The sequence below is a fragment of the Viridibacillus soli genome (assembly GCF_016612995.1).
Lineage (GTDB): Bacteria > Bacillota > Bacilli > Bacillales_A > Planococcaceae > Viridibacillus > Viridibacillus soli.
In genome coordinates, this window is record NZ_JAEOAH010000047.1 from 1 (window position 1) to 44066 (window position 44066).

A 44066-nucleotide genomic window follows, 5' to 3' on the forward strand; every position below is an offset into this window, starting at 1 on the left:
ACGTTGGCATAAGTACACTTCTTCACAATCTTAACGAAATAATTAATAAAGTCACTCCATAATCTGGCCCAATTGCTGAATAACATGACCGGCGTTTTTAAAACAACTTTATTATCTCTGTACATCTAATTGTTCTCGATTTAACTTATAAGACAAATAAGCTAATATTAATCAACTTCCAATAACGATAATTATGTGAACACGAAAGTCCTCCAGTTAAACAATCTGGAGGACTTTTAATAGTCTTTTAAATATATTGAATCCCAATAATAGGAGGTTATCTTATTTTTTTGCTCTTATTCTCGATTGAGATAACACTCTTTTTTCCATTTACTAGGATCCCGTCCTACACTTTTTATTCCACTGCTTACGTTCAAATTATTGAAAATTCATATCTTCAGCGAATTATCAAAATTTCACTCTTCTCAAAAACTTTATTATTGGACCAGTACCAGCATTCTTGTAACCAGGGACAAAAAGTAAAGTTCAGTTCATATTTATTTGTAATTCATAAAATTCACTGTTAAATATTCATAAAAAAACCAGCTATTTTCCTATCAGGGTATAGTGACCTTATTAGAAACACTTCTATTTTAAATTTACTTCTTTGAAGCGATCTAGACTATGATAATATAAAGGATTCATACTGCCTTCAACCGTACTGTAAGTATACACCGTTCCTAAGTCATCTCCAAAAAAACTTATAATATCTAGGTTAATACGATGATTAACTATAAGATCATCATATTTTTTTAGTTTATCATTAGCACGTTTTTTGATTACTTTTGCTTGATGTGCAATATCAGCAAAATTGATACTAGGACTAAAACCTGGCGCATTAAATGTCACTGCGAATGATTCAACCCAAGGTAAATTTTCATCAATCATTTCGCTTTGTACATATTGTGCTAAGTACCCACCAAGTGAATGACCTGTAATATACATATGACTCATCATTTCAGAATCAGTTTGTATTAATTCTCTAACATAATCAACAGCCTCACCAATTTGTAAACCTCCAATGTTTTCCACTACTTGTAAGAAATCTACTAGAAAGTCCTGCCACTCCTCTTTACTGGAGTGTTCACTTTTTGGCTCTAAACCATAAAGGTAAATAAACAGAATTTTCTGTCGTTTTTACGCAACACTAGTGATGTTAATTGATAAAATCATTTCGATATCTTGCTTTTACATTCAATTCTTGTTTTTTTGGAAAAAGAATCAGTTATAGTGAAATTGTTAGATGTAAACACAAACCCTAGCTCAGTAAAGGTACTGAAATAAATCAAATAGGAGAGCATCAATGGAACATACAGTTAGAAAACAAATCTTTGAACTCATTGATACAGATTATCAGAAATTTTCAGCCGCGCTTATACCGAATATTAACAATGTTTTAGGTATTCGACTGCCAGAGCTTCGAAAAATAGCCAAAAAAATTGCTAAGGGTGACTGGCGTACTTATCTTGAAAATGCAGAAGATGAATATTTTGAGGAAATTATGCTGCAAGGGATGGTCATTGGTTATGTTAAGACAGATATAGAAGAGATTTTATATTATGTAGCTGCTTTTGTGCCCAAAATTGATAATTGGTCGGTATGTGACAGCTTTTGCACAGGTCTTAAATTTACTAAGGACAATAAGGAACGTGTATGGGCGTTTTTAAAGCCTTATTTGTGCTCTAAGAAAGAATATGACATCCGCTTTGGTGTAGTCATGCTTCTTGACTTTTACATTGAGCCAACATATATCGACAGGGTATTAATCCTGCTAGATCGTGTAAAGCATGAAGGTTTTTATGCCAAAATGGGAGTTGCATGGGCAATCTCTATCTGTTATGTGAAGCATCCTGATCCTACAATGGCATATTTGAAAAACAACAACTCACTGGACGATTTTACTTATAATAAATCCTTGCAAAAAATTACGGAATCTAATCGTGTGGAGAAAGATACAAAGAAGATTATCCGTGATATGAAACGGCGATAGAAAAGTAAATTGGCTTATGAAATATATCTCCAAATCACATTAAGGAATCACTTTTCAAGGAACCTCTATATTCATTCTAATTCGTTTGGATATGTGATAAACTGGCTATCTGAAATTCTCCATATCCAACCATCGTTTAAAATATATAGAGATTATAAAGTCATTTAATTTTGAAATAAAATAATAGAGCCTTACTACGCTTCAAATGTAGCAAGGCTCTTTAAAGTTGTTCAATATTCTCACTGTAGTAAGCATGTTCATCAGTGCTTGAAGCTCCTTTTGAGTGTGAGGTACTGCCATTTTTAACAATTCTGATTCCGTACGTCTCAACAAAGATACGCCTTAATTCTCTTGTTCCCTTTTGCTTTCGATCTATGAAGTTCTTTACCTAGTAAAGTTGCTGCCCCGTTCTTCACATCAATCCAATCTCTCCATTCACCTTCTCGAAAAAGAGATACAGGCATCTGACGAACATAACAATATGAACAGCCAAACGAACAACCTGTATAAGGATTCAGTGAATGAGTATATCCAGAAAGAAAACCTGTACCTTTATTAAGAATGGTTTTCGGGTTTTTGTAGAATACTTTACTTTTCATGACTAAAACACTTCCAGTACTTGTACATGAATATCACTCATTGCTAGATGAACCTCGTCTTTCCAAATCCAAGAGTTGCGTCTTCATTTCTATGCCACCACGATAGCCTGTTAACGATCCATTCTTTCCTACTACACGATGGCATGGAACAGTGATTAAAATTGGATTAGCGCCAATGGCTGTACCTACAGCACGAACCGCGGATGGCTTGTTTATGTCATTTGCAATGCCAGAATAAGACTTAGTATGTCCATAAGGAATCTCACAAAGAGCATTCCAAACTGCCAGTTGGAATGCTGTTCCATTATAATCAAATGGAACAGTAAACGTTGTCCTTTTCCCTTCTAGATACTCAATAATTTCAGCAGCATAACGTTGATTCTTTTCAATATCTTCAATAAGAGGGCTCCCCGAAAAGCATTTCATAGCCCATTCTGACATTTCCTCGAATGGTTTATTTTGTGAACCAACATAGCATAGCCCCTTAGATGTCGAAGCCATATGAAAATTCCAATCCTTATACTTTAGCAAAGACCAATAAATGATTGGTGTATGATTTGATTCCATTTTACATTCCCTCCGTTTTTTTCATTTGACGATATTGTGCTGGTGTATGTCCGATTTTCTTTTTAAATAAAGTAATAAAATAGGACGTGTTTGGTATACCTACACATATGGCGATATCCGAAATAGTTTTATTTGTTTTAATCAAGTGCTCTTTAGCCACGTTTAATCTAACCTGATATATATACTCAACTGGCGTGATGCCTTTAATCTTTTTAAACGTTCGATGTAAATGATAGGGACTCCCGTGAGCAATATCCCCTAACCTTTCTAGTGTTAATTTTTCTGTAAAATTCTTATCAATGTATTCAGTGATCAGAGTTACCCATTCACTATCAGGTAATCTCTCATTAGTAGGCTTGCAACGTTTACAAGGTCGAAAATTTGAATTAAGAGCCTGTTCTGCGCATTGAAATATTCGTACGTTTTTCCTTTTCGGAACGCGTGATTTACATGATGGTTTACAGAAGATCCCCGTGGTCTTTACAGCATAGAAAAACTGATCATTGTATGAAGCGTCATTTTTTATAATTGCTTGCCACTTTTCATTTGTCATCATTTCCATGTTGTTCAAAACTCCTTGATTACGACTCTCTCGAAATCCATTATTGAAACTGTCCGGCATTACCCTCACCTCTTCTTACAATATACCCCTTATAAATGTAGAATGTACGATTCTGAGGATAGAATAGCAAGATAATGAAATTTAAGATTTTATTTAGAGTCATGAAAAATAATGCCGAGACCGTATCGTTCTCCAGAAGTAACCGTACTTACTCCATGACGAACCGTATTTTTGTAATATCCTTTTTACCAAGAGCAGGTCTATGGTTAGTAGGGAAAATTAGCGCAGCGCCTTGTTCCAAAGTAATCACATGCCCCCTGCTTTGTGCCCTTGGAATTTGTTCCACTAATAAGAACTCTCCTCCGGAATAGTCTTGATTTCTTTGATTCAGTATAAATACAGCCCGATATGGGAAATAGACGTCTCCATATAAATCTTGGTGCATACAATTATATCCATCTTTTTCATACTTTAAAATTAAGGGTGTGGGTCTAGTCTGTTCATATTCTTCACATGTTCTCAAAAAACCCTAAAGAATAACTGGAAATTGTTCAGATTCCTTCAAATAACCCAACCATCTATTTGCCATTTTAGCCAATTCTGGATAAAAAGATTCTCTTAAACTTTGGATTATTTCAGGTAATGGATATGGAATGGAATAGTCAGATAACAAAATTAATTAAATTATCATGTGATAAAGTAAACTTCTTCTTTTTGGGGTGATGGTACAACTTCTTCGTAGCATTAATGAGCCAGAAATTACTACAGAACTATCTCTGTAAACCCTTTTTATTTACTTTTTAAGCAACTATGAAAAGGATAATTACAATTACTGAATATTTAAAGGCTACTAAAAAGGAGCAATTCAGACAAAATAACTGAATGCTCCTTTATGATAAGTATTTTAATAGACATCTTTGATTAGCGGTTAATTAAATCAAACACATCATAATTGAAATATTCAATATTTTTTCTTTTCCCCTATCTCAAATATACACACTCTAAAATATGTATTCCATTAAATTTTATTTGTACGAACTTTTTTATCGTTTTACAAGTGATAAATTGTACCAATTGTTGGAACTAACGAGTTAGTTTGAATGACTGACACCTATATATAAGTGTCGCCAAAAATTTCAATTCCTTTAACTCTATTTTATGAAGCTAAATCTATTTCGAAATCAAAATTTTCTTCTAGTTCCTCTGTTTTAATAATTCTACTATTTAAATGAGAAGTTAAAATTTTGATATAAGCAATTTCTACTTCTTTATCTATTTCTAAAATGTTATTCATTTCTTTTTCATAGAAAATAACTGCTTTATTGGATTTCTACTGTTATAGCTTTTAAAATCATCTTATGATAGCTAAACTAGTAAGGACAGTAATGATTTATTATCTCCATAAGACGTTCAGTTTTTTCTGATGATACATTTTCAGCTAATCTTGCTCCTGCAATGATTGGAGCCCATTGAAAAACGTCGCATTCTGACAATCCACTTTTCTCACAATAAAGTCGCAAATACAGATCAGCTAATTCCGCTGAAAATTGCGAATACAAAAGATACGTCCGATATATGTCGGCACGTATATCTCCTGCGCTGGAATCAACCCAATCTATAATTGTCACTTTGTTATCTGACATAATTAAATTAAATAGATGGAAATCTCCATGACAAAGCCTATTCTCAAATGTCATCGAATCCAATTTTTGTATTAAATGAGACTTATGTCTTTTATCCAAATTATGAGCTGATTCAATTTGACGCCGTAATTTATCAGACATTGGTTCAAGTAAATCTGCATTAACCATATGGATTTTTTGTTGTATATCAATGGAAATATTCATGTAATATTCTGCGTGTTTCATGTTTTCAGATAAGAGATCACCTAATGTTCTTCCCTTAATATATTCCATTATTATAGCTTGTTTCCCATCTAACTTTGTGACATCCAATACTTTAGGAACAGAAAGTCCACACGAATAAGCATATTTTTGCTTAATTGCTTCATATGACGATTCCGTATCCGGCAAATAGTCATTAAATATTTTGACAATCTTGTTGTCATACAGATATATTTTTGCTGTGTTTCCTATTGCTACCGGATTCCCTAAATTCATTTGTCATCTCTCCCTAAATAACTTTTCTAAACAACAGCCTAAATACAGTAATGCCACATATGGTAAAACCCAAAAAAACCACTATTCAATTTAGTTTTTTTTCACATAATGCCTGTTCTATAATTCTATTATACAACAGAAAAGGTACCCACAAAGGCAACCTGTAGGCATTTGAAAATTAGATTTCCCCTTCCTAATTTAATGTTAAAGCGAAGTTGTAATGAGGAACATATTCATTATGATCTCTATAAAAGTGGATTATTGTGTTCTGCTTCTTTACATATTCTATGCGTCTTACAGATCCATATTTATGCTAAATTCAGTGAGAGGTGAAAATTTATCAAACATAGAAAAGGTTAAATAATTGAGGAGCGAAGCAGGTTTGTATATTTGCCAACAATTTCGAGTCCTTCTATATTACTAATCATAATCTCTAACACTTCTAAAGCAATTTCTTCATCATCGATTAATAGAACTCTCATCAATTTGACCCAGTGGTACTATTATCGTGATTTTTGTCCCTTCTCCTTCATTGCTTTCTAATAAAAATGACGCTTTTTTGATAAGTTTCAGCTTTCTAAATGGGTTTGAAAAGCCTATTCGTGTACTTCGTTCATTCATTAACTCATCTTGCTTTTGGATAGGGATTCCTACGCCATCATCTTCAATCATTATTTTGACACCTGCTGTAGTTTCCACTATCGTTACTTTTACTGTCCCTCCATTAGGCTTTTTGGCGATTCCGTGCTGAACTGCATTTTCAACAAGTGGCTGAATGGTCATTGAAGGGATCAGTGCTTCTATCGTTTCGTCAATATCATATTCAATAGTTAATCTATTACCAAAACGCATCTTTTCAATGGATAGATACGCTTTCACTAATTCTATTTCATTTTCTAATGGGATTAAGCTATTTTGAGCATTAAAATCTAATTTTGCACGGAAATACGTGGACAAATATTGTAGCGCCTCTCGCGTTTTTTCTTCATCCTTATAACTCAATCCGATAATCGTATTAAATGTATTGTATAAAAAATGTGGTGTTATTTGTGCAGATAAAAAATTTAATTCATTTTTCACTGCTTCCCTTGAAGATTCTTTCATTGATAATAATGATTCTATGCGGACTTGTAATTCTTCCAGATTAATTGGCTTTTGTAAAAAGTCATTTGCCCCACCTTGCAAGGATATTATCAAATCTGTTAATTGCCCAGCAGCCGTCAAGATGACAATTGGAAGTTCGAGTAAACAATGTTCTTCCCTTACAATTTTACAAACTTCAAAACCTGACATATTCGGCATCATTAAATCTAATAACATTAGATCAACGGATTCATTCTCTATTATTTTAAGGGCGTCTACACCGCTCTCAACTGCAATCACAGTATAGTCTAGAGATCGGATGAAATTCACTAATATTCTCAAATTAGAATGATCATCATCTACTACTAAAATGGTATACCCTTTTTTCCCTTCAATTTTCACCGGTACATCTAAAAATACTTTTGAAACTGCTTGTTCTTTTGTTGTTAGAGACATACTTCTTTTTTCAGTTCGCAAATATTCTGAGTTATCCATCTCTTTCAACTGTGATTCGTTTGCCAAAGGAATCGTAAAAGTAAAACAAGATCCTTTTCCGATTTTTGAAGTAACCCAAATGCGCCCACCAGATGCTTCCACTAATTGCTTAGTAATACTTAATCCTAGACCAATACCTTCTGATTCAATTCCCTTTACTTGATAAAATGAGGTGAAAATTTGATTAATATGATCTTTCTCAATACCTATGCCTGTATCTGTAATTGAGATGACCATTTCTCCATTCTGCACTTTTGCAGAAAGTGTAATCTCCCCCTGTTTCGTGTACTTAATAGCATTGTAAATAAGATTAAAGAAGATCTGTTTTAACTTGTATTCATCTACATAGATTAATGGTAAATTTGATGGAAACTTATTAACTAATTCTAAATTATTCGAAGTCGGTATTAAATAAAATACCTCAGATATTATCTCCTCGACAATATAGACATTGACTGGAGTAGGTGAAATATTTACTTCCCCACGCTTGATCTTTCCAGCATATATTAAATCCTCTACTAAATTCGCTAACCGTTTACCTACTGTGTGAATTAAAAAAGCGACTTCTTGTTGTTCTTTTTTTAGTGCCCCTTCATTACCTTCCATTAACGATTTTGATAAATTGATAATACCGTGTAATGGTGTCCGTAATTCATGAGAGCTTTTTATTAAAAAATCGTCCTTAGCTTCATCAAAACGAAGTAATTCCTTAGATAAACGATCAACTTCTGTAAAAGCACGCTGGTGACGAAAACCTATTAAAGATGATAGGCCAATTACCATTGTTAAAAACAGAAAAACGGGCCCATATTTAACTTTCACCTCAAACAAAAAGTGTAATCCGATTAATAAAACATAACACCCAAACGATGTAACTATCATCAAGATATACTCAGAGTCTTCCGCTTTTTTCAATAAAGCCTTTAGTAATATATATACTATGTATCCATAGCTCAACCCTAAAATTGAAATAATTACCATTTTCTCGACTATTATAGGAGGAGCTAATAACCCTATTATAGGATTTGGCATACCCTCTATAAGCTCCTGAACAATTAATAAACTACATATAAAAATTACAATTTTCTTATTTGTATACTGTTTAAAGAAATCATATATAAATAACAGAAAGAATAGTATGGCTAGATGAATAAATGTAAATTGGAAATACGCTCGATTAAGCCAAGATAGATCAGGCATTTGGATAAAAAATAGCTGCTCATTTAATGTAGTAATATAAAATCCTTGGAAGAAGCAAAATAGGCTAAAGTACAATTCATAGAAATTTTTTTTTCGTTGCAAATAGGTTACTAAATACATAATAAACAATAGGAAATAGCCTGCAAAAAGAGCCGTATCCAATATAACATCCATAGTTTTTGATACTTCAATATCCTTTGCTGTCCCAAATTTCAGTGGAGAGATAATGCCTGCAACATGATAATCTAGATTGGCTACTTGAATAACAACTTCTATTTCCTTGTCTTCGCCCGCTCCATATGCCACATACTTCTCATCACTATACTGATTTATCCTCATATTCTTTGAAGGGTTTCCTTTTGCACCAGCCTCTACCCCATTTATAAATAATCGGCTAGAAGATCGAATTATATCCGTTTTGAATCCGTATGTCCCTTCATTTGGCAACTTGATAAGTAATCGATATGTAGCATATTGTTCTATATTTTGCTTATTCCAATTTCCTGGTACATGGATAGTAGTCAATTTTTGATTATATTCATCAAAAGTATACGGCTTTTTATCAGGTGTTATTAAATCCCCCGCGTAAAATTGCCATTCACCATTTAAATTTACATTTCCATCTCTTTCAAAATTCCAATTACTCAAGTCTAGTACACCGTTTTTTGCATCAGGCCCATTCGGTTCGAAAATATTAAAATAACTAAAACTACTAATAACTGTGAATAAAAAAATACCAATGCAACCAGCAATAAACAGCTTTCTTTTCATATCGCACCTCTTTGTCTAAGTTGAAAATGTAAGTTACTTATATTAATCCATTTCTGTTTCTTGAGTTTGATTAATCTTATTGTAAACGAATAAGAGAGTGTAAAATATTTTGTGTAATTGAATAAATAGAAAAAGGAAGACCTTTCTTGTAGAATTAATTCACCACAAACAATTCCAAGAAAAGAGGTCTTCCCTATGAATCAGTTTACAACAGATATTGTCCAAGCTCTAGTGAAAAAAGAAGATATCACAGTGTTTTTCGTCGCATCTGGAATCGGCCGTAAATTAGGCGGGTTTAGTTTTTCATTGTATATAGACTGACGAGGTTAATACAAAACTCATTTTATACTACAAATATTCAAAAAAAGAGTGAAAAAGAATAATTACATTCTTTTTCACTCTTTTTTACCAATCCGAAATAGTAGTATGAAAACGCCTAACTATTTATTAAGCTGATCCTATCTTTATCTCTTGTTGCTTCAAGCGATTGAACCCTACTTCCTCAATATATATTTTTAATACCGATAATCGAGGATAATCCTTTTGCAATGATTGAATTGCTAACTCTAAGATCCAATATTGATGAATTGGTTACGTTCATAGATTGTAATCATTCTGCTTCTTCTAATATACGTATATCACATACAGAAGACAGCTGAATAAGTTTGGGTTGTCTTGTAAAAAATCGATTAGATAAGTTGTCTGAGGACAAATGTTGTCAGTAACCTAATAGCGCCACTGCAAATAATGCTACAAGAGCACTTAGGCAAAAAGAAATAAGCCAATGTATTTTTCCAGTCGTCTTTAAAAATATGTTTAAGGTGGAAGTAATAATCATAGTAACTATAAAAACGAATAAAAGCATAATAAACTCCATATCTATCATATATAACACTCCCTCTTTAAATATAGATATATCAACAGTTTGTACAGTTTTTAGACCTAAGCAAACATTCAGGCTAGTATGCAGCCTTTGATTAAATACCTTACTAATGATTTCTAATTTTTCCGACAAATCAACTTGCTCAGCTACTTCTGTTACTGTCGTGAGATGCTCTCGTGGATTTTTACGGCCCTCTGCATCAATTCCCAGCAACCGTTTTAAACTTTCGACCCGATAGTCATATGATTGTTGGTTTAAAATAAAGTTTGATTAAAAATAGTCTTAAAACGTTGATTGCATAATAATAATAAACCACGGATTTTGAAAAAAGTTTAATCAAAATACGTGGTCTATTATGTCAATGGCTATTTTGTTTTATAAAAAAGATTAATTATTTCGGTAGCGAATATTTAATAATTGCTACCGAAAGTGAAATATAAGAAATTCTAATATTTCAATAAATGCTACTTATTTATTGAAAGTAAATATTTAAACAGCCTTGATTCAGTAATGGATAGTGCTCACTTGGCGTTACTTCTTTTAACTCCTTTATATTCCAATTATAAACTAAAATATTAGGCTTGTATTTTTCAATGATTCCTACCGAAAAGTTCATACGACTTGAAGAGCTTTTTTCAAAATGTTGAGTAAGTTTTGCCTTTCGAACGCTCTTATCTTTGTATATAATAAGTTCGTTTTTTTCATATACACACGGATTTTGTTCAGGTGTTGCGAATATAAGTATATGTAACGGACTATGGCTATTATTATGATAACCATGTACATAATTCGTCCATCCAAATACAATCTCATTTTCAATAGCTTTCACTGATGTTCAAAACTTATATCATAAGTAAGCTCTCCCTGTAATATTATAGCGCTATCTTCACCATAAGGATGAAAATGAGCCGGAATACCCTCATCGTCCTCATCAATTTGAAAATACAATATACGATGGTTTCGGTCTATACTTTCCCATACTTTTTCGAATTTTGTATTTGACTCCATTAACGCTTGAAGATTAACATTCTCCATCCAATCACCTCAAGTACAATATAACGGACAACCTTGAAGAATAATATTGGACTAAATACTGAAATTGATAAGTATACTATTCTCTACCCTAGTTTCCCAAAAACCTTCCTTTGTAGAGACGGCTTAAAAACAGGGAATTGTAAAAAACAAATGGATGGAGCCACCTTTATTGAGGTGTTCACTTTTTTGGCTCTCAACCTCAATAATAAAAGATTGAATTTTCTGTAAAATATTTATACAACACTAGTGAAAAGTTTACTATTTTTTTATGACTATATTCTTACACTATACAAACTGTTGCTTACAAATAGTTTGTGATGTAACTCTGGGTACTAACATTGTTACAATAGAATTTTTCGAATCAAACCTGTCGAATGATATCATGACTAGATTCAAAATAAACCACTGTATCTTTTAATAAGTTTGGCAAAATCTCATCTAATTCGAAAAGTTGCTCAATAAAATATATACCAATAGGGTATTTATAGCTAGTTATTTACTTGCAACAATTGTGGCAACCCTACCTGTAATCTCAGTATTATTGTTTCCAAATATAGAAGATTGAAGAAGTATCTCTGTCCCATTTTGCATTCCTTTTACTTCTTCCTTTATTGCATAAGCATTAGAACCTATTTTTAATATACGGAAAATAGTTAATACATGCGCCCCAGTCACGCACATACGTATAACAAAGCTGCACTATATAATCGCCATAATCATCCATCGCCTGCTGCAAGCGAGCTTCTTTCTCTATATCACCCATTTCGCTTGTCTCCCTTTATTTTTTGTAGTTAGACTAGGCGAATATTGGAAAAGTTTCATTGTTATAAAATAAATTTTTAAGTGCTCTCTATTAGTTTACAGCATTTCTTATGCTCTGCTCCCTAACTTTGTTAAATCACTACAGACCTATTTGCAAAATAGGTTTACTTTGGTACGATAATAATGAAGATTTTTTCCATTAGAGGTGATTGTATGATTTATGGGCTTGGCACAGCTTTATTTTTAATATTAAGCTATTATTTTAAAATTTCTTTTATAGAATATCTCCATGAAGGAAATAAGCGTGAGGCAAGACAAGCAAAAATTTTAACGATTACTTGCTTCATAATAGGTATGTTCATGTTAATGGCTGCCGCTGGATTTGATAATTAAATGAAATAAAGGCACTTCTACAAAATTTGTAGAAGTGCCTTATTTTTAAAACAATCGCTGTAAATTAGCCATCTCAATTGCGGCAATTGCTGAATCATAGCCTTTGTTACCCGACTTAGTTCCTGAACGTTCAATTGCTTGTTCAATATTTTCCGTTGTGACAATACCAAAAATGACAGGTACATTTGTACTTAAAGAAACGTTCGCAATGCCTTTTGCTGCTTCGTTACATACATAATCGTAATGCGTAGTTGAACCGCGAATGACTGTCCCTAAACCAATCACCGCATCATAATCGCCTTTTTCAACCATTTTCTTTGCAATAAAGGGCACTTCAAATGCACCTGGCACCCATGCAACATCAATATTGTCTTCCGAAACGCCGTGGCGTACTAAGCCATCCATTGCGCCACCTAACAATTTACTTGTGATAAACTCGTTAAATCGTCCAACTACGATACCAATCTTTAAATCTGTTCCGATTAATTGTGCTTCAAATACTTTTCCCATTTTAATGTCCCCTTTACGAAATAAGATGATTCATCTTGTTTTTTTTAGTTTCTAAATAAAACGAATTGTTTTCTACAGCTGCTATCTTAATCGGCAATCGTTCTACAACTTCAATGCCATATTCACTTAGTCCCTGTATTTTATCTGGGTTATTTGTGAGTAAGCGTACTTTAGAAATCCCTAAATCCTTTAACATTTGAGCGGCTAATGCATAATCTCGTGCATCTGCTGGAAAGCCTAATTTTAGATTGGATTCGATTGTATCAAAGCCCTGCTCCTGTAATTCATAAGTGCGCAGTTTATTAATAAGTCCAATACCTCGACCTTCCTGCTGCATATAAAGCACAACCCCTGTACCTTCCGTCTCAATGACATTTAGTGCCTGCTGTAATTGAGGGCCGCAATCACATCTTTCAGAATGAAAGATATCACCAGTTAAACAAGAAGAATGAATGCGGACAATCGGTGCAGGAACCGTACTTGCATCACCTTTCACAAGTGCAACATGTTCGCACTGATCGATGTTATTTTCATAGCCAATCATTGAGAATTCACCATAGCTTGTTGGAAGTTGTACCTCAGCTGCTCTTGTTACTACCTTTTCATTGTTATAGCGGTATTGAATCAAACTTTTAATCGTAATCATTTTTAAACTGTGTCTTTTAGCGAAGTCTATTAGTTCTTGTCCAATAGACATTTTCCCACTATCACTCATAATTTCACATATAATGCCTGCGGGAATCGCGCCACATGCTTTAGCCAAATCGATTGCAGCCTCTGTGTGACCTGGTCTTTCTAATACACCGTTTTCTTTTGCTACTAATGGAAAAACATGACCCGGTCTTTTAAAATCATCCGCTTTGGCACCAGAATCTAATAATTGTAAAATTGTTAGTGAGCGCTCAAACGCACTAATACCTGTACTTGTATCGGCATGATCAATACTTACCGTAAAGGCCGTTTGATGATGGTCTGTATTATTAAATACCATCGAATGCAAATCTAGGTCTGAAGCCATTTTTTCTGTTATCGGTGTGCAAAGGAGTCCACGAGCATACGTAGCCATAAAGTTAATATTTTCTGGCGTCGCATATTCTGCAAGTGCTACTAAATCCCCTTCATTTTCACGATTCTCATCATCAACGACGATAATCATTTTGCCGTTTTTCAAGTCTTCTAATGCTTCTTCAATTGAGTTAAACATTGTCATTCACCGCCTTGTTTAGTATCCGTTTTGCTGTAAAAAATCCATTGTAATCGTTGAAGAACCGTCGTTATTTTTCAATTGATGGACAATATATTTGCCAAGCATATCCGTTTCGATATTCACTTGTTGGCCCACTTCTTTCAAAGCGAATATAGTTTCACGATATGTGTGTGGGATAAGTGAGACAGTTAGCTTTTCAGTTTGTTTATCGAAAATAGTCAAACTCGTTCCATCAATTGCAATGGAGCCCCTTGGTATACAAAATTGACTCAGTTCTCTAGCTATAGAGATATCAATGTATATGGCATTTGCTTGCTTCGTTTTTTTTATGATTGTGCCTGTGCCATCAACATGACCTGAAACAAAATGACCGCCAAATCGGCCATTCGCAGTAATCGCTCTTTCTAAATTCACTACATGCCCTATTTTGAATGCTTGAATCGTTGTCGCTTTCACCGTTTCAGACATGACATCTAACGTTATGTCGTGCTTAGTAAAATGCGAAACCGTTAAGCAAATACCATTAACTGCAACACTATCACCAAGCCCAATATCCGACATAATTTCATGAGCTTCAACTGTTAGCTTCATGCTCTCAATGTCTTTTGTCATCGCCGTGATTTTCCCTTTAGCTTCTATAATTCCTGTGAACATTCCTCATCCACACCCCACAATTGATGTCATTTTAATCACTTCGCCAATTTGCTTCACTTGCTGTAGCTTTAATTGGACAGCATCATTCATGCTTTTTACATTCAAATCTGCGAGCATTCCAATACCGGCCTGGTCACCAACTAATTTCGGCGCTATGTAAGTAATCATTTCATTTACTAAACCGGAATGGATAAAGCTCGTATTAATACGTTGACCGCCCTCAACATAGAGCGTGACAATATTTCGTCTTGCAAGTTCTTCTAGGACATCACGAATCACAATTGTTCTAGTTGCAAGTTGGATAATAACCACATTGGGCCGAGCAAATTCTGCGATTTGACTTGTCGTGACATCACTTCCAACAACAATCCATGTTTGTGTTGTTTGATCAGTAACAACTTTAGCTTTCAAGGGGGTTCTTAAATGCGTGTCCAATATAATTCGAACCGGTTGCTTATTACTCTCTGCATATCTATTTGTCAGTAGTGGGTCATCCTTTAAAACCGTACCGACTCCAACTAAAATCGCATCTGTTCTAGCTCTAGCTTGATGAACATCCTTTTGCACTTCTTTACCTGTAATATTTTCATTGCGACCAAAAACGGTAGCAATTTTGCCGTCCAATGTGATGGCCTGCTTTAAAGTGACAAAGGGAAGCTTATGATTCATAAAATAAAAGTAAGTAGCATTTAACTTTTCGGCTTGTACCCCACCAATGCCAACTTCGACTTCGATGCCAGCACTTCTTAGCTTCGTAACACCAGCGCCAGATACTTTTGGATTTGAATCTAGTGTTGCAACAATTACTTTTTTCACACCGGCATTAATAATGGCCATCGTACAAGGTGGTGTTTTGCCAAAATGATTACAAGGCTCCAAAGTGACATATATTGTACTGCCAGCTGCATTTTCTCCCGCCATGTTGAGTGCATGCACCTCCGCATGATGAGTGCCGGCTTTTAGATGTGCAGCCATTCCCACTACTTCATTATTTTTTACGACTACCGCTCCAACTACAGGATTTGGCGACGTTTGAGCCTCGGCTACTGCCGCTAACATTAATGCCAAATCCATATAATACATGTCATTCATTGTGATCAACCTCCCTATTAGCAATCTCCTACTGCTCGATTGAAAAATAAAAAACTCTCTAATTAAATTAGGGAGTTTGGAAGAATTTTAGATAAACGCATCGCTAAATAAACCTATTGAAATACCATTTTTCAAAAGGAAATTGCGTTTTATCTAGTTGTCCTTCTCCCATCCAGACTATACTGTCGGCTTTGGATTCACACCAAATCCTACCTTAAAAAAAGGCTCACGGGCTTAGAAAATCTTCTTCATCACCGTCGATTGGGAATTTCACCCGACCCCGAAGGACGTACATATTCAATTTTTTACCGAACAAAAGCGCAGAGTGCCCGTTTACACCCGACAACGCTTACGAGCTCGACTTGTATAAAACAAAAAAACTCCATAGATTTCTACGGAGTTTTATAGGAGCTGTCCAAAATACCATAAGCAAATAAACCTATTAAAATGAAAAATTTTAATAAGACTTTGATATTTTCTACATCCTTCTCCCATCCAGACTATACTGTCGGCTTTGGACTCACACCAAATCCTGCCTAAAAAAGGCTCACGGGCTTAGAAGCTTTACTTCATCACCGTCGATTGGGAATTTCACCCGACCCCGAAGGATATTACATATGAAATTGTAAACAATAAAACGAGATTTATGGCATCAAAAAAACCCCATAGATCACTACAGAGTTGATAGGAGATATAAAATTACCATAAGCAAATAAACCCATTAAATATATATAAATTTAATAAGACTATGATATTCTCTACATCCTTCTCCCATCCAGACTATACTGTCGGCTTTGGATTCGCACCAAATCCTGCCTTTTAAAAAGGCTCACGGGCTTAGAAGATCTTCTTCATCACCGTCGATTGGGAATTTCACCCGACCCCGAAGGATTATTTTATTGTATGTAAATACCATAGCACTTTACTTAAATAAAAACTAGGGCTTTTTAAAATTCTAGTGTCATTTTCGATGGCAACTAATACTCAAATTGATGATAAAGGTTGATATTATGCACTTTCATCAGCTTCTATTATTTTTGGCTAAACCATTGAAAAATCTGAATTCGAGTATTCAGTCACGACTTCTTCACTTTCCTTTCAATGTAGATCCATACATAATATACAACCCAAAACACTAGTGGAACTGCTAAAACATAGGATAGTTGATTTGCCGGTAAAATCCATAATAGCAACCCTCCAATAATAATACACGGTATTAGTAGAATAAAATATTTTTTCCAATCCATCTATTTCTCAGACCCTTTCATTTTACTATAAATAGCAATTGATTTACTTTAGTATATTATTACATACCACGCTGATCACGAAGTTCTACGATCGTTCCTTCAGGAGCAATCACTTTACATAGAGCTCCATTTTCAACTTGATAAATATATTCTCCATCTTTCATCTTGAATTGCATTTGTAACTGCAGTAAATGCGCTACTTCGGCAGTTAAGTTATCGACCCACAAACAAAAATGTGCTAATCCTTGATTATTTGCATCCCCAGCTCTTAGTTGCTCACCCTTTTTCCCAGTCTGCAGTTCAATATAAAAATCACCAATTTGCAGCCAAGTATTGTAAGCACGCTCGTGGAAATCCTGCGATTCTTGTACTTTTTTAAAACCTAAACCTTCCGTATAAAACTTTATAGATTTCTCATAATGATTTGTCTGTATACAAATATGGTGTACAAAACTCTTCTTCATAGTGAATCGTCCCTTCTTTACATAAACAATCACACTCAGATTTCTAACTGATACAGCATCTCTGAAATTAATGGCTTCAATTGGTTTAATATAGTTTGACTAACCCTCTTATTTGCCTCTGCTCTGGATCATCTCGCAATTGCACTTTTATTTCCCATCAACTTTTCTAATATAGATGTTACTATTTTATCATGTACTTACATTTGATCCTTCATAAAGGCTAGAAATTTCCGTAAAAATAACAAAAGAAGATATTTCTAAGCCCATTTTCTGACTTAGAAATAATCCTCCATTGTTATACATACTGCGATTCAGATTTTCAATTTTATGTATCAAAATAGTAAAATGAAGTTGTATTAATCAATCGTACAATAGCGATAACTAACCAACAGGAACATCAATTTACGCTCACACTCAAGAACAATCCCAATTATACCAAACATTCTCGAAATTCTTACGTTTTAAATCATCTGGATTAATGAAGAAATTGCCGATACCGCAATCCCCCCACATAATTTCTATCTCTTCACTGCAGCAAGAGTCTAGTTGAAATAGCAATATATCTTGTTGTAAATCTTCTTTGTAATTACGAGGATCTTCTTGTGTAAAATTTGGGTAACCACCTATTTTACCATCACCTTGAGCATCTGTCAGAAAGTCAAATATTTCATCCAAGATATCATCTGCTTCATCACCAAAATGCGCTTCATACAGTTCATAAATATTCTGACCATAATATTGCTCAAACTCAAAACAATCTTGTAATAGTAATAGCTCTCGATGTTCACCCGTCAATTTGTATTCCCCATCTACGACTACATATTCAGGTTCTGTTGTATAAAAATCGGCTTGCTCCTCTTTTGAATATGACATTTCTGATGCATCTTCAAAATAATGCACGGCAAAACCTGTGCGATTTCTGTAGTTTTCTAAATCCATTCCAATCAAATCGTCATAAAAATCTACATAAAAAGACAAAATACCAGTTGTAGGATAATTCGGTAGCGATGGTAATTCGGTTAAATTCAGCTGCGCTAATAAAGACAATGGCAATCCTTCAGAATTTGAAGGAAATGGTTTATTCTTTGGAAAATAACCAAAGCCCCCCACTTTAGAAGCCGTTAAAGAAAGTTCTCCGCTGTTTGCAACATTTAACGCAATAAATGGCTTTGAGGAGTTCATAATTTGCTTACCTATATGTAGTGGTAATTTTTCGAAAATATGCTGTAAAGACAATGTTAGCACCCCTTATTTAAAACTGTACTATCATTTTACAATATCATCTAGATAAAGTGAAATCACTGGAACCCATATATATGAATTGGGATTGTGTATTAGCGGATAATATGTTAAACAATGCAGGAATCGAATTTGCTAATGAGTATTTCAATTTTGAAACAGGTTTATTTTCACATGATTACGAAGAAACTTTCCCAGAAATAGAATCTTTGTACAATGTAGCAGGCAATTAGGAGAACTATTTGAAAATAATTATTCAACTAACTGGAACGCTAGTTGGGGTATCGTTTTTCAATGTATGATGGTGGCATATCTATATTTAGTGACAGTTGTAGTCATTATGACAAATACAGAATTAGGGGTTCATCAATTGAAAGGTATCATTGGAGAAATATTTGAATCACTTACATTTTAGTAGCTCTTTACAGGAAAAAATAAGTTTCGGGCCATTCCCTCACAATATTCCACATGATTCAAACAATTCGTTCCCAAGTAGCTTCTAATAAAGGTTTGAACTATAGACACTAACATTTCGCAGTTGCTTTATTTCCGTGATAATTTGAAAAAACAAAAAAGTACCACGTGTGAAACAATTTATAATCGCCTCATACGTGATACTTTCTCATTTTACTTACTTATTCGTTCAATCTTCTAGCATTATTTTTATTATTCGGCTTTTCTTTATCTTCATGATTATGTTGCTTATGCGCTTCGTTGTTTTGTCCAATGACATCAAAGTCATCTGGGCTCAGGTCATATCCATAGCCAAATTCTTCACGACCTAATTCCCTTTTCATCTTCGCCCTATTATTTTCATCTTTATTTTTCGCCAATATTGATCACCTCCATCCACTATAATTTGTTCAATTCATTGTGATTTATTCTTAGTATTTTCTCGTTATATTTCGATTTGAAGAGAGCAGGTTTCACTAATAGTTGGTGTTAACAAGTAGTATTAAAGCGACTGCTTCTTTTTTAATCATCTAAGTCCAAATAGTTACCAATTTTTAACTTTTTAATTATTTCTATATCATTCCATTTAGCAGGTGGCCATGGCAATACTTAATCCATTGTAAATGCGATTCAACAACCATTTCGTGAATTAGGTTTTGAGTACAAAGCAGAAAAGTTCCCGCGCTATTTTCCGTCCGTTTCATAACTGGTTATATATGTTCAGTGACAGCCTATAAGAATAATCGGTATTCTGATTCGGACGAAATATCACCGTTTACACCTAACGCCATTGTAATTCATAAGATAAGATATTAACTATTGGTTAGGAGGAATCCAGTTGTATTTCAGTCCTTATCCGTATTTTCTCTATTCAAATCAATATCCACAGTGGATTATGTCAAATCAATCTTCACCTACTCAAATTCCTAGACATCTAGCAATGCCGACGAACTCAATAAAAACCAGCCCATTTCCCCCTGTAGATACACATAAGTTTAAGACATCAGCGAAAGAGATTCAGAAAATCATGCAACAAGCTCATTTACTTGTAGATAAAATTGCATTGTCAGAGCAATTTGCACATGATTTAATAAACGCTGCACAACTTTCGAATAAAACTGAAGTCGATAAATTAATTGCTTCAACAGGAATCACCATTACTTTCAATACTAAATATACACCGGACAGTATTAGAATTAGTTTGAATGAAAATGGTTGTTGTGGACTAACGGTAATTTTAAATTGGTGATTTAAAAATTCACAAATCTATTATTTATTTTCCGTTATCCAAAAGGTTGGTATTCGAAAAGGGGTAAATCAAAAAACAGATAAAGAAACCAAGAATGCTGTTAAATCAACATTCTTGGCTTTCAAAATTGAGCTTATAGGATCAGAATTATATTTATTTGACCGCCCCTTTTTAATTGTCTTAGGATATCCGCAAATTGTTGTGTATTCTCTATATGATTGAATGAAATAGATTGACTATTTCTGTATGCGATTTAGCACTTCTCCGTGATGACTTACCTTTAGTACATCTACTTTAAACAGTAAATCGATGTAGACCTTTGTCATATGTACCTATTATTTCCTGGGCAATTGAAACAAACATCTCCCCATTTCGATTTAAAAGGATGGATGGATCAATTCCACCTAGTAAATAATTGTATATTTAAATATTTTCCCGAATTTTATATGTGTTTTGTCACAGCCGGTTGAGAAATAAATAATTCTTCTGCTGCTAGACGTTAAATTCTCATATTTTTCTTGCTTGAAAATAAGTAAAGGATGCCCACAATCGAAATGTAGGCACCCCTTATGAAAACACTTAGATCTGTTCTTTTTTCTCCAAAACATTAATCCCTATCCCCATGAAGATGATCGTCATGAATAGTAAAATACTAAATGGATATAATAAATCACCTATTGAACTACTATTCACAGTGACGCCATTTAATAAATCTATTCCGTACTTTATCGGTGTAATTTTTGACAAGGCTAGCATTATTTCCGATGTTACTATTTCAAGAGGCCAGTATGCTCCACCAAGCATTGCTAGCGGAACTGCTAATATAGACATATAGGCGTTAAATTTCCCAGGTGTATTTGCAATTGCAGCTATGAATATTGATAGTGACACAATACAAAGTACATATGGAATCACGACGATTAAACTCTTCCAAAAGCCACCATAGAAATCGACTCCCACACCGAAATAAAAAATAGAAAGTACTAGAGCGATTTGCAAGTATCCAAGTAAGAAACTATAAGTTAAATTTGCCAAATATACTTTCCATTTTGGGATAGCTGACACAGTGATCCTCTCCCAAATTCTATTCCTACGCTCCATGACAATGTGATTGACGCCGCTCGCAATCGTATAAATCACCATAAATAATGTAAAACCAAATAAGCTACGCAATTTCTGGTCCCACTTTACTCCATTTTCGTTACCCAAGTTTTTATAGCCAATATTAAAACTTGGTTCATCTTGAATTTCCTCTATTTTATTTGTCACTTGCTCTTGTTGTTCATCAGGTGACGATTGAATAATCGCATGCTTTAATAATATCTGGCTGTATATCGTATTCAACTCATTCCCCAACATGGGACCATCCATAAAATCTGCCGCAACGATGAGTTTATAACCTTCATCCTTCAAAGAAATAGCAACATCAACTTTGCCAACTTTAACTTGTTTAAGTGCTTCCTTCTCTTCGTACATTGTGAAATCATATTGCGATAGTTTTTGTAACTCTTTGATCATTTCCGTATTCTGTTCGCTATTTAGGGTAGAAGATAAGGCGATGGGTTCCTTCGTTTCCTGTCCAAGCCCCATTAAATAAGTAAATATGCAAATGATTATAGTCGTTACAATATAAGCAACTGGATTTCTTTTTAATAATAAAAATTTCGCCTTTAGAATATTAATCATGATATACCTCCTCTTCTAGGAAAGAGTACAAACGCTAAAACTAGGAGAACAAGACCTAACATACTTAAGTTGAAGGCATACTTCTGAATATCAAGAAATGTGGCATGTTGCTGAAGTTTCAAATAAGCTTCAAGTGCTGCTCCGTTCGGTGTCCATTTTCCAAGTGTTGATAAAAATGAAGATAGTTGACTAACAGGTATGAAGCTCCCACCTACCAAAGCAAGAATAGATATTATTGCTGCAGAAAATACATTTGAAGCCCCCGCCGAATTGTTTCTATAATTTATCGCTGACAATAATGCTGCTAAAGCACCTACAATAATGGCCAGAAGTAATGTAATAAGTACATATAATCCTACTTGGTCAAATTGAGTATCAAACATAAAATGAGAAACTGTAAACAAAATAGTCATCTGAATCATTGCTAGTAGAATTGTAGATACAATGATACTACCCAAATAAGTTATTGGATGAATACGTGCTAATACAATCCGATCAAAAATGTGCATATCTTTTTCTAAAAATGCAAGACTTGCTATAGTACTAGCCATATATAAGATGAACATGACACTCATACTAAATGTATAATAAACTTTCGCTGTGATACTCTCTTGATTTGCGATTGTTTCAATATCTGATGCAACTTCAATTTTAGGAATCGTTACTGCAGCGTCAAAGTTTTTAGAATTGTTCAACTGTGTTAGTAATGAATATTGTTGTTGGAAATAATCTAGCATGCTTTTACTAATCGATGAAGTAACAGGCTGGTCTTCATCTAAGTAGACATTTAATGATGGCTTGCTACCAGATAAAAAAGCAGACGTCAGATACTCATCAGTGAAATTTTTTGGAACGTCGATAATCACGTCATAGTCTCCACTTTTTCTTGCTCCTCTTAGTTCATCGGCATCTAGCCTTTTCACTTTTATAAATTGCTTTAATTCTTCATTTCCAGTTAATTGATTTAACAATAACGTTACCGGAAGCATTTGCTGTATGTTGTGCTTCAGCTTTTCATCAATTGGCATGCTTTCACTTAATTTTTGTAGGAAGGTTTCTAACTGAGCTTCTTCATCATCATGTTGAACGATAGCTATCTGCAAATCTAACATTTCTCCATTACCGTCCATAATTGGTCCAAGCGCAACACTTAAAATTGTTATTAATACAACAGGCATTAACAGAAGAACAAGCAATTCTAAAGGGTTTCTACTCAATATTTTTAGTTGTTTTACTATAAGCGCAAAAAACATTGGCTCTCCTCCTAGTTTCGTAATGCTCTACCTGTTAAGTGTAAAAATACATCTTCAAGACTCGGCTCTTCTATTTGAAAGCTTTTTAATGCAATTTTTTGTTGATCACATAAGGTTAATATCATTGGTAGAAAATTTGTATCTTTTGCTACTGTAAAAGTAATCTCTGCTTCTTTAGCTAATATATTTGATAACATCGGCTGCATCGTTAAATCCTCAACAAGTTGTTTAGAAGGCTTTTCAAGTTTTAGTCTAATGGTTTTCTCTGAAGACAAAATAGCTTTAATCTCATCTTTTGTGCCAGAAGCAATTACACGGCCTTTATCAATAATGTAAATTCGATTACACAAAAATTCGACTTCTTCCATGTAATGACTAGTGTATATAATAGCCGTATTGGATCGTTCATTTAATTTCTTCACTGTCTCTAAAATGTGGTTCCGTGATTGTGGGTCAATACCTACAGTTGGTTCATCCATGATTAAATATTCAGGCTCATGTAAAAGAGCCACACCAATATTTAGACGCCTCTTCATACCGCCAGAGTAATGTTTGACGAGCTTTTTCTGTTCATTTTGTAAACCGATTTCCTCTAATACAACATCAATTCGCTCTTTCAATTTAGTCTTCGGCATTTTATGAATGCTGCCAAAAAACTGCAAATTTTCTCGGGCCGTTAAATCACTATATAACGCTATTTCTTGTGGAACGACACCCAGAACTTCACGCAAAGCACTTTGATCATTTATAACGCTTTTTTGCTGAAGTAAAACATCGCCCTTTGTCGGTTTGATAAGCGTTGATATCATTGCAATGGCTGTCGATTTCCCAGCACCATTTGGACCAAGTAGCCCTACGATTTCACCTGGCTCAATATATAGATTCATGTGATCGACCACAGTTATTTTTTTATATGTCTTCGTTAAATCCACTACTTCAATCATTTATGAAAACCCCTCTCTTCATACTTTAACTATAAAGGAAAATAATCCAATTGCCGACTAGCTGAAGTCACAATTCAATATGACCTCCGTCACATAAAAAAGCGACGAAATAATCGCCGCTTCATTAATTACTCATACGAGATCATTCTTAACTGCATAAATAGCAAGCTGTGTCCGGTCCCTTAAATCGAGTTCCTGTAAAATATGCGTAATGTAATTTTTCACCGTTCCAATTGATAAAAACAGCACTTCTGAAATTTCTTTATTTGTTTTCCCCTCACCTACAAGCTTTACCACATCAAGCTCGCGTTCAGTTAAAGTATGTACTTGTTGTGATGGAGACGTTTTCTGCAATAATTTAGGCATTAATTTTGCGGCGACATCCTCATGTAAAACTAGCCCACCCTCAAGTACACTATAGATGGCACTAATTAATTTATGTGGCTCAGCCGATTTCAACAAAAATCCATTAGCACCGTCCTTTAATGTTTGAAAGGCATATTCTTCATCATCAAATGTTGTTAGCACTAAAATTTTAATATGAGGAAATCGACCTCGTATACGTTTCGTTGCTTCAATTCCATTCATTTCCGGCATTCGGACGTCCATTAATACTAGATCAATATGATGGTTTTCAAGGGCAGTTAATGCTTCAATACCATTACTTGCTTCTGCAACAATTTCAAAATCAGGCTCTTGCTCTACAATCATTTTGAGTCCATTTCTCACAATTGCTTGGTCTTCAACAATTAATATATGTACCATTTTTTAAACCCTCACTTTTAACGGAAATGTTCCTTCAACAATAAAATGCTGTTCGGTCTGTCTAACCCGAAGTTCACCACCAATTTCCTCCACTCTCCCCATCATATTCGTTAACCCAAAACCAAATTCAAATGTCTCCAGTTTCAACACTTTATTTTTCACTATGACTTGAACATTTTGTAAGGAATTTTGTCTAAGAATCACGTCTACTTCTTTTGAATCGCTATATTTCATCGCATTCGTCAAGCTTTCCTGTAGCACTCGATATAGGACAATGCTTTGTTCATTAGAAATTGATAATGATAATACACCTGTTTCAAACGTAAACCGAATATGTAAGTGACTCTCCATCTCTAGCTTTCGAATTAATTGAATAACAGACTGAATCCCACTAGCTTCGCTTGTTTTTAACTGTCGCACAGCATATCTGGTTTCATTTAAACTTTCTCTTGCAAGCTCTTTCATTTCTTCAATACCATCTATTTTTTTGTGAATGGAAAGTATCTCTAGCTGCATTAACAACGCCGTTAACTTATGTCCCACTGAATCATGAATATCTCTAGCAATTTTAGTACGCTCTTCGGCTCTCGCTACTTGTTCTTGCTCAACAAAACTGCGCTTTAGCATTCGATACTGCCCTAGCAGTCCCGTATATAGCTCACTTTTTTCTATTACATTCTCATAAAACTGCTGTAATAAATATGAACTAATACAGATTGCAAGTATAAGCGTAAGGGGCAGAAATGGCATGATTTCCATAGCCGTCAAAACGATGAAAATAAACAAAATCCAACTTATAAAAATAGTATAATCCCTTTGCTTTAGTTGAAATGCCCCTTCAATGATGAAAAAGGCATACATTGGCAATAGATAAACAATATCGATTGAAAATACCTCCCCAACCGGGATGAATAACCCCATGAGTAAATAATTTACTAAGGGCACTTTGCTAAGTGGGATGAAAAAATATAAGCACAGGATTGCTGCCACAATAAATATGGCATTCGTTACAGCGCCTTCAGTTAAAAAAATATGTATTAAAAATACACCGATCGTAGAAGTCAAACCAATATAGCGAATGATTAACTCTCTCACCATATCACCTCACTTATTAAGTCTTATTTTACAAGCATCCCAATTGAAACTACTGCAGTCTTTTAGTAAATATTTAGATTAGCAAGTACCGCAAGTGTCCAAATGATTAATGTAATGTGAAATTGTCCTCCAAATTGTAGGGACTTTTGTTTCTTCGTTGTTATGAAGTTTTTTCATCAACTGACTGATTACAATAAAGTCATTTAATTTTCTAGCCATAAAACACAAGAGCCAGAAGCGTTAAAGGAGATGTTTTGGATTATTCTCAGAGAGACGATAATAACTTAGGTGTCAAGCTAATAAACTACTCTGGTACTGCACTGATGTCTTTAGAAATTCTGTTTTTTGCTCTTTCAAATAAGGTGGTGACGATTAAATTCACAAAACTCATGCTAAACTGAAGATAAATTCAATATAAGCCCATTATTTTTATTATAACAAAACATCGTAACCATAATATTGTAAATTCGTCCAATATTATAGAACTAACCCAAGCACGGTTTAAATCGCGTTTTATTAGAGCGTTATGATAATATAACTTATAAGAGAAGGTGATATTATTTCTGAACTTTTTACAGAAAAATTGATATTGATCGCATTATTTATTTTGATCATCCATTGTATTGAAACACTTGCGTATGCGGTTAGATTATCTGGTGCAAGAGTCAAACTGCTTGCTTCTGCTTTGTCCCTATTCAACTTGATGGTCATGGTTTCGCGGCTTGCCAATATGATGCAGCAACCTTTTACCGGAAGCCTAATTGATAAAGCGCCTAAAGAAAATACATTAGAGTTTGTCGAAAGTCAATTTAGGGTCATTATTGCATCTTCCACACTTGGCACAATCATTGGGATCCTATTACTTCCAACTTTCATCGCCATTTTCTCAAGAGCAATCATCCATTTAGCTGAAGAAAGAGGCTCCATTCCGTCCCTCGTCAAAAAGGGATTCACGTTTGAATACATAAAGCGCGGACTAAAACATATCCACTTGCCAAAACTTTCTTACTTGAAGGATATTAGACTAAAAGAAATCCCAATCAAACTATTTGTCATTAACATGGTCATTACAGCCATCTATACAATCGGTGTGTTATCCGCCTTGTATGCGGCTCTAATTGCACCAGAAAGAGCTTCAACAGCAATTATGGCATCGGGACTTATAAATGGAATAGCTACTATTTTGCTCATCATTTTTATCGACCCTAAAATATCCATCCTTGCAGATGATGTCATCAACCAAAAAGGCAGTTACTCTAATCTAAAAGGTATGTCACTTATGATGGTTACTTCCCGCTTGTTAGGAACCGTTCTCGCTCAAGCACTCTTTATCCCAGGTGCAAAATATATTGCTTGGTTTACGAAATTTATAGCTTAATTATTCCAATTCCAAATGAAAGTAAAAGAACGTTCAGCATGTCTACGTCTAGACCTACTGAGCGTTCTTTCATTGTTTTGAAATTTAAACTACATCATTAGCTCCAAAATAATAAACATAAATATCCTCTAAACGAGGTTCTACAGTCACTGCTTGTTCATGGGGCTCTTTATCAGAAATGATCCTAATTTCGACTTGGCCTTGTAGATGAGAAGCATTTACAAGTTTTAAATGCTGTTTGTTTTTCAGAAAATCATCTTCATTCATTACCATCGTCCAAACTTGACCATTTAATGCGGCAAGTAATTCCTTGGGCGCCTTCTTCTGAATAAGTTCTCCTTCTTTTATAAGTAAAACTTCATTCGCAACGTATTCTATATCCGAAACAATATGTGTAGAGAGTAGAATAATCTTATCTTTTGATATTTCAGACAAAATCCCACGTAATCGTATGCGTTCGCTTGGATCAAGACCCGCGGTAGGTTCATCTAATATCAAGATAAGCGGATCATTTAATAACGCTTGTGCAATGCCTACTCTCCGCGTCATACCTCCTGAAAATCCTTTTAGTTTCTTCTTTTTCACATTACATAAACCAACCAATTCTAATAATCCATCCACTTTTTCATGTGCCACTCTACTGTCAATTCCTTTTAAACTGGCCACATATCGCAAAAATTCTTGAGCTGTAAAATGACTATAGCCCCCAAACTCCTGTGGTAGATAACCTAATATATCTCGATAATTTTCTCCTAATATGGAAATCTCCTTGCCGTTATATGTAACACGTCCCTTTGTTGGCTTCAGCACATCTACTAAAATTCGCATAAGAGTAGATTTACCTGCCCCGTTTGGCCCTAGTAACCCGTAGATTCCTTGAGTGAGCTCGCAAGTCACTTCTTTTACAGCATATACATCACGATATTGTTGTGTGACATTTTCTATTTTCAACATTATATTTCTTTCCTCCTTGCCCGTAGATGTTTATTTAGACAATACATTCCTATTATTAAAATGCTATACCAAAGTGCTAAAATGCCGATTTCTAGAACATCGATAGACGTTGCTCTAAAGAGCTCCCCTTTTATGAGAAATGAGAAAAAGCCTTTCTCTAAAATCCATTCAAGTGAATATTTGTGAATCATAGACCCTCTTATTAAATACGATAGTCCAAAAAATAACCCACAAATTATAAGAGTTATGGGATGAGATTTAAAACTATCACAGATTAATGCAGTAAAGATGGTAAATAAAAGTGTGCCTATAAGAACGGTAATAGTTTGTTGCCATAATGAAAGCTCCGTTAAAAGCGTAAGCCTTTGCCCAGTATTAAAAATACGAACTGATATGACCAATTGAATACACGTAAAAAGCAAAATAATAACAAGCATAAATATTGTCGCCGTTTTGATTCGCATTAAGAAAAGTGTACGTCTACCTAATTTTGTCGTATGTATGACTTCCTCAACCTGCTCCTCCCTATCCATTGCGAAAAGTCTTGTTGTGACAAATAATATGAGAAAACCAACTGTCAGTGAACCAAGTACATTCCAAAATGACAATGTATTCTCTAGAATTTTCTGCGAGCCTGATTGATGTTTATGAAAAATAGTAAAGACCCATATTACGATTACGACAATAATTGACGGCAGTACTAATCTATTAGTTACAAGCTTTTTTAGATCTAGCTTCAGCATTTCGCTCTCCTCTCATACGAGTAGGTGATCATGCTTACTAGCCCAATAATCGGTACAAATAAATATACAACCAGTTTCCAAAGCTCATCAATCTGTAAATTCACCATATAAAAAGCACTTAGCATGCCATTATATCCATAATGATAAAGTAAGGATAATACATATCCAATTTCGGAGCTGCTAAAATACAATAATAGAAATCTTTTAATCAACTCTAAAACCGCAAATAAACCTCCACATATCATCATGATAACAACGCTTCTCTTAACTAAAATAGAAATCAAGAATAGAAACAAGGCAAATGAGAAACTAGCGATGATCATATAAATATATTGAAATAAAAAATATTGTCCATTTGTCCAATTGCCAATGCCTTTAAAATCCCAAGGGCTCTGATAGTTTCCTTCCACCAACATAGAATTGACCCCATTTATACGGTAATTGCTACTAAAAAAAATAAAGACCACTGAATATAGAAATGTTACAACTACTATGCTATATATTAGGACGAGCCATAATTTCGCGAAGAGTAGCTTCCTTTTCCCATACTTATATGTCTTTAATAATTCATCAATTCCCGTCTCATTCTCAAATGGAACGATTCTTGACACCCCAACAACAAGCAAAATAGCTACCATCCAATACCCAACATATCCCATAAAATCATGCATGTTTTTCCAGAAATAAAATGGCTCATCTGGTGATACTATCGCAGATTGCATTAAAAGTGTAAGCCCAGTGCAAAAGACCACTGCGATATAGATCTCCTTGAATAGGAGGAATTTCTTCACCTCCGCAATTTTAAGATTCATATTTCATTAAATCCTTTCTGTCCAATTGTAGTAATTGTTTCAGTTTCAAAATGATCGATACAGTTGAAACTACAATGACTACTGCATAAAAAATAACATTTACGTTTACAAGCAACTCTCCAACTTGCGTAGATAAAGCTGAAAACCCAAATAACATCCAAATCAAAAATGTCGTCAGCATAATATTCACATTTCTACTTACAGTAACTAAAACTAATAGCATGAGTGAAAACAAACAAATCGGTGTAAGACCTAAAATAATTAATTGAAATAGTTCAACTGTTCTAACTTGGCTACCTGTCAGCAAAAATTGAATGGCTGGAATCGTAATGAACAGAATGGCTATACCGATAATTGCTACAACCTTTGAAAAGAACATTTGATTAAAAGAGCATTTAAATGTATGTTCCAGCTCCTCCATTGCTTGATCATACTTTCCAAAGAGTTGCCAAAAACAAATAAATAGAGGGATAGGCGCTGTGAAAATCATCATTAAATACTTTTCCAAAGGTGAATCTATAACAACCATCAGAGCTACTAGTACTAATAGAAAGATTGACAGCTGTATTTTACAACGTAGAAACAACTCTTGTAGTGCCATTTTAATCAGTACTTTAACTGACACGATAGAGTGTTGTGGTTGCCGTACTGGTAAATAAGCTTCTAAAACGGACTTTGTTTTTTGCTTTTTGGTATCAAGTGAATCATCAATTTTATAGCTATCTAAAATAGCACTTATCTTTTCCTCTACTCGCAATTCATCCTTTCCTTTCATTCTTTTCACGCTCCTTTATTGTTTTTCGTAGCTTCTGAAGTCCTTGATACAACCTAGATTTTACTGTAAAAATCGTTACTCCCGTAATTTTCGCTATCTCTTTTGAAGTTAAGTCATGATAATATTTTAAAATCAATGTACTCTTTTGAATTTTAGGAAGTGTATCTAGTAATTCCTTTGCAAACACCGAATTTGCATATTGGTTTGAATGATCTTCAGTAGCTGACATTTCTTGTTCCTCTATCAATTCAGACTTGTGTTTCTTTAACTTGTTATAATTGTTCATGCACCTATTATGTGCAATTGTATACAGCCATGATATAAATTTTCCATGCTCCTGATATGTGGGAAGTGCTTTCATCATCGCAATAAAAACTTCTTGTGTTGCATCGTATGCATCCTCATATGAACCAAGGATACGATATGTATAGTGGAAGATTTGCTTATAATATTTATCTACTAGTTCTTCCATTGCCACTTTAGAGCCTAGCTTAATTTCTTTTATCAGTTCATAATCATCTTTCACGCTAGCTATCCTCCCTTTCTATAAGTAAAACAATCTAAAACGTCAAAAGGATTTAAAAAATTTAAATTCTTTTCAATAACTTTATGTACTCTTAAATTAGTTGCACAATAAATCAGACCATTTATCTTCAAATTTGAAGATAAATGGTCTGAAAATATTTACTAATTATATTTATATTACCACTTTAAGATTTTAGGTGGATTGCTTCTATAAGCTGCTAATAACAAGCTATTACCCGACAAGATACTTTTTTATTGGTTTTCAATGGTCTCTCTAATAAAAGGAATATCTTCAAATTCAAACTCTCTTCTATTACTTTCTTTATTCCTTCCTCTGTTTTAGGCCTTGGTACTTCCTTAGTATCTGATTCTTTTTCTAAAAAACCTTGCCCAAATAATTTATGGATATTGCTAATGACGGGTAAAAAGTATCCAGTTTTACCGAACGTTCTAACAGGGAAACGCTCAATTCTTGTATAGATGATATCTAATAGTATCAGCCGATCTACTTTATCATGCGTATGCTAAACCAATAATGCCCCCACGCCTGATGGATATGGGCACTAATCATTTACTAACCAAATTTTTGTTTTCTTTAAAATTTGGACTCAATTCACTCCAAACATCAAATTTATTTCCATTTAAATCTGAAAAGATAAAGTTCCTTCCAGCATGCCCTCTATTTTCAATACTTCCGACTTTCATTTCACGTCCAACAAAAATACTATGTATTTCTTCTAAGGCACTGAGTCCATCGACCTCAAATGTCATAGAGAAACGCTCATTGCCGTTACTGTCGATAAAATTTGAACTTTGATTTTCTTTCGCTTTAACTAAGAAAAAGCTTTGGTTGGCAAAATTAATAATCGCTTTTTCTTCGTCTTTATAGCTCAGTTCAGCACCCAAATTATTGACATACCACTCTGCCGAAACATCAACATCACTTACCGGGATATAAGTAATTCCCACTCTTAATAATTTATCATCCATATTTTAATCTCCTCTCTATATGTTCTATATAATAATTCTATTAATAAGGCTCTATTCCTTTTTATCCCTAACCATTTTAAAAATAAGTGTAATCAAGTAGGAGGAGGCGACTAGCCTCCGACCTCTCACACCAACGTACGTACGGTTCCGTATACGGCGGTTCAAAAGTTTTATGGTTTTAAAATAACCAGGTAGAGACTTGTTAGATTTTGTTTCTCCCATTATTTATTATTTAGTGCTCTATCAATGATTGGATTATTAGATGAACGCCAATATCCGTTTCGGGTATTTGCCATTCTGTAAGCAACGTTCGGGTGGATACCGAGTTTCTTGAGGTTGCGATACTTGGTTGAGGTTTTCTTCCATTCTTTCCATCGACACGCTAGCAGTCTTCGGAGTATATGGGCGTCCATTTTTTTGGCGTATGTACCAACGTCTCACTTTAAAGTAATTACCCCACCCCTGAATTAGGTAGTTGAGGCGTTTAATTCATTCGTCCATTCGAACCCTCCAATTGCGATTCGTAAGGCGCAGAATCTTATCCTCCAATTTCTTCTGTCTCCAGGTATTCATCAGATTTCCGGGGTAAGTCCGCCCACAGTGAACTTTCATCACCTAGTTGACGGACATGCCCGGTACACAAAAAAGGTCAACCAGTAAAAACTGATTAACCTTATAATACGAAGTACCCGTTAGTTGCAGAAAGATTAAAGTTCAAAACTTCCTTCAAACTCTTTTAAAACACCCGTACTATCCAATCACAAATCAGAAAGCTTTTCTCCTGTTAATATTTCAAATAAATCAGTAGAATTCTCCACGTTTAGTTGAACATACTGATTCTCACCTCTCACAACCTCTACTTTATCTTTATTTGGACTTATCCAAATTTCATATAACACTGCTTTTGCTGACATTTTAGAACTTTTAAATCGAAACCAAAAGTGGTAATCAGCAGGACGTTCCATATCTACTTTGGCGTTTTCCCAATCAAACTCATCTAATATATCTTTCACCTTTTGAACTTGCTTATTATCATTAATTTCTTTAAATTCTTCATATTTATTTTCATTACCAATACGCTTTTCAACTTCTATATTTTCTCCTTCGTCTTCTATTCCATTAGAACACCCTGTAATAACAAATAAAATCATTGCCAATGAAACAAATAAGGTCTTTGTAAATTTCATATGAACTCCCCTTTTATTTATCATTTTAAGTACATTACTTCACAACTGTAACATAAATTCCCAATTCGTTGTTGTTAAAACAACAAAATCTTATGCAAATAGTATATCCTTAAAAACCAATTAGACTAGCGAGGTATTTACAAAACGTATTTTAAATAACTAATATTTAAAAGTTCCAATACTTCTATAGCATAATCTGAATCTTCCATAAAGTGCTGAATAGAAAAGGAAATAATGATAAAAACGATGTAGTGAAAGTCTATATCGCAATAAAAATTTGCTTTATACTGGTAAAGCTAAAGGCTCTAAAGTAATCCTTTCTAACAAAAAGCTAAATAAGAATGGCGGTACAATTTTCGTATCACTAAAACGTGGAAAAAGGAAAGTTCGTGGAAAAAAGTTGTGTATAAAGCTGAAAAATAAAACAAGTTAAAGTATTTTTAAATAGCCTTTGATAGATCTCTCACTAATGAGTGCTAATACCGAGAGGGCGGAATTATGTTTTGCTAAAACAACGTGTGCATAAAGAAAGCAATAAGTAAAAGCCTGCGTTCGGTATTGTACCGGATTCAGGCCTTTTAGTTTAGCCTGTAGCTTTCTAAAAAAATTTGATCAAAATCAAACCGATTCCATTTACTTTTAGAATAAAGATTGATTGAAAACACGCGACAAACCTTTTTGCATCAACTTTTCAGAAAGTGAATGCACATTTTAATCAATCTTTTTTATAAACGATCAAACTTTATTTCAATTCAACACCAAACAGAACAACCTCGAATGTGATTCGTGTACCTCGGACCAAGGTTTTGCCGCCAACTTCCGCCAGATTCCGCGTCGCCGTGGACACCCTTGCTCTTGGCCAGTGGTTTGCATATCCCAACGCCCACAGTGAACTTTCATCACCTAATTGACGGACATGCCCGGCACACCAAAAAAAGCAGAAACAATTAAGTTTCTGCTTTTCCACAATTTTTAAATGTATTTAAATAAAACGCGCAATATCTTCTAATGGTAAACGTGATGAGCCAAATGCTGGTGCAGCTGCTTTACCAATAGCGATTAATACGATTGGGAATTGATTTTCCGGTAATTCAAATCGTTCAGCAAATTTCACTTTATCAAATCCGCCCATTGTTACTGTATCAAAGCCTTTTTCTTTTGCGATAAGCATTAGTTGCATTGAAATTAGACCTGCATCAAAAGTTGCGATACTTTTTCTTACTTCTAATGGAGCAGATGGGTAAATACGAAGCGTATTGCTAATCGTTAAATTCCTCTGTGCTTCATCCATATGCCCTTCTGCTACATTTTGAGTATAGATTTTTTCTACGTTTTTGTACATTTCAGCATCTCCTAAAACGGTAATAACTGCTGAAGATGTTTCAATTTGTTCTTGATTGTTAGCGATTGCACGAAGTTCTTTTTTCGTTGTGTCATCTTGAATGACAAGGAATCTCCATGCTTGTAGATTACTTGAAGATGGCGCACTAGTCGCTTCTTTAATGATTTCTTCAAGTTCTGCTTGAGACATTTTAAAAGTAGGATCGTACTTACGAACTGATTTTCTATCATGCATAATCGTATATAAATTTGAATTTGTTGTTGACATAATATTTCCTCCTCAAAACTTACTAATAGTAAGTTAATAAATGAAAGCTTACCATTAGTAAGTTTATACGTCAATAAAAAAGTTTTATATGTTACAATAGAAGAAAATGAATTCAAAACGGGAGGTTATTTTATGAATCAACCGAATTGTACACATATATGCAGCAGCTACCATCAAGCGATCGAATTTATCGGGAAACGCTGGATGGGTATGATTATTTATACTTTATTATCAGGCCCAAAACGTTATCACGAAATTCACGCTACTATCCCCGGAATTTCTGACCGCTTACTGACTGATCGCTTAAATGAACTTGTAAAAGCGGGCTTAATCAACAAAAAGCTAATTGACTCTTCCATTAAAAAAGTAGAATATGAATTAACCCCAAACGGTTTGGCATTCCAGGAAGTTATTGCATCTATTCAAAAATGGATTGATTTATGTGATTTTGAAAAGACAACGATTGAATCCTAAAAATTTTATTATTTCTTACTGCTTTAAAGTACGCAAAAAGCCATTCATCTAGTGTAATTTATCAAGACCAAAATCGAAAAAAGTTAAATAAATTAAAGGACCAAACATATTAGTCATATAAAATATGTTTGGTCCTTTTAGATACCTATTTAAAATATCGAATTTTGCTGTTCTCCATCTGTATACAGATAATAAAGTTATTTAAAAATATTAGCCATGCTATTCAACAAACGGGCCATTTAGTTGAATAAGGTGTATTGAGATAACCGGGCAGAGTAGTTCAGCAATTTGCCTGCCTGAATATAATTATAAAAATGTATATAGGATTTTTTCTCGAATGAACTAAACCTAATACTGATGTCGGCTGATATGCGGTTGTAATGAACACATACTTAGGTTGAAAGGAGGTATTTATTTGTGACACAAACATCTAGAACTATTCCTGGTGCCGCAGTACGCGGAACGGCATCTGGTGTATTTTTCATGGCGTTTTTTGGTACTCTGTGGGCGTACACAGGAATTATGGGATTGCAAGGCTGGGGAGTTCCATTATTGTCAGTTACTGCTGTTGCCATAGGTATAGCGCTGTTCATCGGCGGTGTTTCATTAATACGCGCATCGGGAGAATTGACGAATCAGGTTTCGAAAACAGCCTTAAGGCATGGGAAGCGTACGAGGTTTTGGTTTAACATTATTTTTGCGGCAGAGGGTTTGGCTATAGCAATCACGATTGCTGTCAGTAACGCTACTCGTCACCCTGAACTTATACCTGTCGTAATAGCTATTATTGTCGGTGTTCATTTTTTCCCATTGGCACCTCTTTTTCAAGTCAGACTCTATTATTTGACAGGCACACTCCTTTGTTTACTTGCTATTATTACATGGCTGTTTGTACCTGCAAAAGTCACGCTGGGGGAACATCAGATCAATGCATTTATGTCTGTAGTGGGCTTTGGCTCTGCCCTGATCTTGTGGGGAACTGGTCTTGCAATATGGCTAATGGGTAGAAGATTGCTAGGTATCGTCTCAAAATAAATAACATAAAAAGTGAGATTGGACTTTACACCGAAAAAATATGTTTATTATACAATAAAATGAAAAGCAGAGTTACTTTCTTATTCATCTAAAGGGCTCAATTCTTAAATAACACAGGAGAAAACAATCAAACATTTTTATAAAAACTATCAATATTAAACCCACTCATTTTGACTAATCTTTTTTCAAAATGAGTGGGCTTCTTCTATTTATAAAAAAACGTTTGTAGCTTACTTTTCATCTTTATTCATGAGCTACACCAGAAGCTTATCTTAGATAAAAAAACAGTGGAACTCTTTACTTTTATTGAAATGATGGTAGTACAAAACTCCGGTTTTTCATAACTAAAAAGGAATATTTTTTACAGTAATTCTTTGTATACTCTGATTCCGTTCTTTTTATTTACACTGTCTACTTGACGGGGAGTAGTTCAAACTGTATTACTTGCAATAATTAAATGTTTTGCAATTTGTGCGATCCTTAATCCTCGTTTTTTTAATTGCTGAATCTTAATATATAACACTAGCTTCTCCTCCATTGATACAGCGTTTATAAGATTTGGCGAATTTAGGCAAAAAGTGTTCATTCGATTCAAGCAGTTTCTGTTGATTCTATTTTAGCTGTTACATTCATCTTCTTTTTCATATACATTGAGTAAAAGTATACTTACGATATACTGATTATCTTGAATCCATTGATTATAAATTCCACCATGCACTTCCACAATTCTTTTCACATTTTTAATTCCTATTCCCTCGAATCGTCTATTCTTTCGAGTTTGAAGCTCCGCAGTATCAAATACATTTGAAATTTCTATAAGTAGGTTATTATCAAATTGTTTGATAAGAAGTGAAATCTCTTTTTCTTTAGAATTAGATAAACGTAAGACTGCGTTTATAGAATTATCTATTAAATTTCCTAGCACAACTGCAAAAATATCAGTATCTAATTTAATCTTTTCAGGAAAGAAAGATTTAACGTTTAAAGTTATTCCATTGCTTTCAGCAATAGATATTTTTTCATTCAGAAGATAATTTAGCACATAGTTATTTGTAAAAAAATAATCAATGTGTTCGATTTTCTGTATCGAATTTTGAAGATATTTTTCAGCTCCAGCAGTATCTCCCTGACTTAACATACCCATTAGAACTACATATTGATTTTTTAAGTCATGCTTCATTGAATATAGTTTAGATTGTGAATCCTTTAGTTGTTTGAAAAATTTCAATTCTGATTCAAATACTTTTTTTTGCGTTTTAGTTTTTTCAAGCTTTTCATAATAATTTCCGAGGGTTATATAAAGATATAGTATGCATAAATTCATATAAATAATACAAGTAGCAATCAATATAAAAATAAAATTAGGTTGATTAATAATATGAATTTCAGATACTACAGCAGTACTTAACACAAATATCGATATCATTGGTATAGAAATTAGTGCCATTAGGAGAAAAACATTTATAGGTCTCTTTAATTTACGCTTTTGAAGAAAGATAATTTTAAGAACAGCTACAGCCATTAGTTTTAAAATTATAGCCATACCTCCCCCTCCAGCCATAAAGAGAAAATTTGAATCATAACTTTCTAATCGTGATATCACTTTCGTAATAAAAAACGAAACGGAATCACAGATTAAAAACATAAATAATAAATAAATTACCCAAAAGAACTCTTTTCTCAAATCTATCTGAGTCCTCTTTGCGATAACTGAAAACAATAAAGCAGTGAAGATGATATTGATAAGTATATAAGGAAAATTGTTAAAGTTGAATAATGTAACGATAGTGTCATTCATTATATTAAGTCTCTTAACTTCATCAAAATTTGTTTTCTGGCACTATCTATAAATTTACGACTTATTGGTATTTCAACAGTTTGCTTATCATTTAAATTGGCGGTAATTGTATTATTGCTAATTTGTTTTACATATCTAACATTAACAATAAACGAGTTGTGGACCTGCACAAAATTATCATTAACTTTTGATAAAAGGGCTTTTGTTTGAAGAATCGTTTCATATATATCAGAGGGTGTGTGAATAAGTACTTTCCTTTTATTTTTTTCAAAGTAAATAATTTCACTAAAAGAAAGACTGTAAAAAACTTTGTTAAATGTAAACATAAATTTTGAATCATCTAAATCTAAATATTTAATAGCGCGATTCAAGGTAGGATATAGTTTGTCTTTTGTTACTGGTTTTAAAATGTAATCAAAAGTGTTAACCTTAAAAGCCTTTTCCATATATTCTTTGAAATTTGTAATAAAGATAATTGGACAATTATAATTACTCTTTCTAATGGTCTCGGCAATCACTATTCCCGATAGATTTGGAAACTCAAAATCTAAAACAAACAAATCATATGTATTTTCTTTAAGTAATTCAATTAAACGAAATGGATTGTAGAATATATCAATATCAAATAACGAGGAGTCATATTCTAACATTAAATCTTCGATAGCTTTTGCAATAACTGGAACATCATCACAAATAGCAACTTTTATTACCATCGTTTCACTCCTAAATTCTTACTATATTTGTCCTAGACAGAAACCTGAGACATTCTGAAAATGCGTGTTATTTTTATAGTTTACCACCATTCAGGAAGAATTTGTAAATTAGTTTAAATACTTAGCCACTTCTCCCATTCTACAACCATCTTCCATAACCAGTTAAATTAGACATTATTATTATTAGAAAAGATCCTATTCTCTATATCCAATCATTAGACTAGAATAGAAATAATGTCAAAAATTACATATAACTTGCAGTTTGTTACACAAAAGAAAAATAGTTTAAAAATAGATTATTATTAAAACAAATATGATGTTAAGTTCCTATTTGTTTAATTTAGAAACTGAAATTCTGTTAATCAATACTAATTTATTTCAAAGGAGATATATATATTGAAGAATACTACAAACAATATTGTTATATCACAATTATGTAAGCGACATGGAGAAAAAGATATTTTAAAAGATGTGTCATTTGAAGCAAAACAAGGGAGAATCACAGCTTTTCTTGGACCAAATGGTGCAGGAAAAAGCTCAACACTTCGTATTTTGTTAGGACTTGATCGTTCAACAGGAACGGCAACTTTTGGTGGAAGTAACTATGTAACATTTAATACTCCATTGAAAGTGGTAGGAGCAGCATTTGACGGTATAGGTGGTACTCCTTCTAGAAGGGTAAAAACCCATCTGAAAATCATAGCACAAAGCAACAACATTTCTTTCCGTCGTGTGTCCGAAGTATTGAAAATAGTCGGTTTATCAGAAAAAAGCAAAGCTAGGCTGGGAACTTTATCATTGGGTGAAGGACAACGTCTTGGACTTGCAGTAGCTCTTTTGGGAGACCCTCAATATATTGTTCTTGATGAACCAACCAATGGACTTGATCCAACAGGAATTCGCTGGTTTAGAAAATTTATTCGTCAGCAATCAGACATGGGAAAGACTATTTTATTGTCATCACATCTTCTTTCTGAAGTGGAAGCTGTGGCAGACAATGTAGTTATTATTAATCATGGAAAAGTTATAGCAACTGGTGAACTTCAGGATGTTATGAAAAATCTAGAATCATTGGAAGATGTGTTCTTTTCTCTTACAGAAGAAGGTGAAGCAAAAGATGAAGACTTTTTCTAGAACCATACGATTTGAACTGATAAAGATTTGTTCAAGTAGAGTGTGGTGGGTAATTTGTGCTTTAGTTGTCGTTATTCAACCATTACTTGCACTTATCTCAGCAAAAAGCTTCGCTGAGATGGGTTTAGACGCGACACCAGAAACTCACCCGGAATTAGCGGTAGCCTTACCTCCTTTGGATTATTTGGGATTTGATGCAGTGCTTTTTGGGTTATTACCGATGGTTGTCTTTGGAGGAATTTTAGGGGCAAGTGAATATAAACATCATATATTACGTACAACTTTACTATGTCAAAGTAGTCGTATTAAGGTTTTCTGTGCGAAAGTACTTGCACTTTTAATATGTAGTACATTAATATCATTTTTGACAATTTTTGCCACAATTTCTATTACGCATTTTGGTTTGGGGGAACTAGGTTTACATCCATTTTATTTAAGTACAATAGCTTGGCAGTTTATTGGCTTTTCAGTGCTAGATTGGATTTTACTAACAATACTTTCTTTCGGGATTGGAATGCTCTTTAGAAATGCTATAGTACCTTTAGTATTTTTAGTTCCTCAGGTTTACAATCTTGGGAATTATTTAGCGCAAAAATGGGGATGGGGGGAGTATCTTCCTGTGGCAGCAGGTAATCTTCTCATTGCAATACCAACAGACCCTATTGAACATGATCCATTAAAAGGCAGTATAGTACTGCTGATATGGGTGATATTAACTTTAATCACATCTTATTATGCTTTTATTCGTAATGATGTAGGAGGGAAATATTGATGTACGCTGCGTTGCGTAGTGAGAAAACTAAATTTTTTTCTTTTGGTTGGTGTACTTTAGGTGTAATCGGAGCTATTATCATTCCCTTACTCTTCTTATTAACATCCGATACACCAAAGATAGGGAGAGAGGAGGAGATACTTTCTCTTTGCTTGCAAGCCCTCTATTTAGGTCAACTAGGAATTATTGTTGCCAGTGCAGGTTATTTAGGACAAGAATATTCGCACACTGCTCTAAGAACAACACTTCTCACACAACCATCAAGATTAAAATTATTGTGTGCGAAATTTGTGAATATTACCATAATTATAGTATTTATAGGAATAGTTTCAAGTGTACTTAGTTTACTTGTTCTTTTTTTTCAACATGATATGGAATGGACAGGTACTTTAATGATACGGTTTTTTGGAAGTATTTCTCTTGGCATACTTAGTTGGATTCAATTAGCTTGGATTACCTCTGCCTTATCTATTATGACAAAATCGCTTATAGCACCTATCGCTATCATGTTCCCGCTTATTTTGGGACTTAGCCAAATGTTGTTTGCAATTTCTCAGTTGGCAAAATTTTTACCTACTCTTGCTACATTGAATCTTTTTTCAATACCAGCTTTAAATACCTTATTGGATAAATGGTCTGGGCTAGCGGTTCAATTTTCTTGGGTAGTATTATTTTTAATTATTTCTTCTTGGTTGTTTTCATATCGTAATGTTCGATAATTTGGTATAGACATGATTCTATTAATAAAGTGCAATTATACTGAAGATTTTGTTGCAAATTCTTCAGTATAATTACGTAATTTGTTTTAATGTAAAGATCTTTTTTTGGATTACTAGAGGGCTTTCAAATGGTTATAGAACAGTTGAAATTGTAGTGGACCACAGCCCTGAGTATGGAAAGATGAGGGTATATTTTAAGCTTAAACAACAAATGGAGGCACATGCAATATTATGTCAATAAGGCTTGGTATAAAAATTTACATAAATCAATCCCGCTCCAAATTGTTGTTTTCTAATGGAAAAGTCACACCTGAATATTGATGATGATAAGTTAATAATTAAAAGTAATCTTATTTATCGTTTTCTAATTGGAGGAAATAACATAGTTTTATCTCAGAAACAAGTCACTAGCGTCGCATTAAAATAGTTTAACGTAGTAGATGAAACTGAATTTTCTGTAACTATATTTAGATCAATCGCATGGATAAGTTTACACGAAAAACATCAGAACCTACTTTAACTTCAATCGTATTAAAGATAAAACGTGAAAGAGGTGGGCATACTTGAGTGCCACATTCAAAGAAAAAAATAATGATGTCAATATAATTATAGGCTTTCTAGTCCTTTTTTACTTAGCTTGGACCATAAAAGAATTATGGTTATTAGAATACATATATTCATTCGGTGAAATAATATCCCCTCTATTAGAGGCATTGGTTAAGAGTCTCATTTGGATTGTTCCAGTGTGGATTTATATAAAAATCCATTTACATTCAGATCCAATCAGCTATCTAAAAATGAATGTTAATGTGAAGGAAGGTGTATTTTGGGGAATTCTTCTTTCGCTACTGTTAGGAGCCGGTTTAATTTTAGAAGCATTCCTCTTTAATGGTGTTTATTTTCATTTTTCATTGTCTTTTGATGACTATCTAAATACTGTTCTAATGGCGGGGCTTGCTGAAGAGATTGTATTTAGAGGATTAATTTTACAAGAGTTCAATAAAAAATTAGCTTTTTGGAAGGCGAATATAATGACGGCTTTATTATTTTTAGTCATACATTATCCAATTTGGATATACAATGATGTCATTTTTCAATTTGGTTCTCATATTTACGTTTTTCTTATTGGCTTACTATTTGGATTTGTTTTTAAAAAGACGGGCTCATTATGGACTGTCATCTTACTACATGCATTTCATAATTATATTCTTAGCATCATTTAATCAAAAGGATTTATTATTAAGAGGAATTATTTAATTAAAGGGCGCGGTTATTTAGGAACGAAAAGGTGGATATTTATGCAACGAAAAGAAATTATGGAAAAACATTATAATGACTTTTCTATAACTCCGAATTTTTATTATCAATGGAATATAGGTATACATCTTGAGTTAGGAAATGTGGATAGGCTACGCTAAGTTAGACAGTTCTTATAAGGGCTAGTACACTAAAATTACTACCCTAAGGAGCGTGTCAAAAATGAGAAGAGAACGTAAAACGTATACCCCTGAATTTAAGCTACAAATAGTGCAGCTTTATGAAAATGGGAAGTCCCGTGCGGATATTGCCAGAGAATATGATATTACACCTTCTGCATTAGATCGGTGGATTAAAAATCATCAAGAAACGGGTTCATTTTCAGCGAAAGAAAACCGTACAGAAGAAGAAAAAGAATTATTGCGTCTACGTAAAGAAAATCAACGCTTGAAGATGGAGAACGATATTTTAAAGCAAGCAGCGCTGATCATGGGACGAAAATAGATGTGATTCGTAAGAACGCTCACAAATATTCGGTATCAGCAATGTGCGACGTCCTGCAAATTCCAAGAAGTTCATACTATTATCAAGTGAAGAAAAGCGAAGACGACGAAAGACAAGCTGAAGAGGCTGATTTATAGGAGCGCATTTACGTTATTTTCAAACAAAGTCGTCATAACTATGGGACACGTAAGATCAAGAAAGAACTAGAGAAGCAAGAGAAAGTCGTTTCAAGACGTCGCATTAGTCGTATCATGAAACAGCTCGTTCTTGTCTCTAACTATACAGAGGCCTATTTTAAACCACAGAAAAAGCGTAGCAACGAAGCACAAATAGCCAATGTTTTAAATCGTGAATTCCAACAAGAAAAAG

At 33.9% G+C, this 44066-nt stretch carries 44 protein-coding genes, 3 pseudogenes and 3 riboswitches; of the genes and pseudogenes, 13 read left to right on the forward strand and 34 right to left on the reverse strand.

Annotation, left to right across the window (positions count from 1 at the left end):
- Positions 1-588 precede the first annotated feature (588 nt).
- Positions 589-1032: an Mbeg1-like protein gene (locus JFL43_RS19745; RefSeq protein WP_325166715.1), complete on the reverse strand. Its 444-nt coding sequence runs from the start codon at positions 1030-1032 to the stop codon at positions 589-591.
- A 271-nt stretch (positions 1033-1303) separates the two neighbouring features.
- Between JFL43_RS19745 and JFL43_RS19750 the strand changes: the two genes are divergently transcribed.
- Positions 1304-1990: a DNA alkylation repair protein gene (locus tag JFL43_RS19750; protein ID WP_200750335.1), complete on the forward strand. Its 687-nt coding sequence runs from the start codon at positions 1304-1306 to the stop codon at positions 1988-1990.
- Between the two features lie 344 nt (positions 1991-2334).
- Here the strand turns inward: JFL43_RS19750 and JFL43_RS19755 are convergent.
- The 7 genes and pseudogenes from JFL43_RS19755 to JFL43_RS19780 form a co-directional block, all read right to left on the reverse strand.
- A pseudogene (locus tag JFL43_RS19755) lies at positions 2335-2589 on the reverse strand (radical SAM protein); the annotation flags it as partial.
- Positions 2590-2622: 33 nt separating this feature from the next.
- The gene (locus JFL43_RS19760; RefSeq protein WP_200750336.1) at positions 2623-3156 is read right to left on the reverse strand and encodes a methylated-DNA--[protein]-cysteine S-methyltransferase; all 534 of its coding nucleotides are present in this window, start codon (positions 3154-3156) and stop codon (positions 2623-2625) included.
- 1 nt (position 3157) lies between these two features.
- Positions 3158-3778 (reverse strand): bifunctional transcriptional activator/DNA repair enzyme AdaA, encoded by a 621-nt coding sequence (locus tag JFL43_RS19765; protein WP_200750337.1) that lies wholly within the window; start codon positions 3776-3778, stop codon positions 3158-3160.
- 89 nt (positions 3779-3867) lie between these two features.
- Positions 3868-4391: pseudogene (locus JFL43_RS19770) on the reverse strand (2OG-Fe(II) oxygenase).
- Between the two features lie 697 nt (positions 4392-5088).
- Positions 5089-5838, reverse strand: a complete 750-nt coding sequence (locus tag JFL43_RS19775; RefSeq protein WP_200750338.1) for an aminoglycoside phosphotransferase family protein — start codon at positions 5836-5838, stop codon at positions 5089-5091.
- Positions 5839-6194: 356 nt separating this feature from the next.
- Complete coding sequence (locus JFL43_RS23110; RefSeq protein WP_267907823.1) at positions 6195-6320, reverse strand: hypothetical protein; 126 nt, start codon at positions 6318-6320, stop codon at positions 6195-6197.
- Positions 6298-9387, reverse strand: a complete 3090-nt coding sequence (locus JFL43_RS19780) for a hybrid sensor histidine kinase/response regulator (protein ID WP_200750339.1) — start codon at positions 9385-9387, stop codon at positions 6298-6300. Before JFL43_RS19780 ends, JFL43_RS23110 begins: the two co-directional genes overlap by 23 nt.
- Before the next feature lie 195 nt (positions 9388-9582).
- Between JFL43_RS19780 and JFL43_RS23115 the strand changes: the two genes are divergently transcribed.
- A complete protein-coding gene (locus JFL43_RS23115) occupies positions 9583-9708 on the forward strand; it encodes a hypothetical protein (protein ID WP_267907825.1) in 126 nt (41 codons plus the stop codon).
- Between the two features lie 397 nt (positions 9709-10105).
- On the opposite strand, the gene JFL43_RS19785 is transcribed toward JFL43_RS23115, so the two are convergent.
- The 4 genes from JFL43_RS19785 to JFL43_RS19800 form a co-directional block, all read right to left on the reverse strand.
- Positions 10106-10483 carry a hypothetical protein gene (locus tag JFL43_RS19785; protein WP_200750340.1) on the reverse strand — a complete coding sequence of 126 codons (378 nt, stop codon included), beginning with the start codon at positions 10481-10483 and terminating at the stop codon, positions 10106-10108.
- Between the two features lie 259 nt (positions 10484-10742).
- Positions 10743-11099 carry a hypothetical protein gene (locus JFL43_RS19790; protein ID WP_200750341.1) on the reverse strand — a complete coding sequence of 119 codons (357 nt, stop codon included), beginning with the start codon at positions 11097-11099 and terminating at the stop codon, positions 10743-10745.
- Positions 11096-11305 (reverse strand): cupin domain-containing protein, encoded by a 210-nt coding sequence (locus tag JFL43_RS19795; RefSeq protein ID WP_200750342.1) that lies wholly within the window; start codon positions 11303-11305, stop codon positions 11096-11098. The genes JFL43_RS19790 and JFL43_RS19795 overlap by 4 nt, the downstream gene beginning before the upstream one ends.
- Before the next feature lie 622 nt (positions 11306-11927).
- Positions 11928-12068 (reverse strand): hypothetical protein, encoded by a 141-nt coding sequence (locus JFL43_RS19800; protein WP_200750343.1) that lies wholly within the window; start codon positions 12066-12068, stop codon positions 11928-11930.
- A 212-nt stretch (positions 12069-12280) separates the two neighbouring features.
- Between JFL43_RS19800 and JFL43_RS19805 the strand changes: the two genes are divergently transcribed.
- Positions 12281-12460: a hypothetical protein gene (locus JFL43_RS19805; protein WP_200750344.1), complete on the forward strand. Its 180-nt coding sequence runs from the start codon at positions 12281-12283 to the stop codon at positions 12458-12460.
- Between the two features lie 45 nt (positions 12461-12505).
- On the opposite strand, the gene ribH is transcribed toward JFL43_RS19805, so the two are convergent.
- The 6 genes from ribH to JFL43_RS19835 form a co-directional block, all read right to left on the reverse strand.
- A complete protein-coding gene (gene ribH, locus JFL43_RS19810) occupies positions 12506-12970 on the reverse strand; it encodes a 6,7-dimethyl-8-ribityllumazine synthase (protein ID WP_200750345.1) in 465 nt (154 codons plus the stop codon).
- Positions 12971-12983: 13 nt separating this feature from the next.
- A complete protein-coding gene (locus JFL43_RS19815; RefSeq protein ID WP_200750346.1) occupies positions 12984-14174 on the reverse strand; it encodes a bifunctional 3,4-dihydroxy-2-butanone-4-phosphate synthase/GTP cyclohydrolase II in 1191 nt (396 codons plus the stop codon).
- Positions 14175-14192: 18 nt separating this feature from the next.
- Entirely contained in the window at positions 14193-14831 is a 639-nt protein-coding gene (gene ribE, locus JFL43_RS19820; RefSeq protein WP_200750347.1) for a riboflavin synthase, read from the reverse strand.
- 3 nt (positions 14832-14834) lie between these two features.
- Positions 14835-15923, reverse strand: coding sequence for a bifunctional diaminohydroxyphosphoribosylaminopyrimidine deaminase/5-amino-6-(5-phosphoribosylamino)uracil reductase RibD (gene ribD / locus JFL43_RS19825; RefSeq protein WP_200750348.1), 1089 nt, complete (start codon positions 15921-15923; stop codon positions 14835-14837).
- 156 nt (positions 15924-16079) lie between these two features.
- Positions 16080-16215: riboswitch (FMN riboswitch) on the reverse strand.
- Positions 16216-16402: 187 nt separating this feature from the next.
- A riboswitch (FMN riboswitch) is annotated at positions 16403-16536 on the reverse strand.
- 146 nt (positions 16537-16682) lie between these two features.
- Positions 16683-16818: riboswitch (FMN riboswitch) on the reverse strand.
- A 411-nt stretch (positions 16819-17229) separates the two neighbouring features.
- On the reverse strand, positions 17230-17634 hold the full coding sequence (locus JFL43_RS19830) for a VOC family protein (protein WP_200750349.1): 405 nt from the start codon (positions 17632-17634) through the stop codon (positions 17230-17232).
- A gap of 414 nt (positions 17635-18048) precedes the next feature.
- The gene (locus tag JFL43_RS19835) at positions 18049-18870 is read right to left on the reverse strand and encodes a YwqG family protein (RefSeq protein WP_200750350.1); all 822 of its coding nucleotides are present in this window, start codon (positions 18868-18870) and stop codon (positions 18049-18051) included.
- 32 nt (positions 18871-18902) lie between these two features.
- Here JFL43_RS19835 and JFL43_RS19840 point away from each other — a divergent pair, with 32 nt between their 5' ends.
- Positions 18903-19106, forward strand: coding sequence for a DUF7832 domain-containing protein (locus JFL43_RS19840; RefSeq protein WP_456119774.1), 204 nt, complete (start codon positions 18903-18905; stop codon positions 19104-19106).
- Between the two features lie 402 nt (positions 19107-19508).
- On the opposite strand, the gene JFL43_RS19845 is transcribed toward JFL43_RS19840, so the two are convergent.
- Entirely contained in the window at positions 19509-19706 is a 198-nt protein-coding gene (locus JFL43_RS19845) for a hypothetical protein (protein WP_200750378.1), read from the reverse strand.
- Positions 19707-20164: 458 nt separating this feature from the next.
- Here JFL43_RS19845 and JFL43_RS19850 point away from each other — a divergent pair, with 458 nt between their 5' ends.
- Positions 20165-20575: a hypothetical protein gene (locus JFL43_RS19850; protein WP_200750352.1), complete on the forward strand. Its 411-nt coding sequence runs from the start codon at positions 20165-20167 to the stop codon at positions 20573-20575.
- A gap of 579 nt (positions 20576-21154) precedes the next feature.
- On the opposite strand, the gene JFL43_RS19855 is transcribed toward JFL43_RS19850, so the two are convergent.
- The 5 genes from JFL43_RS19855 to JFL43_RS19875 all read right to left on the reverse strand — a co-directional run bounded on the left by JFL43_RS19855 (position 21155) and on the right by JFL43_RS19875 (position 26321).
- On the reverse strand, positions 21155-22261 hold the full coding sequence (locus JFL43_RS19855) for an ABC transporter permease (protein WP_200750353.1): 1107 nt from the start codon (positions 22259-22261) through the stop codon (positions 21155-21157).
- Entirely contained in the window at positions 22258-23514 is a 1257-nt protein-coding gene (locus JFL43_RS19860) for an ABC transporter permease (protein WP_200750354.1), read from the reverse strand. Before JFL43_RS19860 ends, JFL43_RS19855 begins: the two co-directional genes overlap by 4 nt.
- 11 nt (positions 23515-23525) lie before the next feature.
- Positions 23526-24458 (reverse strand): ABC transporter ATP-binding protein, encoded by a 933-nt coding sequence (locus JFL43_RS19865; protein WP_200750355.1) that lies wholly within the window; start codon positions 24456-24458, stop codon positions 23526-23528.
- 132 nt (positions 24459-24590) lie between these two features.
- Positions 24591-25223, reverse strand: coding sequence for a response regulator transcription factor (locus JFL43_RS19870; RefSeq protein WP_200750356.1), 633 nt, complete (start codon positions 25221-25223; stop codon positions 24591-24593).
- Positions 25224-25226: 3 nt separating this feature from the next.
- Complete coding sequence (locus tag JFL43_RS19875; RefSeq protein ID WP_200750357.1) at positions 25227-26321, reverse strand: sensor histidine kinase; 1095 nt, start codon at positions 26319-26321, stop codon at positions 25227-25229.
- Between the two features lie 586 nt (positions 26322-26907).
- Here JFL43_RS19875 and JFL43_RS19880 point away from each other — a divergent pair.
- Positions 26908-27696: a lipid II flippase Amj family protein gene (locus JFL43_RS19880; protein WP_200750358.1), complete on the forward strand. Its 789-nt coding sequence runs from the start codon at positions 26908-26910 to the stop codon at positions 27694-27696.
- Between the two features lie 84 nt (positions 27697-27780).
- Here JFL43_RS19880 and JFL43_RS19885 read toward each other — a convergent pair whose 3' ends face one another.
- The 8 genes from JFL43_RS19885 to JFL43_RS19920 all read right to left on the reverse strand — a co-directional run bounded on the left by JFL43_RS19885 (position 27781) and on the right by JFL43_RS19920 (position 35291).
- Entirely contained in the window at positions 27781-28650 is an 870-nt protein-coding gene (locus tag JFL43_RS19885; RefSeq protein ID WP_234447911.1) for an ABC transporter ATP-binding protein, read from the reverse strand.
- A complete protein-coding gene (locus JFL43_RS19890) occupies positions 28650-29393 on the reverse strand; it encodes a hypothetical protein (protein ID WP_200750359.1) in 744 nt (247 codons plus the stop codon). The genes JFL43_RS19885 and JFL43_RS19890 overlap by 1 nt, the downstream gene beginning before the upstream one ends.
- A complete protein-coding gene (locus JFL43_RS19895) occupies positions 29387-30205 on the reverse strand; it encodes a hypothetical protein (protein WP_200750360.1) in 819 nt (272 codons plus the stop codon). The genes JFL43_RS19890 and JFL43_RS19895 overlap by 7 nt, the downstream gene beginning before the upstream one ends.
- The gene (locus tag JFL43_RS19900; protein WP_200750361.1) at positions 30195-30980 is read right to left on the reverse strand and encodes a hypothetical protein; all 786 of its coding nucleotides are present in this window, start codon (positions 30978-30980) and stop codon (positions 30195-30197) included. The genes JFL43_RS19895 and JFL43_RS19900 overlap by 11 nt, the downstream gene beginning before the upstream one ends.
- Complete coding sequence (locus tag JFL43_RS19905) at positions 30964-31506, reverse strand: RNA polymerase sigma factor (protein WP_200750362.1); 543 nt, start codon at positions 31504-31506, stop codon at positions 30964-30966. The genes JFL43_RS19900 and JFL43_RS19905 overlap by 17 nt, the downstream gene beginning before the upstream one ends.
- A gap of 566 nt (positions 31507-32072) precedes the next feature.
- Entirely contained in the window at positions 32073-32495 is a 423-nt protein-coding gene (locus JFL43_RS19910) for a VOC family protein (protein ID WP_200750363.1), read from the reverse strand.
- A 758-nt stretch (positions 32496-33253) separates the two neighbouring features.
- Positions 33254-33682: a hypothetical protein gene (locus JFL43_RS19915; protein WP_200750364.1), complete on the reverse strand. Its 429-nt coding sequence runs from the start codon at positions 33680-33682 to the stop codon at positions 33254-33256.
- A 982-nt stretch (positions 33683-34664) separates the two neighbouring features.
- A complete protein-coding gene (locus tag JFL43_RS19920) occupies positions 34665-35291 on the reverse strand; it encodes a nitroreductase family protein (RefSeq protein WP_200750365.1) in 627 nt (208 codons plus the stop codon).
- A gap of 132 nt (positions 35292-35423) precedes the next feature.
- Here JFL43_RS19920 and JFL43_RS19925 point away from each other — a divergent pair, with 132 nt between their 5' ends.
- Positions 35424-35765 (forward strand): winged helix-turn-helix transcriptional regulator, encoded by a 342-nt coding sequence (locus JFL43_RS19925; RefSeq protein ID WP_200750366.1) that lies wholly within the window; start codon positions 35424-35426, stop codon positions 35763-35765.
- Between the two features lie 417 nt (positions 35766-36182).
- A complete protein-coding gene (locus tag JFL43_RS19930; RefSeq protein ID WP_200750367.1) occupies positions 36183-36800 on the forward strand; it encodes a DUF7010 family protein in 618 nt (205 codons plus the stop codon).
- Positions 36801-37416: 616 nt separating this feature from the next.
- Here the strand turns inward: JFL43_RS19930 and JFL43_RS19935 are convergent.
- Together JFL43_RS19935 and JFL43_RS19940 are read right to left on the reverse strand one after the other, a co-directional pair.
- Positions 37417-38343, reverse strand: a complete 927-nt coding sequence (locus JFL43_RS19935; protein WP_234447912.1) for a sensor histidine kinase — start codon at positions 38341-38343, stop codon at positions 37417-37419.
- 254 nt (positions 38344-38597) lie between these two features.
- Positions 38598-39311, reverse strand: a complete 714-nt coding sequence (locus tag JFL43_RS19940) for a LytR/AlgR family response regulator transcription factor (protein WP_200750369.1) — start codon at positions 39309-39311, stop codon at positions 38598-38600.
- Between the two features lie 396 nt (positions 39312-39707).
- On the opposite strand from JFL43_RS19940, the gene JFL43_RS19945 reads away from it, so the two are divergent.
- The 5 genes and pseudogenes from JFL43_RS19945 to JFL43_RS22820 form a co-directional block, all read left to right on the forward strand.
- Positions 39708-40445: an ABC transporter ATP-binding protein gene (locus JFL43_RS19945; RefSeq protein WP_200750370.1), complete on the forward strand. Its 738-nt coding sequence runs from the start codon at positions 39708-39710 to the stop codon at positions 40443-40445.
- Positions 40429-41217: an ABC transporter permease gene (locus JFL43_RS19950; RefSeq protein WP_200750371.1), complete on the forward strand. Its 789-nt coding sequence runs from the start codon at positions 40429-40431 to the stop codon at positions 41215-41217. Before JFL43_RS19945 ends, JFL43_RS19950 begins: the two co-directional genes overlap by 17 nt.
- A complete protein-coding gene (locus tag JFL43_RS19955) occupies positions 41217-41936 on the forward strand; it encodes an ABC transporter permease (protein WP_200750372.1) in 720 nt (239 codons plus the stop codon). The genes JFL43_RS19950 and JFL43_RS19955 overlap by 1 nt, the downstream gene beginning before the upstream one ends.
- A 563-nt stretch (positions 41937-42499) precedes the next feature.
- Positions 42500-43159, forward strand: coding sequence for a CPBP family intramembrane glutamic endopeptidase (locus JFL43_RS19960; protein ID WP_200750373.1), 660 nt, complete (start codon positions 42500-42502; stop codon positions 43157-43159).
- A gap of 256 nt (positions 43160-43415) precedes the next feature.
- A pseudogene (locus JFL43_RS22820) lies at positions 43416-44066 on the forward strand (transposase); the annotation flags it as partial.

Bases quoted from the DNA above. Each gene is read 5' to 3' on its own strand.
- JFL43_RS19855 (WP_200750353.1), bottom strand. From the start codon at position 22,261: ATGATTAATATTCTAAAGGCGAAATTTTTATTATTAAAAAGAAATCCA.
- JFL43_RS19775 (WP_200750338.1), bottom strand. From the start codon at position 5,838: ATGAATTTAGGGAATCCGGTAGCAATAGGAAACACAGCAAAAATATAT.
- JFL43_RS19865 (WP_200750355.1), bottom strand. From the start codon at position 24,458: ATGATTGAAGTAGTGGATTTAACGAAGACATATAAAAAAATAACTGTG.
- JFL43_RS19860 (WP_200750354.1), bottom strand. From the start codon at position 23,514: ATGTTTTTTGCGCTTATAGTAAAACAACTAAAAATATTGAGTAGAAAC.
- JFL43_RS19940 (WP_200750369.1), bottom strand. From the start codon at position 39,311: ATGGTAATAAAAGTTGCTATTTGTGATGATGTTCCAGTTATTGCAAAA.
- JFL43_RS19780 (WP_200750339.1), bottom strand. From the start codon at position 9,387: ATGAAAAGAAAGCTGTTTATTGCTGGTTGCATTGGTATTTTTTTATTC.
- JFL43_RS19760 (WP_200750336.1), bottom strand. From the start codon at position 3,156: ATGGAATCAAATCATACACCAATCATTTATTGGTCTTTGCTAAAGTAT.
- JFL43_RS19900 (WP_200750361.1), bottom strand. From the start codon at position 30,980: ATGAAAGGAAAGGATGAATTGCGAGTAGAGGAAAAGATAAGTGCTATT.
- JFL43_RS19895 (WP_200750360.1), bottom strand. From the start codon at position 30,205: ATGAATCTTAAAATTGCGGAGGTGAAGAAATTCCTCCTATTCAAGGAG.
- ribH (WP_200750345.1), bottom strand. From the start codon at position 12,970: ATGGGAAAAGTATTTGAAGCACAATTAATCGGAACAGATTTAAAGATT.
- JFL43_RS19805 (WP_200750344.1), top strand. From the start codon at position 12,281: ATGATTTATGGGCTTGGCACAGCTTTATTTTTAATATTAAGCTATTAT.
- JFL43_RS19815 (WP_200750346.1), bottom strand. From the start codon at position 14,174: ATGTTTAACTCAATTGAAGAAGCATTAGAAGACTTGAAAAACGGCAAA.
- JFL43_RS23110 (WP_267907823.1), bottom strand. From the start codon at position 6,320: ATGAGAGTTCTATTAATCGATGATGAAGAAATTGCTTTAGAAGTGTTA.
- JFL43_RS19950 (WP_200750371.1), top strand. From the start codon at position 40,429: ATGAAGACTTTTTCTAGAACCATACGATTTGAACTGATAAAGATTTGT.
- JFL43_RS19910 (WP_200750363.1), bottom strand. From the start codon at position 32,495: ATGGATGATAAATTATTAAGAGTGGGAATTACTTATATCCCGGTAAGT.
- JFL43_RS19915 (WP_200750364.1), bottom strand. From the start codon at position 33,682: ATGAAATTTACAAAGACCTTATTTGTTTCATTGGCAATGATTTTATTT.
- JFL43_RS19935 (WP_234447912.1), bottom strand. From the start codon at position 38,343: ATGGCTATAATTTTAAAACTAATGGCTGTAGCTGTTCTTAAAATTATC.
- JFL43_RS19765 (WP_200750337.1), bottom strand. From the start codon at position 3,778: ATGCCGGACAGTTTCAATAATGGATTTCGAGAGAGTCGTAATCAAGGA.
- JFL43_RS19870 (WP_200750356.1), bottom strand. From the start codon at position 25,223: ATGGTACATATATTAATTGTTGAAGACCAAGCAATTGTGAGAAATGGA.
- ribD (WP_200750348.1), bottom strand. From the start codon at position 15,923: ATGAATGACATGTATTATATGGATTTGGCATTAATGTTAGCGGCAGTA.
- JFL43_RS19795 (WP_200750342.1), bottom strand. From the start codon at position 11,305: ATGGAGAATGTTAATCTTCAAGCGTTAATGGAGTCAAATACAAAATTC.
- JFL43_RS19955 (WP_200750372.1), top strand. From the start codon at position 41,217: ATGTACGCTGCGTTGCGTAGTGAGAAAACTAAATTTTTTTCTTTTGGT.
- JFL43_RS19875 (WP_200750357.1), bottom strand. From the start codon at position 26,321: ATGGTGAGAGAGTTAATCATTCGCTATATTGGTTTGACTTCTACGATC.
- JFL43_RS19800 (WP_200750343.1), bottom strand. From the start codon at position 12,068: ATGGGTGATATAGAGAAAGAAGCTCGCTTGCAGCAGGCGATGGATGAT.
- JFL43_RS23115 (WP_267907825.1), top strand. From the start codon at position 9,583: ATGAATCAGTTTACAACAGATATTGTCCAAGCTCTAGTGAAAAAAGAA.
- JFL43_RS19925 (WP_200750366.1), top strand. From the start codon at position 35,424: ATGAATCAACCGAATTGTACACATATATGCAGCAGCTACCATCAAGCG.
- JFL43_RS19920 (WP_200750365.1), bottom strand. From the start codon at position 35,291: ATGTCAACAACAAATTCAAATTTATATACGATTATGCATGATAGAAAA.
- JFL43_RS19750 (WP_200750335.1), top strand. From the start codon at position 1,304: ATGGAACATACAGTTAGAAAACAAATCTTTGAACTCATTGATACAGAT.
- ribE (WP_200750347.1), bottom strand. From the start codon at position 14,831: ATGTTCACAGGAATTATAGAAGCTAAAGGGAAAATCACGGCGATGACA.
- JFL43_RS19890 (WP_200750359.1), bottom strand. From the start codon at position 29,393: ATGCTGAAGCTAGATCTAAAAAAGCTTGTAACTAATAGATTAGTACTG.
- JFL43_RS19830 (WP_200750349.1), bottom strand. From the start codon at position 17,634: ATGAAGAAGAGTTTTGTACACCATATTTGTATACAGACAAATCATTAT.
- JFL43_RS19885 (WP_234447911.1), bottom strand. From the start codon at position 28,650: ATGTTGAAAATAGAAAATGTCACACAACAATATCGTGATGTATATGCT.